Genomic DNA, 57671 nt, shown 5'->3' with positions numbered 1-57671 from the left:
TCCATACCAAGCACCGGTATTACCCAATCCCAGTAACTTTTCGCATCATAGCGGGTGGAAAACGGTACTTTTTCCTCTCTGGAAAAACCGCTGTATTGCCCTTCTTCCGGCAGCTTGCAGGTTCCTGCCAGAATCAGTTTTTCCTTTGCTCTGGTCAGTGCCACATATAACACACGCAGCTCCTCTCCCAGATTTTCCTTTTTTGCTTCCATAGCAAAAATCTGGTGAATCAGTGTGTTGGCTTTCGTCCGTTTCTCACAGTCAAACCATTTCAATCCAATACCAAATTCCGGGTGAAAGATCATATTGCTGTTGAGATCCTGCTCATTAAACTGTTTTCCCATACCGCAGACAAACACAACGGGGAATTCCAGACCTTTGCTCTTGTGGATACTCATGAGACGGACAGCATTTTCCTGCTCACTGACAATCTCTGCTTCGCCATAGTCCACATCATATTTCATCAATCGGTCAATATAGCGGATAAAGTGAAATAATCCATGATAACTGGTCTGTTCATATGCCACTGCTTTTTCCATCAGCATATCCAGATTTGCCCGGCGCTGTTCACCAGCCGGCAACGCTGCCACATAATTACGGTAGCCGGTCTCATCCAGAATTTCCTGCAATAAACGATGAATCGGTGTATACGGAATCCGCTGACGAAATTTCTGCAGCATTTCCTGAAAGGCAATAATTTTCTCTGATACAGGCAGCATCTGTTCCACACACTGATAAAACGGCATTCCCGGATATTCCGACCGAATCTGTGCCAGTTCCTCCGATGAAAACTTTCCAAAATAGGATTTCATCACCGCTGCCAGTGGAATATCCTGATACGGATTATCCAACACACGCAACAGTGAAAGCACGGTCTGTACTTCCGTTGCCGAAAAATAGCCTGTTTTGGACGCAACGATCAGCGGAATTCCTTCCTGCTCAAACACTTTCTGATAGGTCTCTGCCCAACCGGACATGGAACGCAGTAACAGTACAATATCCTTGTACGTGATTTCCGGTATTTCCTGTGTCTCCACCAGTTCCCGGATCCGACCTGCCACAGCCGCTGCTTCCTGTTCCCGTCGTTCCATGCCGCTCTCCTGGGAAGGAACAAGCAAAAGCTCCGGCTTACAGCAATCCGCATTCTCATAATCCGGATACACCGCTCCTGCATACAAAGCTGCCTCCGCATCATATGCCACATTTCCCAGATTTTTTTCCATCAGCGGATAAAAAATATCATTTACCGCTTCCACCACTTCCCGGCGGCTTCGGAAATTTCGGTGCAGGTCAATGCGCTGCTGACTGCTCTCCTCGGTGCTGAACCGATGATATTTGTCCATAAAAAGCTCCGGTCGCGCCAGCCGGAACCGATAAATACTCTGCTTGACATCACCAACCATAAACAGGTTTTCGTTTCCATTTTTCACACCGGAAACCGCTGTCAGCAATGTTTCCTGTACATAGTTGCTGTCCTGATACTCATCAATCATAACTTCCCGATACTGCTGTTGATATTCCAGCGCCGTTTCGGTCAGCTCTTTCGTTTCCGAATCCACCAGTACACGCAGCGCATTGTGCTCAACATCCGAAAAATCCAGCATATTTTTCTTCTGCTTTTCTTCCTGAAAACGATCAGAAAATGCCTGCGTCAGTGTCACCAGCATCCGCACCATTTTGGACGTCTGTGTCAGACGCTCTAACTGCACCTCCAGCATTGTCGCAAAAATTGTCTTTTTCCACTTGTCAATCTGATCCTTCATCCGCTTGCGCCCGGACATTACCGCGTCTTTTTTTGCCACACTGCCTTCGTATTTTCCAGATCTTCCGATATTTTTAAAATCAATGGCAGAAATGGCTGCCTGCCACTGAGAAAAATGTTCACATTTTCGCAAATTTTCCAACTGCCGCAGGTCATCGGCAATGGATGCCTCATACATATATGGTCCATCCGGCTCCTGTGTCAGCTCCAGCAATTTTTCCTGAGCAGTGATCAGATCCTCCACACGTACATTTAAATATGACAGAAAATCTCTGATCCAGCTTTTTTCTTCCAGTTCCGCTTCATTGGCGGCTTCATATTGCTGCACACAGGTCTCCAGCCATTCCTTCGGCCACGGATAGCTTTCCGCATAATTATATAATTTCAGGATCATTTCTTTGATTTGTAAATCGTTTTTTGCACCGGAATAACTGTCTGCAAACCGCAAAAACTCCGGATCTGCCTTTTGATAAAAATCTTCCAGAACCGCCTCACAGACATCCTCACGAAGCAGTTTCAGCTCTCCTTCATCCGCAATGCGAAATCCCGGTTCCAGATCAATTTTGTGAAAATGATCCCGCAGAATCCGGATGCAGAAACTGTCAATGGTAGTGATCTGTGCATTGTGCACCAGCGTCAGCTGCCGCTGCAAATGCTGGTTATACGGATCCTGTTCCAATGCGTTCTCAATAGCGGCACCGACACGCTCCCGCATTTCTGCTGCTGCCGCATTGGTAAAGGTCACAACCAGCAGGCGGTCAATATCCAGCGGATCTGTTTCATCCGTTACCATAGAAATAATACGCTGTACCAGCACCGCTGTTTTTCCGGAACCGGCAGCCGCAGAGACAAGCAGACTCCGGTTTCTCAGATTGATGACTTTTTCCTGTTCTTTTGTCCACTTAACGCTCATCCGGCAGACCTCCTTCCCGATAAATTTTCGCCCACACATCTTCATCCTTTAATTTCTTATTTTTTTCATAGGTGAATCCCTGAATTTTCGGATCAAAGCCACACACACTATGATACGGACAGTGATCGCAGCCGGTTTTCTGCTCCATCTGAAACGGTCGGATATCAATATCACCAGACAGGATTTTTTCTGCCGCATCACAGATCTTTCGATTCACAAAGGCTGTCATCGTCTGAAAATCCCTGCGTCCGGCTCCCGATGTTCCCTTTTTCGCAGGTGTTCCATCCGTTTTCAGTGTCAATGGAAGGACTTCCGATCTGCCCGCCAATCCTACATCCATCTGCTGATAAACTTCTGGTTCCAGACTGATCAGACCATTCAGACGCAGTTCACTTAAGATATGTTCCATGATTTTTTCTTCATCTTCACCATCTGCGTCCACCATCGGATCATCCATTCGATAGTAAAAAATACCCGCTGGAACAATCTCTTTTCCCGGATGTGTTTTTTTCAGCTGCTCCATGGCGGCATTCAGATACACCACAAGCTGCAACTGCTGTCCGTAATACAGATTCAACAACTGAAACGTTGTTTTTCCGGATTTATAATCAATGATGCGGACATATACGGCATCCTCCGTCTCCCGGGTGTCCATACGGTCAATTTTTCCTATCAGACGCATCTTATGCTCCGCATCCAGCATCATATTTTCCACATTTAACTCATTTACCTGCACAAAATCCACTTCATAGCCCGCCGGTTTGAAAGTTCCATGCCGGATCTGTTCCGTCAGCGCCCAGATACTGCGCTTCATGATCCGATAGATCCGCTCCAATACATAGGCACTTCTGGCAGATTCCAGCAAGGATTCATTTGGCATGGAAAGAACTGCTTCCTGCATAGCGGTTTGCAGCAAGTTTTCCTGTTCCGGTTCTGTGATGGTATACCAGTCATAGGATTTTTCCAGACCTTCACAATACCGCTGCAAAATCTCATGAAACATGCTTCCCATATCCAACGCCGCAAAACTGTAAGTCTCCCGTTCAGACAATTTCAAACCATATTCCAGAAAATGTGCATAGGCACAACGGGCAAACAGCTCCAGTCTGGTCACTGAATTGGTCAGCACCGTTCCATACAATTGCCGCGCGGTCTCGACTGCCAGCTGCTCTCCGGTAAACTGGGAAAATGCCGCTGCAAACAATTCATGTACCACAGATCCCCATTCTTTTGATTCACTCAGATACCGGTGCAACGCTTTCCATTCTTCTGTAATGCTTCCTGCTTTCGCCTGTGTCAGACCGGAAATATAAGTCTCCAGACTGCTTTTTGGTGAAACCGGTGTTCCGGATGCATCTGCTTCTATTTCCTCTACAATCACATTTGGAAACAGCTTCTGCACCGTGCCGATCAGGTAGGACGGGCGTGTCGCCTTCTGCTGCGTATCCATTCTGGCATACGTCAGATACAGTGCCTCTGACGGTTTTGTCATGTTCAGATACAGATAAAACCGCTGCAAAAAGGACTGTTCTCTGGCAGTCGGTGACAACTGCAGCTTCTGCTCCTCGATCAGTTCCCGGTCATACTGGGATAAAATTCCACCATTTGCCGTACTTTTCGGAATCGTGCCATCATTTACGCCAAGGAAAAAAAACACTTTAATGCCTTCCAGACGGGTTCGCTCAATATCTCCCAGAATCACACAGTCCGCTCCCGGTGGAATTGCTCCTACTTTTGCCGATGCAAAGCCTTCTTCCAGCACGTCCGCATAATCCCGGATGGACAGTTTTTCCTCTCCCAGCAGATCTACCAGTTTATCTAGCAGATCGATCACGATTTTGTAAATCTGTCGATACTGAGATGCCAGCAATTCTTCTCCAGCTTCCTCAAAGGCTTCCTGCTGCTCTTTCATCTGTTCTTCCAGATGTAACCCACAGAGCAAATCATACAATGCCTTTGTCATTTCGGATACCGTAACTTCTTTTTCTGACGCTGCCAGATAAAACGGCTCTAACATTTTCCAGAATCGCTCCCGCAGCGCATTGGCGCGCGCCAGCTCCTGCTGCAGTACCTGTTCTTCCACGCGGATTCTGCCGGTATGACGCATAGGTTTCAAAAATTTTTTCTTCCACTTAGATGCTCCGCGAATGCCCCGCGCCAGCACATAGTTTTCCAGAAAATCAATGTTTTTTTCCGTAAACCCGGACAGATCGGTTCGGAAAAATCGAAATACACTTTCATAGGAAAAATCTTTTTCTACCATTTCTAATACGGCACGGATCAGTTCGATACATGGATGATACAGAATCGACGTTTTGGTATCGACGAAATACGGAATATCATATAATTCAAAAATAGATTTTGCATACTTTTCATAACATTCCACATCCCCGCATACAATGGCGCATTCATGATAACGATAATTTTTCTCCCGCATCAAATGTGACAATTTCCATGCAGCAAAGATAAGTTCTTCCCTTGGTGTTGCCAGTGAATAAATGCGTAACGATTCCCCGCATTTTTCCTCATATCTGTGGCTGCGCACCCGGAACAGATTCTGTTCCAGATGTGCCAGCACCGGCGATTGCGCCAGACGGCTATTTTCATCAACTGGTAAAAATACCGGTTCTTCTACAATATATGTTTCTTCCTTTGCCGCCCGCAACAATGCCGCCGTCATTTTCCGGCTCATGTAAAACAGATCCTGAATTCCGTGATCTGCCAACGGATCTTCCCGCACATCCATTGTCACTGTCACATACATATCCTTTACCACATGCATACAGCGATGCAGCAATTTCATCTGCACCGGAGTAAATCCGGTAAATCCGTCAAATACAAACACTGCATCCCGCAGCAATTTGGAATCATCCGCCGCTTCTGCCAGTACATCCAGTACTCGCTCCGCTGTCACGTACTGTCCCTGCAGATATTCCTCAAAAGCCGCATACATGGTATGCACGTCCGATAATTTATAATACAGATTGGAATCCGGTTTTAACTGATGCAAAAAATCTTCCAGTTCTTCTACGGAAATATCATACTGCATCAGCTCAGAAATCATGGATTTCAGCTCATTGATATACCCCATTTTTCGGATATTTCCACGTAAAACCGTCAGCTCTTTGCCTTTTTCCTCTGCAATTTTACGCAATACCAGACTTTTTCCGGTTTCTTCCATAACCGTGTTCTGAATGCCAAGTTCATCAAAAATACGATATGCCAGACGTTCAAAACTGACCACATCAATGTTTACGATTACATGATTTTTGGATCGGCGTACCAGCTCCCTCTGTGTCTGCATTGTAAACTGCTCCGGAACAATGACATAAAAATTGCGCCTGCGGTCTGCCTGCGCCATCTGAATGACTTTTTCATAAATATAGGTTGATTTTCCACTGCCGGAATTTCCGTAAATGAGCTGTAATGCCATGATTTTTTGCTCCTGTTCTTTTTCCACTTATTTTTCAACAATCCCACAAAAAAGTAAGATACCCTATCGTTTATTATAAGGTATCTTACACGTTTACGCTATTATTCTTTTAAATTTCGTACCACTTAATCTCATTTGCATCAAGGTGTAATTCAAAGCTGCTTCCGTCTCCGCGGTAAACAACTGTGTCCTGCGGCTCGTAAGTATTATTAACAACACAATATTTGCCATTTGCCACATACGCATGTACATCCACGTTGAAGTTCTCAGAATACCATTTTCTTAAGTTTGCCTCATCGTGGCAGCTGTACATAACACTTCGATGCAGGATTCGTGCATTTTCGAAAGAATATGGCAGACCGCTGATGTATACAGAACGTCCTTTTCCAAACTCATGCACTGCCATCTGAACTTCTTTGTCGCGCTGAACCAGAATCTCGGTATCCTCACGGGCAAACATGCTCTTCTTGCCTTCTCCGAAGTCGACATCTTTTGTGCAGTCCTCTAAAATAAAGTGATCCGGATGATTTTCCCAGTTATATTTGTCATAATTTAAAGTAAATCCGGTCTCTTTTTCCACACCGATCACATTGCCAAGCTGAATGTATCTGCCCTGATGCTGATGTCCGGTCGGCTCTCCGACACCGATAAATCCACCGCCGTTGTATACAAATTTCTGGATAGCCTCTACGATCTGCGGATCTTCCCATTCGTAACCACCGGTATGTGCGGTATCGCCATCACCTACGTTGATAATAACGTCAATGTCATTTAAAATATCTGCATTTGCACGGATATCGTCAAAGCTGATGAATTTTACATCATACGGTGCGCCGCTCAGTGCTTCAATGACACCTGCATAACTGTAGTTCTGTTTCTGATACAATGCATGATGAACCATATGGCAGCCCCAGGAACGCATTTTGCCCCAGCTGTTCAATACTGCAACGGTTTTTACACAATACGGTGTGGTTCCTTTTGCATTTTCATACAGCAGACGGAACTCATCGCAGACACTCTCAATATAATCGATGAATTCCGGGAATTCGCAGGCCAGTTTCAGATATCCGCCGTATCCGATACGGTCGATCGGTTTACGCAGGATTGCTCTTCTGGCTGTTACCCAGTTTTCTTTTGCTTCTTTTACCGGATCACCGCCCTCATGGAAGGTATCCGGGAAGAAATACGGTAAAAATCTGCCTTCTCTGTATTTTACACCTTCCACATCACTGATCAGACGCAGGGTAGAACCGTTTCCGACACTTCCTACCAGTGCATCCAGACCGATGGTCTTGAACTCATCCATAAACGGCTCGGTTCCGATCCAATGATCGCCAAGGAACATCATAGCTTCTTTGCCTTCCTCATGAGTAATGTCTACCATTTCTTTGGCAAGTTTTGCAACTTCTCTGCGCTGGAATGCCTGGAAATCCTTGAATTCTTTGGATGGAATACGGTACTGATTGTTGAAATATCCCTGATCAATGATGTATTCCGGGCGGAATTTGTAACCAACTTCTTTTTCAAACTGATCTAAAATGTATGGGCTTACACTGGCAGAATATCCGTACCAGTCAACATATTTTTCCCTTGCAAGCTCGTCAAATACAAGCGTAAACTGATGGAAAAATGTGGTATAGCGGATGACATTGACATGCGGATTTGCTTTACAGAATTTCCGCAGACGCTCCATACTGAATTTATGTGTCTTTGGCTGACGCACATCAAATGTGATCTGATGCTCTACGTCTTTCCAGTCGTTGACAACGGCATTGTACATGTGCACCGGATCCCACATAATATAAGCCAGAAAACTTACGGTATAATCATGGAATGGTGTCGCCGGATCAATGGTCACATCTCCGGTCTCTTCGGAATAAGACCAGTTATCACAGCTTACTACTTCACCAGTGGTACGGTCGATGACTTCCCACCAGCGGCGAATGTCATCGTGGCTGTTTACTTTCAGCATTTCCGGATAAATACCGGTCATCAGATGAATGGATAATTTTCCAGATTCAGCAGTATAAAATTTTGTCATGATATAGCACTGCTGAATCTCATCCGGATTGGCTTTTGCCCACTCGTTATCCTTTCTCGTTGTATAATAAGTAGAATACACTTTCGCAGCTACATCTTTTAATCCTTCCGGGTAATCGGTTCCATCGCAGTCACGAATGGCATCTGCTCCCCAGCGTTTCATCAGTTCCAGTGTCTCCGGAACGACATCAATATCTGTCGGGATTGTTACACGACCTGTCAGTTTCTGATCTCCCATTTTCGTTTTTCCTCCTCATGAATTTTGTCAGTCATTTATTTCAGACTGATTAACTGTACTTATTGTACCATTAAATTGGTGGGATTTCATCTGGGATTTGTACAAAAATGAAATTGAAACTTGTAAAAAAAAGAAGTGATTCGTGGCTGTTACGGTTCGTTGTGAAAAGTGGAACTTTTTTAGTTTGTTTTGTGGCTATTTTTGTAAGTTGTACAAAATGGAACACTATTTAGTTTGTTTTGTGGCTATTTTATAGGTTGTGAAAAGGCAGAGTCAGATTTGTCTCGGTCGCTAACAATCGCTCCCAGAGGAAAATCTGACTCTGCCTTCTTGTACGTTTATGAAATAATGCAACAAAAAATTGCTATCTATACAATACTCTTACATAAATTCAAGTCGAACGCACGTGAGACTTGGTGCGTGATTCTGGTCAGCGAAAGCTGACATATTCTTCTCAGAATCACTGCACATCCCCGCGGAGCGTTTATCTCAGTCGGAGATTGTACTCCCACTGAGAAAGACTTGTTATTACTCACCACTTGCAGAAGTGGGAGTCTTCTCGACTGAGATAAATATGTTCAAAAATTTTTGCCATTTTTACAATATAAAATACTGCATGTATTAGATATGGCTACTTTGTATAAATTGAACGATACTTATCTGGTTGCAAGGAAATATCCAATAACTGCAACGCCAAGTACGATTCGGTACCAGCCAAACGCTTTGAAATCATGTTTTTTGATGTAAGACATCAGGAACTTGATCGCGATAATGGAAAGTACGAATGCTACGATCATACCGATTGCAAGTAATGCAACTTCTGAGGAATTAAATCCACCGTCGTATTTCAAAATCTTGATCGCGCTTCCGCCAAACATTGCCGGTACCGCAAGAAAGAATGTAAATTCTGCTGCCGCTGTTCTGGAAATACCAAGCATCAAAGAACCAACGATAGTAGAACCGGAACGGGATGTTCCCGGAAAGATTGCAGCAATCATCTGGAACACACCGATCATAAATGCCTGACCATAGGAAATATCATCGATAGAATCTACTCTTGCGACTTTGTTTTTGTTCGCACTCTCTACAAGAATAAATACAACACCTACTAAAATCAACATGATTGCTACGGTCTGGTAATTGTAAAAATATTTGGTAAATACGTCATCCCAAAGGATTCCAACCACACCTGCCGGAATGGATGCAACGATGATTTTTACCCACATCTTACATTTTCTACGGCTGATATGTAAGCCATGGTTGGTTGATAACGGAATCAACTTGTTCCAGTAAATAACTACTACCGCAAGAATTGCGCCCAGCTGGATCACTACCAGAAACAGATCCAGAAATTCCGGACTCACTTTTAATTTTACGAATTTGTCAAGCAAGATCATATGGCCGGTACTACTGATTGGAAGCCATTCTGTGATACCTTCCACTACACCAAACAATATTGCTTTTAATACTTCAATCATTGTTAACATATTAAAATTCCTTCCTAGTTTTTATTAACTACTTAATTTTTATGCCTAGAAGATTCTAACATGCTTCCAATAATATCTCAACTTAATTTTTTATGAGTATTTCTTTTCCAAAACCTAAACAAACGCTCTGTTACTTCCAACTGTTCACTTCCTGTTTTAAATTTTTTCAAAGTTACCACATCACAGACGTTTTTCTGAGTTTTTAACAATCTCTTTTAGTTTTCAAATATATGTTCTAACCAAATCTGTGCCAGATTAATCCAGCTCTGACATTCTTTCTGCACACCGATACCGTTGGCACGACAGGTTTCCTCATTTGCCAGAGACAGCCCATGTCCTCCTACCGGGTAAATATGCAATTCTGCTGACACGCCATGCTCCAGACAGGCCTGAAAGAAATACAGTGAATTTTCCACCGGAACGGTATCATCTGTCGCCGTATGCCATAAAAACGTTGGTGGTGTCTGCTCTGTCACCTGATTTTCCAGAGACAATTCCGCTTTCTTTTCCTCACAGGCATCACCCAGCAGATTACGGAAAGAACCTTCATGTGCCTTTTCTCCAGATGTAATAACAGGGTAGCATAACAGTAATCCGGCAATTTTAAGCTGTTCGGATGTCGTTGCCATTGCGTCTGCAAGCCATTTCTGATGCCAGGAGACACCGTAATCTGCTGCCAGATGACCACCGGCAGAACATCCCTGCACGACAATTTTCTCCGGATCGATGTGGCACTCTTCCGCATGTTTTTTCAGATACAATACACTTCCTGCCACCTGCAGCAATGCTGCCGGATAGCGCACCGGACTGACACTGTAGCGCAAAATGGCTACGTGATATCCCATGGCAAGAAAACGCATTGCCACCGGTTCTGCCTCACGATCAGAAGTCATTTCATATCCGCCTCCCGGACACATCAGAATAACCGGTCTTTTCTCATCCGGACGCATCTCAATGGAGCTGTCCAGAAAATAGGTGTATAAATATCCCGTAGCATCCATGCCCGGGGTTTTGATCTCGATTTTATTGTGTATCATGTTTTTTACCTTCTTCCTTACGCCGTATACTATGGGAAATTATCTGTTGCTTCCCCTCCAATAACCTGTCCAAGCATCTTCCTCTATTATACGGATTTTGATGTAAAAAATAAACAGAATTTCTCATAAAAAAATCGCTGGATATTCTTTTTAAAATATCCAACGATTTTTATTTCTATATTTCTGGAAGTGACAATTCTGTATTACCGTTCCTTACATAACCTTACCATTGACAACACGATAGGTTCTGCCGCCAATTCTCACATTGCCGTTACGTGAAAAGTCTACTTTTCCTCCTCGGATATACCATCTGCCATTTCTGTTGCTTCCGATTCCGGTAAAGCTAAAGTCTACTTTTCCTCCTCGGATGTACCACCAGCCGTTTTCATTTTTCTCTACGCTGTTGCAGTTGAAGTCGATGATTGCTATTATATGTCCGGTTTTTTATGAATCTTTTTCATTTATTTCCTTACACATGCCCCGATACCATCTGCTTTTCTGGTGATTATAATCCAGTGCAATGCACCGGTCAAAATCCTCTTTGGCTGCTTCATATGCTCCTGCACCAAGGTTTGATAAGCCTATCAGATAATAGCAATGTGCCTTGTTTTTCACCGTCAGGTCATCTTCAAAAATCAAGAAATCCGGAAGTGATACCGCGAAAAAGTCATCTTCCACCTGATCGTACAGATGCCGTTCCCCGTAGTCCTGTAATTTGTTCAGGCAGGTATGATACTGCTTCATCTGGTTTAACTTTTTACTTGCCAGTGCCTGATACAGAATCATATCTGCCGGCTGATCATAATAATACATTGCACCCGCCGGTTCATTGTCACCAATCTGTGCCAGTTCAAAATACTTCTGCGCCTCATCCTGTCGATTCAGATGTTCCTGTACCACACCAAGTTCATAATAAATGTCATTATCCTTGGTTCCTTCCAAACGTCCTTCACCCAGATTTTCCGGATATTGCAATGCCTGATTCAGTAACTGCTCCGCACGTTCATAATCATTCTGCTGCATTGCTTCTCTTGCCAGTGCCGTCAGTGCAATCTTATACTGACCAGAAATCCGACCTTCTGCACCTTCCCATGGACGGAAGGAATGACTCATAATCAGATCATAGGCTTTCTGTGGTTCCCCGTTCAGGTTGTAAAGTGTCACCCACTCCAGCATCGCATCATCCCGCTCTCTGATCAGTGCTTCCCGCGCTTCATACTGTTTTAAACGTTCTTCAAACGGCACACCAAGTTTCTTATATAACTGATCCAGCTCCAAAAATACACGGCTGTCTGTTTCGTCCAGCGCAAAAGCCTGCTCCAATTCCTTGCGGGCTGCCTCGGCATTCTGACGTTTGTTATAATATGCAATTGCCAGATTTCGATGTACAGTTGGATAAGATGCATCCAACATGATGGACTGCTCCCAAAGTGTGATTGCACGATCATACTGCAATTTATCATAATACAAGTTACCTAAATAATAGTAGGCTTTTGCTCCTTTTGGATTTGCAACGATTGCCTGCTCTAATACTGCAATGTCCTCCAATTTATTCGGGAAACAGTAATCTGGTGCACACTGTTCTGCTCTTTCATATAATGTATTTATTATATCTTTGCTGTTTTCTGCATTGGCTTTCTGGCACAATTCCATTGCTACTCCATCATTTTCTCTATTGATAGTCATATTTTCTTTAACAAATGCACCTAAATTCTGCTGATAATATGCCTGATAGTAATAAATCATCGGCTGCTGCACAGCGCAACATTTCAATATGCAAATTGCCTCCTCCAGACAACCGTATTCTGCATAATCTCTTGCTGTCTGCAAATATGTCTCATAAAAACCTCTGCTTCGCTCCTGAAATTCATCTGCATCTTTTTCTGCTAAAACATTTTCAAACAGTGTCACATAATCAAAAGCATCTAATTCCAGATTCTCTGCTCTCCACTTTTCTGCTGCTTCCACACGATTTAATTTACGCAGTAATACAGCTTTCAATCCTCTTGCCTTGACATTGTGACTGTTTTTTACCAGACTGAGCTCCACAAGTTCCAATGCATGCTCATATTCATCATCCCCACACGCAATACAAGCCAGATAATAATAGGACATTTCCTGCTGTGCATTTGTCCATGCCGCCTTATAAAAAGCATCATACGCTTCTTCTTTTCTGCCCTGATAAAACAGCACAAGTCCCAGATTATAGTAAGGCTCACTGTCATATGGATTCGGACTCCGCCAGGTTAAACGTTTAATTGCCGCACGAAAATGTTTTTCCGCTTCCGCAAACTGTCCCCGCCGCATCAGAAGCATACCGTAGGCCTGATTGATTCGAATGTCTCCCGGATCCCGTTTCAAGCCTTCCAGATAATATGGATCCGGTCGCCAAGTTGCATGCCGATGCTGCTCAATATGCTGTGCCGTCAAAAGCAGTTCTTCATTTGTCAAAATTTCTTCCGGCTTCTTTGCTGCCTCCGCCGGCTCACCAAGCTTCGGAATCGTTTCCTCTTCCGGCTCGTATGCCACCAGCAGTCTGCCGTGTCCATAAACTGACACTTTCAGTTCCTGTACTTTTTTTGCTGACACCGGAATAATTTCTTCGTAAGTTTCCACAGGAGACAGTTTTGTCTGTCCTCGGAATACTTCTGTCCCATTCTGCTCCAGCACGATTTCCGCATCCGCATATTCTTCTGTTGCGTATACGACGATTTTTGCGCCTTGTGAAGTCAGTTCCAGATTCAAAGCCGCATAAATCGAAGCATTTTTTACCCCTCCCACTTTTTTATACGGCATAAAATACTGGGTAAATACTTTTTCCTCAAACGGTTTCAACCAACTGAAATCCGGCTGATTTTCTGTGTATACACCAGTCATCAGTTCGATGTACGGACCATCTTCATCCGTCAGATTGCGATCCCAGGCTTTTCCGAACTCGCCACATCCCCAGGTCCACTGCTTTTTGCCCGGTGAAAAATGATGATCTGCTACATGGAGCAGTCCGGCTTCTTTTTTATAATCGTAACCGCCCACAAAATCATATTTTGACGTTTCCGCCATGTAAGAGGTCGGAACCGGAATATTTTTGTATCTGGAAATGTCAACCCCTTCGCTGTAATCGTGTTTATAATATTCTCCTTTTGCAATCGGAAATCTTGAAACTGCGCGTTTTCCATGATCGTACACGGTATGTACATCTGGTGGAAAAATCGACTGCGTATATTCATTGACGGAAACCGCTGGATTTGCCCACCACAAAAATGTCTGCGGAAGCGGTGTCCGGTTGTAAAGCTGTCCCCGGATTTCGATATAAGCTTTTCCCGGATACAAGGTAAAGGAAGTCATTACTTTTGTGCCGTACATCTGATCCACATCTCCCACCAGCAGTGTCACACTGCCATCCTCATGGGTTTCTGCCAGATGATCCACCGGCATGTATGTCGTTGGACGGTGATGCTGCGGCCAGTTAAATTCGATACCACCGGAAATCCACGGACCGGCAAGTCCCACCAGCGCCGGTTTGATCACATGGTTATAATATACAAAATCATAATCATTCGTTTTGTCGTATGCGCGCTGGATTCGTCCACCAAGTTCCGGCAAGATCATAACCTTCAGATATTCATTTTCCAGATATACTGCATGCCAGATCTTGTCTTTCTTTTCATGACTGATTTTTTCTGTGGTCGGATACGGATATACTTTTCCTGAACTTCCCTGATATACTCGTTTTTCCAGAAACATCGGATTTTTGTCCGGTGCACCGATCTCATAAGTTGGAATCACTACATCTTCTTCCCAGATTTTTGCATATTTTGCTGTTTCCATATTTTCCCATCCTTTCTGATTACTTCTCCTGTTATCGTTTCTGTGTAAGCTCACTTTTTTGCCCTTTTTGATTATCTGTCCCATAATTCTCAGCTTTTTGTTGTAAGCAAATTTTAAAAGTGCATTTCTAATATTCATCTAATCATTATCAATTTCTTGCTCTCATTATATTCCATACAGTTCCCGTTTTCATTCGATTTAATTGCTGTTCCATTGTAAAAAATTGCTTTTGACAGAAGCTGATAAAACACGTATACTTACAGTAATTACTAAAATTGTAAATTGAACACATGAGATTGTTAATATGCAATTCTTATCAGCAGATACTTATATATTGTTTTTAGAATTGCTACACCCTACAAACAAATTCAAGCAAAACAAAACCATTTGCAACAATATTTTTTGCAAAGCGTTTTACAATTTTCTAAATTTCAATACTCGGGAGGTCCCTATGATATCTTACGAAACGCACGTTCTGCCAAATTCCGATTACTACGTATACACCCCAAGCACCCTGGCAAAAAAACTGTTTTTCTATCCAATCTGTACCGGATCATTCCGTTACGAAAGTGGCTACCGACTGGCGCGGGATTCTTACGATAGCTTTCTGCTGATGTATATTTTAAAGGGAACCTGTTTTGTAACGGTGGATGATCAGACAATGCAGGCCACGGCAGGTCAGCTTATCCTTCTGGATTGCTATGCGCCACATGTCTACGGTACAGATTCCGGTTTTGAAGCTCTCTGGCTGCACTTTGACGGTCCGATAGCGCGCAATTTTTACGAAACAATTGTGCCCGAAAAAGGATCTCTGCTCTATCCAGCGCACCCGGATGCCATTTACAGATTCCTCTATAATATCTACGATACTTTCCGCAGCCGTGCACCAATTGCAGAAGATCAAATTTCCGGCACGATCACAAATATCCTGACGGATTTGTTAACTGCTGAAACGACACAGCATGCAACCCGCAAAACTCAAACCGATATATCAGATGCCATCTCGCACATTAACAAATATTTTTATAAATCCATTACCCTTCAGGAATTAGCGGATATTGCAGCATTGAGTCCATACTATTTTTCCCGGGTATTTGCCAGAGAAACAGGCATGACTCCACACAAATATCTCATTACTACCCGCATGGCAAATGCAAAATTTTTACTGAAAACAAGTCAGATGTCGGTGAAAGAAATTGCAATTCGTTCCGGTTTTTCTGATGAGAGCGGATTTTGTACTGCTTTTAAGAAACAGGAAGGCATGACACCAAATGAATATCGCAATACTGTTTGTTAACATTTCTTGCTATTATCTTTTCTAATGTTAACCTGAAATTATTTTATAGGTTGACAATTAACTTTATTCTGATTATACTAAGCAACAGAATCATATATTTCAAAGGAAAACACTGGCAATGCTGACGGATCATATGATTCCGAAAATGATTTTATTCTCACATCGCCCTGCAAATTTCATTTGAAATGACATTCTGAACACGATTCTATATGCAAGAATGGAGAATTGATTATGAATATCACTGAACTTACCAAAGAAATTATAAACGGACGCCGCCTGACCCGCGATGACGATCTGTCTTTTTTTGAAACTGCAGATCTGGAAGAACTGGCAGCCGGCGCAAATGAAATCCGACAGGCATTATGTGGAAACGCCGTAGATCTGTGTACCATCATCAACGGTCGTGCCGGAAAATGTTCGGAAAACTGCAAATTCTGTGCGCAGTCATCCTTTCACCACACTTCCTGTGAGACTTATGGCATGTTAGACACCGATGTCGTCCTCGCGGACTGCCGCGCAAGAGAAGCTGCCGGCGTACATGCATACTCCATCGTTACTGCCGGAAGAACTGTGGAAGGCGAAGATCTGGAAAAACTGATCCACACCTATGAAGAATTACGTAAAAACAGTAAACTTCGTCTGTGTGCTTCCCATGGATTGCTGTCACCGGAAGCATTTTTCTGTCTGAGAGATGCAGGTGTCACCATGTATCATACAAACATCGAAACATCCAGACGCAATTTTCCAAATATTTGTACCACACATACTTACGACGATAAAATCCATGAGATCAAACTGGCACAGGCAGCAGGACTGGCAGTCTGTTCCGGCGGCATTATCGGCATGGGTGAAACATTTGCTGACCGTTTGGATATGGCAGTATCTTTATCAGAGCTTGGCATTGTATCCATCCCGATCAATGCATTGATTCCGGTTCCGGGAACTCCGTTTGCTGAGCTTCCACCACTGACCGAAGATGACATTATCCGTGCGGTTGCAATGTTCCGCTACCTGAATCCGGATGCATATATCCGAATGGCAGCAGGACGCAGTTACTTCAAAGACGGTGGACGCCGGTTGTTTGAAGCAGGTGTCAACGCCACCATCACCGGTGACATGCTTACCACTGTCGGAAATAACACGAAGCAGGATCAGGAAATGCTTACCGATATGGGATTTCAGATATAAGAAATGGAGAATGATTTATGAACAACACAGCAGCGAAAACAAACTCAAAATTTACGATTCAACAGATTGCTATGATTGCAGTCATGACCGCAGTAACTTGTGTACTGGCACCACTTTCTATTCCAATTGGTCCGGTGCCGATTTCACTTACCAACCTTGTCATTTATTTTTCACTGTTCATTCTGGGAACGAAAAAAGGAACCATCAGCTACCTGATCTATCTTCTGATCGGTCTGGTTGGAATCCCGGTATTTTCCAGCTTTACCAGCGGTCCTGGCAAACTCTTTGGACCAACCGGTGGTTACCTGATCGGATTTATCCCGCTGGCACTGATCGCAGGCTTCTTTATCGATCATTTTCGTAACAAAAAAGCTCTCTGCTTCCTTGGCATGATCCTTGGAACTGCTGTATGCTATGCACTTGGAACCGCTTGGCTTGCTGTTCAGGCACATATGGGATTCCAGGCAGCACTTATGGCAGGTGTTATTCCGTTCCTGCCGGGTGATTTTATTAAAATGATCCTTGCACTGCTGATTGCACCACAGATCCGCAAACAGTTGGATGCAGCGGGACTGGCACGTTAATAAACTGCCAGATGCTATATTAGATTTGTGATCAAATTCCACTGCTAATATAAATTTGTTATATATCTGATGTAAGTTATCTATTTTTGACTCATACACCTTAATATTTCATACCAAAAAGAAGATCTCACGATGCTTGTATTCCTGCTCACCCAGACAGGATTCTAGCAATTACGTGAGATCTTCTTTTTTATTCAAATCTATTATTTTTTACTCAATTACCAAAAACGGAAATACTTTTTCTATTTACTTCACCAACAATAATAGTACATAATCAGCCGCATCTTCTATACAATCAGATTAACTGATTCATGCTTTTTTAATTCATCTCAGTCGGAGATTGTACTCCCACTGAGAAAGACTTGTTATTACTCACCACTTGCAGAAGTGGGAGTCTTCTCGACTGAGATAACCGCCAAAAACATCTTATTTTGCGCGCAAAAAAGACCTGCAAATCTTCTTTCGAAGACTTACAGGTCTTTAAACTCATTTTCATCATACGAACTGTCTGATTATGGTCTATGATACTTATTTTGCGTAATCTGTTACTCGGCTTTCACGAATAACATTTACCTTAATCTGACCCGGATATTCCAATTCAGCTTCAATCTGTTTTGAAACGTCTCTAGCCAGAAGTACCATATCTGCATCACTGATCTGCTCAGGTACAACCATAATACGAACTTCTCTGCCCGCCTGAACTGCAAAAGATTTGTCTACTCCCTTGAAACTGTTTGTGATATCTTCCAGTTTCTTTAATCTGTTTGAATATGTTTCCAGTGTCTCTCTACGTGCACCCGGTCTTGCTGCGGAAATCGTATCTGCAGCCTGTACCAGACATGCGATCAAGCTCTCCGGCTCAACATCGCCATGATGAGCTTCTACTGCATTGATAACGGTAGGGGACTCTTTGAACTTTCTACAAAGCTCAACGCCCAACTGGATGTGAGAACCTTCCATCTCGTGGTCAACAGATTTACCGATATCATGCAGAAGACCTGCACGTCTGGCAACTCTGACATCCACACCGATCTCTGCAGCAAGCAGTCCACTTAACTGTGCTACTTCGATGGAATGTTTTAATGCATTCTGACCATAGCTGGTACGGAATTTCATACGTCCAAGGAGACGTACCAGTTCCGGATGAATGCCATGTACACCTACTTCAAGTGTAGCGGCCTCACCTTCCTCACGGATCATACTCTCTACTTCTTTCTGTGCTTTCTCTACCATCTCTTCGATTCTGGCCGGATGGATACGTCCATCTACGATCAGCTTCTCAAGAGCGATACGTGCCACCTCACGACGGATTGGATCGAAACCGGACAGGATAACTGCTTCCGGTGTATCATCGATGATCAGATCTACACCTGTCATAGTCTCAAGAGTACGGATGTTACGTCCCTCACGACCAATGATACGTCCTTTCATCTCATCATTTGGAAGCTGCACAACAGAAATTGTAGTTTCGGCAACATGATCGGCTGCGCATTTCTGAATCGCATTTACTACGTATTCTTTTGCTTTCTTTCCAGCCTCTTCCTTTGCCTGATGCTCCATTTCCTTGATCAACTTTGCAGTATCCAGTTTCACATCTTCTTCAACTGTTTTCAGGAGATATTCTTTTGCCTGTTCAGAGGTGAGTCCTGAAATTCGCTCCAGTTCCTGTATGCGTTCTTCATTCAGCTTGGCAACTTCTGCTTTCTGTCGCTTAATCTCTTCTTCTTTTACCGCAAAGCTCTGCTCACGTCGCTCGATAGCTTCCAGTTTTTTATCCAGATTAGCCTCTTTCTGTTCTACACGACGCTCATTACGCTGAATCTCAGATCTGCGGTCTTTAATCTCTTTGTCAAGTTCGTTCTTTGTCTTGATGGACTCTTCCTTGACTTCAAGTAAAGCCTCACGTTTCTTCGTCTCAGCAGATTTCACAGCTTCATCAATAATTGCTCTCGCACGATCCTCTGCACTTCCGATTTTCTCATCAGAGACTTTCTTGAAATGTGCATTAGATGCTACGTAAGTAAGCAAGATTGCAACTACAGCAGTAATTACCACCGCAATGATAATCTGCGCCACAGGAGCACCTCCTTATTTAATTTTCATTGTACATATAACAATTTATATCTGGTATTATGTCATAAATTACAACTATTAAATTTTATACTTTTTTGTGCTTTCTGTCAAGCAAATAATACTAACCAGGGCACTAAACTGTATACAATCCATAACCGTTTCGACACAAAAATCCTTTTCATTTCAGGTAAATAATTCACCCAAAAGCACTTATATACACCGATATACGTAAATTTCCGACTTTGTCCATTATAAAGTAACAAAATCCGCAAACTTCCCTCATTCGATCAGATCCCCATTCGATGCCGGATAGTCTCAGGCCGAAAACCTCTGCGCATCAGATACTGATAAATCCGCTGTTTTTCTTTCTGATCCATCGTTTCCGCATCATAATGCTTCTTTTCCAGCAAACGGTCGATCAGCTGTTCTTCCTCGCCGGAATATTCGTCTTCCAGCGCCTGTTCGATCAGATCTGACGCGACACCGCGCTCATACAGCTTCATTTTTAACTGCAGCCGGCTCTTCTCCGTCTGATGATATCGGATGTATGTACAGGCATAACGATAATCATCTACATAATGGAAAGACTTCACATAATCAATGGCACACTGCACGATTTCCTCCGGATAACCGTTCTCCTGCAACTTCTGACGCAGTTGATACTCCGTCCGTTCCATTCTCTGCAAAATATACAGAGCTCGGCGCTTTGCACGTTTTTCCAAAATCTCCGTACAGATTTCATTCCATTCCTGGTCAGACAGCGTGCCTCCCTCTGTCATGCGATATTTTGCCGCTTCTTTTTCATAAATGGGAAAGGAAAGCCCTCCCTCCAGTCGAATGGTAAGCTTTCCTTTTTTCCCTCTGATAATCTCCTGTATCTGCATTATTCTGCGTCAGTCTGTGCAGCAGCTTCCACAGAAGCATCTGCACCGGCTCCTTCTGCCGTTTCTTCGCCTTCACCATCCAGATGATAGTACGCACGTACTTTTGCTTCGATTTCCTGGCAGATCTCCGGATTCTCTTTCAGGAATTTCTTGGCGTTCTCACGTCCCTGGCCGATTTTCTCGCCGTTGTATGCATACCATGCACCTGATTTATTGACCACGTCTGTATTTGCCGCCAGATCAAGGATATCGCCCTCTCTGGAGATTCCCTGTCCGAATACGATATCAAACTCAGCCTCTTTGAATGGCGGAGCAATCTTATTCTTAACAACTTTGATACGTGTATGGTTTCCAAGAATCTCACCAGCCTGTTTTAAAGCCTCTACGCGACGTACATCCAGACGGATGGATGAATAGAATTTCAACGCACGTCCACCGGTTGTTACCTCTGGATTTCCGAACATAACACCAACCTTCTCACGCAACTGGTTGATAAAAATAACGATACAGTTTGATTTGCTGATTACAGCCGTCAGTTTACGCAGAGCCTGTGACATCAGACGTGCCTGCAGACCTACGTGTGAATCACCCATATCACCCTCGATTTCTGCCTTTGGAACCAATGCCGCAACAGAGTCCACGATCACGATATCCACTGCACCAGAACGAACCATAGTCTCTGTGATCTCAAGAGCCTGCTCACCGTTATCCGGCTGGGAAATATAAAGATTATCAATGTCTACACCGATATTCTTCGCATAAGCCGGATCAAGGGCATGCTCTGCATCAATAAATCCTGCGATACCTCCGCGTTTCTGTACCTCAGCTACCATATGTAACGCTACGGTAGTCTTACCACTGGATTCCGGTCCGTACACCTCAATGATACGTCCTCTTGGCACACCGCCAAGTCCCAGCGCGATATCAAGGCTTAAGCATCCGGTCGGAACAGTCTCCACATTCATATGTACGCTCGGATCTCCCAGTTTCATAACAGATCCTTTACCATACTGCTTCTCAATATGCGCGATTGCTTCGTCCAGCGCTTTTAATTTTGCTTCTTTCTGAACTTCCATTTTATCATTTTTTGCCATACTTTCGTTTCTCTCCTTATCTGAACAGCCTGCGTTCCTGTTACATTTCTTCCAAAAATTTGTCATCAGCTGCAAATAATCGTTCCTGACTGATCATCCATCACACTCATACTTACATCTGCTCATGAACATTGCTCGCATTCATTTCCTGTCTATTTTTATTCAAAAGTGAACATTTGTTCGCGTCTGTTCCTATCATATTATAAATACCTTCAAAAGTCAATCCCGATTATAACATTCTGCCGGGTTCCTGTCACTTAGAAAAAATCGGCCTTTTACTATCTCTGTTTTTTATATTATGTATAACGAAAAACTGTCCGGCATAACACCGGACAGCAATTTTTTTCAATGTATTTTTCCTATGCAAGTGCTTTCTGCAGTTCATCCTCAGTCTGTAATCCAACCGCGCGGTAAGCAACCTCACCGTTTTTGATCACAAGGATGGTCGGGATGCTTGCTACCTCAAACTCACGCGCAAGTTCCATCTGCTCGTCCACGTTTACTTTGCCAAATACTGCAGTATCTGCATTTTTCTCAGCAAATGTGTGGAAGATCGGAGCCTGCATCTGGCATGGTCCACACCAGGTTGCCCAGAAATCAAGCATTACCGGTTTCTCACTGTTTAATACTTTCTCGTCAAAATTTTCAACTGTAACTTCCAGAATTTCCATTTTATTTTCCTCCGTAAACAAAGCAGTATTTCCATATACAAAAAGCATATCATTACTGCAAAACCACTTCCGGTTCACAACATTTTATCTATGCATTTCCGAAAGCAAATTAATTAGTACCAAACTCAGACAGAACCAGACCTTCGTTTCGATCCAGTGTCATGCCAACACTCCATGCATTTACAAAGAGTAATAATGGATTGCCCTTCAGATCTTTGATCTTCTTCATATCAGAAGTACCACTTAAGTGATCCAGGTCAATATCCTTATTTTCAATCCAGCGAATGTGCTCATACGGCAGATTCTCCAGACGAATCTCTACATTATATTCATTTTCCAGACGGAACTTCAATACATCAAACTGCAGGACACCGACAACGCCGACGATGATCTCCTCCATACCGGTATTGTACTCCTGGAAAATCTGAATCGCACCTTCCTGCGCGATCTGGGAAATACCTTTGACGAACTGTTTACGTTTCATGGTATCTAACTGACGCACTCTTGCGAAATGCTCCGGCGCGAAAGTCGGGATTCCCTCAAAAGCGAATTTATCTTTTGCAGTGGTCAGTGTATCTCCGATAGAGAAAATACCCGGATCGAACACTCCGATAATATCTCCGGCATACGCTTCCTCTACGATTTTACGCTCCTGCGCCATCAGCTGCTGCGGCTGGGAAAGTTTCAACTGCTTGTTGCCCTGCACATGGAATACTTCCATGCCTGCCTTAAACTGTCCGGAACAGATACGCATGAATGCGATTCTGTCACGGTGCGCTTTGTTCATATTTGCCTGAATTTTAAATACAAACGCACTGAAATCTTCGGAAAACGGATCTATCTCGCCTTTGTTTGACATTCTCGGCAATGGTGAAGTGGTCATCTGCAGGAAATGCTGCAAAAATGTCTCCACACCAAAGTTGGTCAGCGCAGATCCGAAAAATACCGGTGACAGCTGTCCTTTGGATACCAGATCCATGTCAAACTCAGCGCTGGCGCCATCTAACAGCTCGATTTCTTCCTCTAACTGTTCTTTATAGTCTTCCCCGATTTCTGCCAGCAATTCCTCAGAATCCAGATCAAACTCTTTTTCCTCGCCCTCTTTGGTTCCTTTTAATGTATCAGAGAATGTCATAACTTTCTTTGTATTTCGATCATAGACACCTTTGAAATTTTTACCGGAACCGATCGGCCAGTTGATCGGGCAGGTTGCAATTCCAAGCTCTTTCTCTATCTCATCTAACAAATCAAAGGGATCGTTGGAATCTCTATCCATCTTATTAATAAATGTAAAAATCGGGATATGGCGCATCACGCATACTTTAAACAGCTTACGTGTCTGAGCCTCTACACCTTTGGAACCATCAATAACCATAACCGCCGAATCTGCTGCCATCAGGGTACGGTAAGTATCCTCGGAGAAGTCCTGATGTCCCGGTGTATCCAGAATGTTGATGCAAAATCCGTCATACTCAAACTGCAGTACAGATGATGTAACGGAAATACCTCTCTGTTTCTCAATTTCCATCCAGTCGGAAACTGCATGGCGCGCGGTTGCTTTTCCCTTTACGGAACCTGCAAGGTTGATCGCACCTCCGTATAACAGAAATTTCTCTGTCAGTGTTGTCTTTCCGGCATCCGGATGGGAAATAATCGCGAATGTCCTTCTTTTTTCTATTTCTTTGTGTAAATCAGCCAAATTTAGCCCTCCAACTTGTGTTTATCTTATCTTTCATAGCAAGATTTTTAAATGCATTATTTCTAATCGATACTCAATCTTATCTATTGTAATAAAGGGAAAAACATCTGTCAAGAGCCAACCGAATGGCTTTTACAACATACTTTCTCCCGCAATATTCCATGACAGTCCAAAATAATCCAGCACGGTTGCTCCGATATCAGAAAAACTGCCTCGGGTTCCCATATTTTTACCATGTGGCAGATTTTTTCCATACATTATAAATGGAGTGTACTCTCTGGAATGGTCAGTGGAAGGTGTTCCCGGATCGCAGCCGTGATCCGCTGTGATCATCAGCACATCCTCCGGCTCCATGGCAGACAAAATTTTCGGAAGCTGCTGGTCAAAATAGGTCAGCGCCTTTGCATAACCAGACACATCATTTCGATGTCCATAGAGCATATCAAAATCCACCAGATTTACAAAGCATAATCCGTTAAAATCGCGTTCCATATACTCTAATGTCTTTTCAATGCCATCTGCATTATCCTGCGTCCGCACAAACTCTGTAATGCCTTTTCCGGCAAAAATATCATTAATCTTGCCAACACCGATCACATCATACTCTGCCTCTTTTAAAACATCCAGCATCGTATCCTGCGGCGGTTCCAGTGAAAAATCATGCCGTCTGGACGTTCTTGTATAGTTTCCGGAAGTACCGATAAACGGCCGTGCAATGACTCTGCCTACTCCCAGATCTCCCTGCAGCATCTGACGCGCGATCTCGCAGTCACGGTACAGTTCTTCCACCGGAACTACATCTTCATGCGCTGCAATCTGGAACACAGAATCAGCGGATGTATAAACGATCAGCGCACCTGTTTTCCTATGCTCATCGCCATAATCCTGAATGACCTGTGTGCCGGAATACGGTTTGTTGCACAGCACTTTGCGTCCAACAGCCTTTGAAAATTCATCCAGCATTTCCTGTGGAAATCCATTCGGGAAAGTCGGCATCGGCTTTTTGGAAATCAATCCGGCAATCTCCCAATGTCCGGTAGTCGTATCCTTACCTGCTGATTGCTCTGTCATCCTTGCAAATACACCTTCCGGTGCTGCATACGGTGTTTTCGCCGTCACACCATCAATATTGAATAATCCCAGTTTTTCCATATTCGGCATGGAAAATTCCGGGCTCTTTGCCACGGTTCCAAGGGTGTTGCTGCCTTCATCGCCATACTTTGCCGCATCCGGCATCTCACCAATACCAAAACTGTCCAGAACAATTAAAAATACACGTTTCATCTGCTGTTCCTCCTTGTCTGCGTTTTTTATCCTGTTACCCGAAAAAATCTGTTTTTCTTCGAATATCCATTTGTCTACAGTATAGCACATTCTCCTATTTTCTGTTCATCAATCACTCTCATTAAAGCAATTTTTTATATCACTGGCTCAATGGCGTGATCACGATATTTTCCGCTGAGATTCCGGTTTTTCTTTTTACAATGTCTTCCACCTGCGCCCGTTTCGCATCCGTGACATCTCCCATATTCAACACCACATCCGCTTCATTATCCGTAATGCTGACTACTACGTCCGAAAATCCCTTTGCTTCCAGCAAAATTTCTGCCGCATTTTCCCGTTCTGCCACATCCGTCATTTGAATCATAGAATCAATAGCATCCTGTTTCTGTGCCTCTGCAATGGAAGTATTATTGATAATCTCCAGTAATGTTTCTTTATTTTTGGAACGCACCTGCTCCCGATCCAGTTTCACATCTGCTGCAAACGCCAGTCCCTGTGCGTCTGCGGAAGTCTGTACTGTTTCCCCTGGGTTCTGCACATCTTCGGGATTCCCCTGATCCGTATCGTTTTGCGTGCTCTGATTCGCCTGATCTGATCCATCTTCTGACTGTGCATCTGCCGCACTGGCAGCCTGGGTATTATCCTCCGTATCCGTAAAAATCTCTCCAATCTGATCACCCTCAGAAATATCATATGTATTGTCCACATTGTCACCTGCGGTCTGAATCGCTTCATTTTCCGCCACGTTTGTCTTCGTATAGCTGATGTAGCCTGCCACAGCGATCATCAGAGCCAGTGCGGTAATAATAATCTGATTTTTCCGAAATATCTTTTTCAATTGGAATCTCCCTTCGTTTTCATTTTAACTATCTTTATTTTATGTGCATCCAGTCCAAATAATGCCTCCACCGCCTCAGAAATATTTTTTCTGACGCTTGCATCCGCACCTCCCTCTGCCACGATCAAAACTCCATCAATCTTCGGCAATATTTCTTTATTTACAAATGGTGTTTCATCCCCGTCTGATTGTGAAAAAACAGTCGATTCACTACTTTCCCGACTGCCGGATTTTTCCACCCCTGATGTTCCTGCGCTTCCCGTTGTTCCACCAGAAGAATTCTGCCCGGAACTCCCCGTGCCAGCATCCTGCCGCATTGTCACATCCTTTTCCACCACAGACTCTCCCTGATCCTGAAACGTGATCATCACCTGCACATTTCCGACACCTTCCATCCCCTCTAAAATCTGCGCCAGACGTGTTTCCAGTGTTTTCTCATAATCGGATTCCCCCGATCCGGTTCCATTTGTCTGCACAATTTCTGTTTGTGCATTTTGCTGCTTTACAGTTTTCGAACTGCTCTTTCCAGTGGGCATGGCAACAACCAAAAGCAGCACCCCTGCCAGAAATAAGATCAGCCACTGATCCTTTTTCATCTTTTTCCATTTTTTCTCCCGCAGGAACTCTTTCAGATCCATTATGCCTCATACACCTCCACCTGATCCGCAAATATGCCACACGCCTGCGCCGTCTCCTCCTGCATACGCTGCCTGCTCTGTTCACTAGTAACCGCCGTCCACACTTTTACCTGAAGAATCGAACCGTCATCCTCTGACAAATTTACCTCAACCTGCTGCACCGGACAGCCATTCATCTCCCCCAGTTTTTCTATCATCTGCGCCACCGCATCCTTCGTTTGTACCTCATAATAAGCCTGCTGCTGCCGTTCCATATAAGAGAAATCAAGCTGACCGCTCTGTAACACATCCTCCTGTAAAAGTTCCCGCTCTAATGTCTGCTCCCAGTTTTTCTGCCCCAAAATCGAAAAAAGCGGACTCACAATAGTAAGTACAAACACCATTCCCGCAAAAAAGCGCACATATTTCCGATACGTTCCGTTAGGAAGCACCTGCAGCAAAATTGTCAGGAAAATCCCCAGAAAGATCATTCGTTTTACCCATTCCAATAACTCTGTCATACCGTCGCCGTCACCACCACCGCTATCGTAATCATGCACAATAAAATTCCTGTTCCCAATGCGCGAAACAGCAATAATGCGCCATCTCCCACACAGTCAATACATCCACAGATCCGTTTATCCGAAAACGGTTCCGCAAGTGCGCCCGCCATCTTATAGAACACCGAAAATATCAGCATTTTTAGCAGTGGTCCAATCGCCAGACACAATAACACAATCATCGCCGCTGTTCCGATTCCGTTTCGTATTACTGCCGCGGAGCCAAAAAAAATATTTCCAACTGCCTGCGCTGTATTTCCCAGTCCCGGTATCATGCTGATGGTCTGCGTCACAGACATTTTTTTCAGATTGTCCACAGACGGAGCGATCATCCGCTCGATCACATTCATGCCGGTCACTCCCGCCAGCAACAGACGCATCACCCAAATCAATCCCCGCTTCAATAACGCCGTCATTCGTGAAATCAGCTTTCCCGCCGTCATACAGTTCAACATCTGTAACACCACATACACATGAATCGCCGGGATCACCACATACAACAGCACACGCTCGATCAAATAAATCACAATCAGAGATAACTGATAAAACCCTACCGCTGCCACTTGCTGACTGCAAAACACCATCGTCATGCAAAATGCTGGAAGCAATGCTTCCATAAAACTGATCACCTGATCCAGTACGCCCTCCAAAATGCCATGAATCAGCAGATACGACCGCAGCAGCAATCCCATTAACAGCAAAAAATACAGATAAAATCCCGTTTTTGAAATCTGACTGTTCTCAAATACATTGATAAAATTCTGCAAAAACGCACAGGCCGCCGTCAGAAGCAAAATCTGAACAAACACCTGTCTACCTTCTTCCACATCTCCAAATGCACTGCGTAAAATCTGACGAAACAGTTCCTGCTTGTCTGTATTTGCATCTGCCAGCATCAGGCTTTTCACAAGTTCCCGGAAATATATATTTTCTGTGCCGGTATTCTCCTGCAACACATCCTGAATATCCGATAAAGGTAAATCAGATAATAAATCCTGCTGCATGCTATCGCTGTCCGATGTTCCTACATCATCAGTTCCTGCTTTATAGGAAATCTTATCAATTTGTACCTTTGGTACTTTTGCAAGATAACTATCATTTTTGTGAATGATTTGGGCATTCTCTATGTCCACAGGATTTGCTTCCGCCGCCTGCACCGGTTTCGCCCCAATACTTCCCCCAACAAGCAAAACACTCAACAGTACAACGTGTATCAAAAGCAATCGCATTTTCTCCATTCGCCGTTCTCTTTGATCTATCGCATCGACATTCTTTTTTTCAATTTTATATATCCCCACAGCACACTTATTTTTCATTCCATCCATGCCCATCTATCGTTCTATATCTTCTCCCAACATTGCCTATATTATTTCAAATACTTTTCATCTCACTTAATCTCAATCCTTCCAAAATCTATCATGCCTCAATAATCTTTCATTTTCTTCCACACTTTTACGCTCCCAACAGTCCCTCAATTGTTTCCAACAGTGTCAGTAACACTGGCACGCTTACCGCCATAATTGAGAACTTCGCAAACATTTCAATCTGACTTCCAATTGCAGAAAATCCAGCATCTTTGCAAATACCAGAAGCGAACTCTGCCACATAAGTAATCCCCATCAGCTTCACCAGAATTTTCAGCATCGCTGCATCAATCCCGGTATACTGTTCTATCTTCTGAATCGTTTCCATTACCACCTGCAGCCGGTTCATACTGAAAATCAGGATCAGAATAACAGCGGCCAGACTCAGATACAGAGCATATTCACTTTTCTGCTGTTTCAACAGCAATGCAAGAACTACCGCTCCAATACCAAGCATCGAAATCTGAATGATTCCCACCGTATGCTCCCTTCCTTCTCAATCTTGTTTTATAATGAAAATAAATTTTTAATCTTATCAAACAGGTCATAAATATAGGGTACAATCCAAAACAATACAATCACCAATCCCGTCAGACTGACCAGAAATGCGTGTTCCTCTCTGCCGCTGTGTTTTAAAACCTGTCCAATCACCGTAACCAGAATCCCCACCGCCGCTATTTTAAACAACAAATTGACATCCATACATGTCCTCCTGTAACCTCATCCACCGCAAAATCCCTTTTCCCGTATGTAACCTAATTTTTCCTTGTATCTTCTCTTCTGCATTAACTTGTTATAATTCTCAATCAACCTAATTTTCCTTCACCATTCATCACATAGTAACTATTCCAACATACTATCTTGTCAGACCAGAACCAATATCACAAAGATTCCAGCTGCCATCCCAAGATAACGGTAAATACGTTTCTTCTCCTCCAACTCTTTCTGCACCTGTTCCTGCATCCGCTGCAACCGCTTTGCACATCCCTTCAAATGTTGTTCCTGCTGCGTCTGATCCAAAAATCCCAGATGTTTTCCAATCCGACAGACCTCGTCCAACTCCTCTGATTTCAAAAACAAATCTTTCTGTGCTTCACGAAACGCCTGCTCCCAGATTGTCACAAATTCTGTCCCACTTCCCTTTTTCATCTGCTCTACAATATGTAGCAGCACAATAGAAATCTCCGGTCGCACTTTCTTTTGCACCTGCAACAATGCATCCTGAATGGGAAGCCGTTCATATCGGATCTCCGCTGCCAGTAATTCAGTCATTTCAATTAACGATTCCAGCATTTTTCTATGTAAATTTCCTGTGCGAAGTATCTCCCTGACAAATCCGACGCAAGCCACCAACACACAGACACTTCCCGTCAATTTTAAAAACATACATCCTCTTTTCCTGCTGTTTTCACCTGATACCTTCTCTTTCCATCTTCCTTCGAAATAACCACATATTTTCCAAACATCCGCTCATCCCTACACTTGTCCCACCCGGGCTTTTGAAACAGTTCCTCCAGACTTCCCGCATGTACCGTTGCCAGCAAATGACATCCACACCGCAGGGCATATTGCATGGCGAAAAAATCTTCCACTCCACCAATCTCATCCACAGCCAAAATTTCTGGTGCCATACTACGCACCAACAGCATCATTCCTTCCACTTTCGGACATCCATCCAATACATCTGTCCTTATTCCAACATCATTTTGTGGAATCCCGTGTAAACATCCGGCAATCTCTGAACGCTCATCCACCAGTCCAATCCGTTTCCCGGGATGTATTTCATCTCCATTTGAAAACAGTCGAATCAGATCCCGTAAAAACGTTGTTTTTCCAGTTCCCGGTGCAGATAGCACAAGCGTATTTTCCGGTTCCCCATGCTTCCATAACTGCTCGTACACCGTTTTTCCGCATCCTTTTCGCTCTCTGGCAATACGGATGTTCAAATATAAAATTGGATAAATCCTACCGATTGTCCCTGCTTTCTGCGTCACCTGACCGCACACACCGATTCGATGTCCCCCTTCCACTGTCAAAAATCCCTGCCGAACTTCCTCCTCGTAAGCATAAAGCGAATACTGTGACATCAGCGCACTCATCTGCCGCAGATCTTCTGCAGTTACCGATAGGCACTGCCTGTCCGGAAAGCTTACCAACGTATCATTCTTCAAAAAATACGCTCCTCTTGCAGTGACCAGTTCTATCGGTTGATTCACCCGTACCCGAATTTCCTCCAGTTCTCCGGCAAACATTTCAAAAATATTCGCCTGCAAAAAACACTCCCTGATTCTTATGGAAAATAACCTCAAAATCTGCTCCATCGCATCACTCCATTCGGCAATTTTTTCAAAAATTTATTCCAGGTTTTCTTTATACCTTATGCCATCCATTTTGTTAATTGCCATAGTCTAATATATGTATTACAGTTCATCTTAGAACAAAAAAAACTTACACTTTTATTCCTATCTCTGGTTCTTATACATTCTCTTAACATTTAAATTCAATATTTTCATTAACTTCCTGTTTTTTTATATTAAGCCAATCATTTCGTGTTGATTCACACTGTAACTTAAACGAAAAAATCCTGAAAAAATATCCCTGCAAGGCGTCTTAGCCTGCAGGGATACTTTTTCAGGATTTTTTCTTCATTACCTAAATCTCAACCACAAAAGAAACTTTAAAAAAGCACGATAAAAGGACACTTCCACAGAAGTGTCCTTTCAATTAACTTTGAACTAGTTGTATTTACGTTTTCTAGCTGCTTCAGATTTCTTTTTACGTTTTACGCTTGGTTTCTCGTAATGCTCTCTTTTACGAATCTCCTGCTGGATACCAGCTTTCGCACAGTTTCTCTTAAATCTGCGTAAAGCGCTATCTAAAGTCTCGTTCTCTTTTACGATTACATTTGACATAGTCTCACACCTAACCTCCCTCCAGTTGCGTATTGTGCATATTCAACTGATTGGGTAATATTTTACTGCACTGCTTGACAATTATAATCATTTTTCGCAGATATGTCAATAGTTTTTCCAAACTTTTTTACATACTTTTGCGATATTTTGCATAATTATGATACTTTTCCCTGCATTCAGCTAATTTTTCAACCAGAACCATTCGCTGAATACAGAGGTTCAAGTCGAACGCACGTGAGACTTGGTGCGTGATTCTGGTCAGCGAAAGCTGACATATTCTTCTCAGAATCAGTGCACATCTACACTTCGTTCCGGTCGGCGCAAAACCATTGTCTCCCAGACAATGTGCGTCCCCGCGGAGCGTTTATCTCAGTCGGAGATTGTACTCCCACTGAGAAAGACTTGTTATTACTCACCACTTGCAGAAGTGGGAGTCTTCTCGACTGAGATAAATTATCTTATTATTTAATCTGACCTGCCAGTGCTTCTTTTGCTGCTGCGATCGCATCCGGGATTCCTGTCGGATTCTTTCCACCCGCCTGAGCCATATTCGGACGTCCGCCGCCGCCACCGCCAACTTTTGCAGCAATTGCTTTGATCAGATTACCTGCATGTGCACCCTGTTTCATTGCGCCGTCAGTTGCCATAGCTACCAGACTTACTTTTCCTTCGTTCGCAGATGCCAGAACAACAACACCCTCACCAAGTTTCTCTTTTAACTGATCGCCCAGATCACGAAGTCCGTTCATATCAACGTTCTCCAGTGCGCTTGCCAGAAGTTTCACACCGTTTACTTCTTCTACGCGATCCATAACATCGCCAAGTGCATCCTGAGCAGCTTTGCTCTTTAAGGACTCGTTCTCGCTGTGAAGTTCTTTCACTTCTGCCTGAAGATGAGTGATCTTTTCTGTCAGACCTGCTGCATTTGTTTTCAGTAATGCTGCTGCCTCGTTGATGATCTCCTCTAATTTATCATAGTAAGCATACAATGCATCCGAAGTCAGTGCCTCGATACGTCTTACACCTGCTGCGATACCGGACTCAGACACGATCTTGAATGCGGAAATCTCGCTAGTATTTGCAACATGAGTACCACCACAGAGTTCGGTAGAAAAGTCACCCATTTTTACCACACGGACGGAATCACCGTATTTCTCACCAAACAGTGCCATCGCACCTGTTTTCTTTGCTTCTTCCAGACTCATGATGCTTGTCTCAACCGGAAGTGCCTCTGCGATCTTCTCATTTACGATGGTCTCAACCTGTTTTAACTCTTCCTCTGTCATAGCAGAAAAATGAGAGAAGTCAAAACGCAGACGATCCGGATTTACATCAGAACCTTTCTGCTCTACATGAGAACCAAGTACGTTACGCAGGGCTTTCTGCAGTAAGTGAGTTGCACTGTGGTTCTTTGCGATCAGAGAACGTCTTTTTGCATCTACTTCCAGAGTAACTGTATCACCGACTTTGATCATACCTTTTGTCACACGGCCAATGTGTCCGACTTTACCGCCAAGCATTTTTACAGTATCTTCTACACGGAACTCACCCTCTGCAGTACGGATATAACCGGTATCAGCGGTCTGTCCACCCATGGTTGCGTAGAACGGAGTCTCGTTTACAAAAATAGTACCTGCTTCGCCATCTGTCAGTGCCTCAACCAGTTCTGTCTCACTGGTCAGAACAGTTACTTCTGAATCATGACTGAAACGATCATATCCAACAAATGTTGTGGTAACGGACGGATCGATGGCATCATAAACAGTTGCATCTGCACCCATATAGTTTGTTACTTTTCGTGCGTTACGTGCTTTGGTACGCTGTTCTTCCATGGCTGCCTCAAAGCCTTCCTGATCAATGGTAAAGCCTTTTTCTTCCAGGATTTCTTCGGTCAGATCTACCGGGAATCCGTAAGTGTCATACAGACGGAATGCATCTTCTCCGGAAAGAACTTTCTTCCCTTCTTTTTCCATCTCTGCCTGCAGGTCAGCCAGGATTGCAAGTCCCTGATCGATAGTTTTATTAAATTTTTCCTCTTCCTGTGTCAGTACACGGAAAATGAATTCTTTTTTCTCTTCCAGTTCCGGATAACCGTCTTTGCTCTCGTTGATAACAGTTTTGCTCAGTTCTGCCAGGAACAGTCCGTCGATACCAAGCATTTTTCCGTGTCTTGCCGCACGACGGATCAGACGACGAAGTACATAGCCTCTGCCCTCGTTGGTCGGCATGATACCATCAGATACCATGAATGTAGCAGAACGGATATGATCTGTGATCAGACGGATAGATACGTCATCCAGTGCATCTGTCTGGTAAGTTTTGTGAGACATTTCACATACTTTATCACGGATTGCTTTCATTGTATCAATATCAAATACGGAATCTACATCCTGCATAACAACAGCCAGACGCTCAAGTCCCATACCTGTATCAATATTTTTATTCTCTAACTCTTCGTAATTTCCTTTTCCATCACCGTTGAACTGTGTAAATACGTTGTTCCATACTTCCATAAAACGATCACAGTCACAGCCTACTTTACAGTCCGGGCTGCCACAGCCATATTTCTCTCCACGGTCATAGTAAATCTCAGAACATGGACCGCAAGGACCTGCGCCATGCTCCCAGAAGTTATCGCACTCCCCGTTTTCATCACGGTAAAAGCGTGTGATCTTCTCTGCCGGTACACCGACCTCTTTTGTCCAGATTTCAAATGCTTCCTCATCCTCTCCGTAAATAGACGGATACAGGCGCTCCGGATCTAACTCCAGAACTTTTGTTAAAAATTCCCAGGACCAGGCGATTGCTTCATGTTTGAAATAATCGCCAAAAGAAAAGTTACCAAGCATCTCGAAAAAGGTCAGATGACGTGCTGTCTTTCCTACGTTTTCGATATCACCGGTACGGATACATTTCTGACAGGTGGAAACTCTGCGCTTCGGCGGAATCTCTGCTCCTGTAAAATAAGGTTTTAACGGTGCCATTCCTGCATTGATCAGCAACAGACTGTTGTCATTATGCGGGATCAGCGAAAAACTTTTCATAACAAGATGATCTTTGCTTTTGAAAAAGTCAAGATACATTCTTCGTAATTCATTTACACCATACTTTTTCACTCTCGTGTTCCTCCATCTATGTGTTTATTTTGAATATCTAATTCATTTATGCAATCACTGAAAACAGTACAATTACACACTCTTATCATAATATCATAGCATTTCTTCCTTGTAAAGCGATGCATTATTTTATCTCATTTCCAATTCAGGCTAAAATAATTACTCTGGAAAAATGCATATTAGTTTTGAAAAAACAGGTAACTTATGCTAGTCGAAATCATATACTAAACTCCACCTAAGTTTGACTTAATTAAAGTGCTTACTCCTTACCAGGCAAAAACTTTCCACGTTTTTTCATATGTATCATATTGTATACAAAGCCTTTGTTCTCCGGATTTGTGCGAAGCGACACCGGAACCGGCACACATCCACCTACCATGGACGCCAGAATCATCCAGCCCAGATTTTTCATCGGGAAGAAAATTAGTGAAAGTGCCAACGCCCCAAGCGGCTGCTGCAATACAGTTCCCAACAGTGCGCCTGTCACCAGCACCACACTGACGATCTCATTCGTATGAAAAATTGCTGCAAATCCATATCCGATGCTCAGTCCACTGAAAAGCATTGGAAAAAAATGTCCGCCTCTCCAGCCGGAAGCAATGCAGACATTTGTCAAAAACAGCTTCACCACACCGATCACGATCAACAGATACGGTGTAAATTTCAGATATTCATACTGCATAGTCTGAATATCACTACCACCAGAAAACATAGTCATCGGAAGTGCCGTTCCGATCAACCCAAGAATCAATCCACCAAGTACCGCATTTAAAACTGCCAGATTTTTCTCCCGCATTTTTCCAAAAAACCAGTTACTGATTTTCTGAAAGATCAGGAACAGATAACCTGCGGCAATCCCCACAATGATCAGAAGAACAACCGCCACTTTATCTCTCAACAGCAGTACACCGCCCTGCAAATGTGGTACAGACAGACATCTGCCAAAAATCAAATTCAACAGTTCATATACTGCAAGTCCGGTCAGACCTGCCGTCACACCTGCTGCGACCTGCTCTTTCCGCTTCCATTCAATTTTTCCTTTGTCGTATACAATCTGATCCGGTGGCAAAAATAGTCCTGCCGCCATCACCCGAAACAGTTCTTTTTTCATAATATAAGGGTTTCCGGCAAGCAGCGTGTTCATCTTCCAGCGTGCCAGTCCGAACTGATCCATCGCCCAGCAGCAAAGTCCAAGCAGGAGACTAACCAGACCGGATTCCGGTCCTACCGCCCCGCCGAAAAATAACGACAGAAAGGACGCTGCCACGATCATCGGCAGTTTTCGATACGGATAAGTTCCAGTGTCCTTGACACGTTTCACAGAATCTGCCATCTGCTCCGGATACGGTCCGTATATCCTGTGAAACAGTCCAATCACCACTCCGCCAGCCAGACACATCAGAATCGTATAATACCAGGAATCTATGTATGCCGGAATCATTTCCCAGATGACTGTAATCCCTACATTTGCAATTTTCAGATACAGCCATACCAGACCGGCGATCACAGCACCTGTCAGTGCCGTAAAGCACAAAAACAGACCGCTGTTACTCATTTGTTTTCTCATTCTGTTATCTCATCCTCCAACAGATCACCACCGTCTGCCGCTGTTGTCGCAAGACGGTCACAACGTTCATTCTCCGGATGTCCGTCATGCCCTTTCACCCAGTGAAACGTTACCTGATGCGGTTCCATCGCCGCCAAAAGTCTGCTCCACAGATCTTTGTTTTTTACCGGAGATTTGTCTGATTTCTTCCAGCCGCGTTTCAGCCATCCATCGATCCAGTGCTGATTGAAGGCATCCGTCAGATACTTAGAATCAGAATACAGTTCCACCTGACACGGTTTTACCAGAGCTTCCAGTCCCACGATTGCTGCCATCAGCTCCATGCGGTTATTTGTTGTCTTGCGGTATCCGGCACTTAATTCGCGTTCATGCAGTTTGCCTGTGGAATCAATAAACTGTAAAACGGCTCCGTATCCGCCCGGTCCGTCCGGGTTTCCCCGGGCAGCACCATCGGTATATAATGTTACTTTCATAAATTTTATCCTTCCATAGAACGAATAATGCGGTTTGCTTCTTTATAAATATCAGCCGGTTCAAATCCGATAGAGAATTTCTGATCTTCATACAGGATTTTTCCGTTTACCATGGTCAGCTTCACGTTCTGTTTGCTTCCGCTGTATACAAGATTTTTTACGATGTTATTCTCTGGCTGCATGTTTGGCTGCTGCAGATCGATCATAATCAGATCCGCTTTCTTGCCTGCGGCCAGACGGTCACAGTTGTCCAGTCCCATAGCATGGGCGCCGCCTGTGGTTGCCATATATAAAATCTTGTCCGCGCTGATGCACTCCGCATCCATTTCACGCACCTTTGCAAGTGCGCTTGCCAGAAACATTTCCTTAAACATATCCAGACTGTTGTTACTTGCCGGTCCGTCTGTACCGATCGCCACCGGAATACCTTCCTCTACAAACCGTTTCAGTGGTGCGATTCCACTTGCCAGTTTCAGATTGGAAGCCGGACAGGTAACTGCGGTAAGCTGGCGTTTCTTAAAGATTTCAAAATCTTTATCATCAAAATATACACAGTGATATCCGCCGCCACCATACTCATACATGCCAAGTTCTTCTGTCAGCTGTGTCGGTGTCTTACCATAACGTTCCAGACACTCTTTCACCTCGTTCTGTGTCTCAGAATTGTGCAGGAATACCGGAGATTTGTATTTGTGCGCCAGATCTGCGATTTCTTTCATCAGATCCATTTTTGTGGTGTATTCCGCATGGAAACCGATCATGAAAGATGTCAGATCACTGGTCTCATTGACTTTCAGGTAATTCTCCTCAACCACTGCTGCGCTTCCGCCAAAACTGTTGACACCGGATACCTGTACTGCACGGAACCCACACTGTGCTGCCACCTGTGCATACACCGGCGGGAAATAACACATATCAAAACTTGTGGTGATACCACTGGTCAGATACTCCATGATACCAAGTACTTCCAATGGACGGATATTTTCGGTATCCAGCTTGTCCTCCTTCGGAAAGCACATCTGATATAACCACTCCTGCAGCGGCAAATCGTCCGCATAGGAACGTAAAAATGTCATATAGGTATGCGCATGGGCGTTTTTAAATCCAGGCATCAGCAGATTGCCTTTTACATCGATCTCACGCTCCCATACTGGCATCTCCAGTTTTAATTCGGCACAGATTTCCGCCGGTTTTTTGCTCTCTCCCACATAACGGATGGAATCTCCATTTACCCAGAGTTCTCCATGAATAATTTCAAACTGTTCCTGCTCATTTAACGTCAGGATTTTTGCATTATAAAAACGAATATTCATCTTCTTTCCTTTCTCATATTGTTTCTATATATTCAAGTCGAACGCACGCGAGACTTGGTGCGTGATTCTGGTCAGCGAAAGCTGACATATTCTTCTCAGAATCACTGCACATCTACACTTCGTTCCGGTCGGCGCAAAACCATTGTCTCCCAGACAATGTGCGCCCCCGCGGAGCGTTTATCTCAGTCGGAGATTGTACTCCCACTGAGAAAGACTTGTTATTACTCACCACTTGCAGAAGTGGGAGTCTTCTCGACTGAGATAAAACATATTTATACAAATCATTGATTTCTATTGTATTTTTGTCTTCTGTATTTCACATTCTTTATTTTTATTCAGTCACACAGATCCATTTTTCTAACAAGCATCATTTACCGTCTTTGCAATATTTACTACAGATTCTGTAATCAGCTGTTTAAACACTGGCGCCACCCGGTCTGCCATCTCCTGAATCTCCGCGTGCGTCAGAGGATGTTTAGAAATACCTGCTGCCAGATTCGAAATACAGGAAATACCACAAACGCGCATGCCCATATGATTCGCCGCCATTGCTTCACAGGCAGTGCTCATGCCAACCGCATCTGCGCCAAGAATCTTAAACATCTGTATTTCTTCCGGAGATTCATAATTCGGTCCGGTTGTCTGCACATACACGCCCTCTTTCAACGGAATCTGTAACTCTTTTGCAGTAGTTCGGATCACTTCCTGCAGATCCTTTTTATAAACCTCACTCATATCCGGAAAACGGGTGCCAAGCTCATCCGGATTTGGTCCGATCAGAGGAGACGGCACAAAGCTGGAAATATGTCCGGTGATCAGCATAAAATCGCCAACCTGCATCCCATCCTGAATTCCACCGGAAGCATTTGTCAGGAATAAAACCTTTGCTCCAAGCAGTCCCATCAGTCTGGTAGGAAGCACGACATCACTCATCGAATAGCCTTCATAATAATGTACTCTGCCCTGCATAATTACCACAGGGACGTCCTGAATATAACCAAACACGAAACGTCCTTTGTGTCCCAGTACCGTAGAAACCGGAAAACCTTCGATTTCATGATAATCCAGAACCGCTTCTACCTGAATGTGCTCCGCATAATCCCCCAGACCGGAACCAAGAATCAATGCAATCTGCGGTTCAAAGGATACTTTTTCTCTCACACTGTAATAACATCTCAGTAATTTGTCATATACTTCACTCATGCCAAACTTCTCCTTTTTATCTGTTTTACTTGAAATCGTTACACTTTTCACATAGATAGTAAATTATAATACCACAAAACCCAAAAATGAACAAGTCCGTGAAGATGTTCCCCTTTTTGATATATAATACGAAAGCCCGGCAGAAGTATCCCACAGGCTAAGACGCCTTGTGTGATACTTCTGTCGGACTTTCTTACGTTTTTACAATATGATACATACAAGACCACCATTATTATCGTTGACAATTTTTTTCATGGTATCCTGCAATTTTTGCTGGCTTTCTTCATCCATCATCGTGATTTTTCGCCGAATTCCATCTTCCACCAGTTCTCCGATGGATTTTCCGAAAATATTGGTTTTCCAGAGACCTTCTGACGTATTCTGATTGTCTTTGATATAAGTAACCAGATCGTTTGCCTGTTCTTCGCTTCCGATGATCGGCGCAATCTCGGTCTCAATATTTGCACGGATCATATGTATGGACGGGGAAGATGCTTTCACACGCACCCCATAGCGATTACCATGTTTGATTAGCGTTGGTTCCTCAATACTGATGTCATCCATGGACGGAGATACCACGCCATATCCCGTGTCACGGACACTTTCGATTGCAGAAGCCACCTGTTCGTACGCTTTTTTCTGTTTGGCAAGTTCCCGGATCAGGGATAGCAGTTCATATTCACCGTGAATCGGAATCCCTGTCAATTCACTGATATTTTCATAATAATACCGTTCATCCACTCCCAGACAAATTTTTACCGTTCCGCTGGCAAGGTCCGTCACATCCAGACGAATTTCTGCAATTTCCTCATGTTCCGGCAAAAAAGTATGCCCGACAATATCCTTCATCTGATCTGCCTGTTGCAAAATTTTCCCCGCTTCCTGTATCGCTGCCTGTTTCACTTTATGCGCTGTCGGGAGCATTTCTACCCATTTTGGGACATAAAATTCTAACGCCTCCAGTGGAAATTCATACAGCACACTCTGCAAAATCTGCCGAATATCTTCCGATTTCAATTGTTCACAGTTCACCGCCAGCACAGTGACACCATATTTCTCCTGCAACTCCTGACAAAGCTGTTCTGCCCCGGTACTGTGCGGCCTCGGTGTATTCAGTAAAATTACAAACGGCTTTCCAATCTTTTTTAATTCTTCCACCGTTTTTTCCTCTGCCGGGACATAATTCTCCCGTGGAATATCCGTAAAACTGCCATCCGTTGTCACTACAATTCCAATCGTTGCATGCTCCCGAATGACCTTCTCCGTCCCGATCTGTGCCGCTTTTGCAAATGGAATCTCATAGCCGTACCATGGTGTCTTTACCATCCGCTCCGCACCATCCTCCATATGCCCGCTGACACCCTCAATCAGATACCCCACACAGTCAATCAGCTTCACATCTGCCGACACATCCTCATCCAGTTGAATCGTTGCCGCTTCCCGCGGAATAAACTTCGGCTCCGTTGTCATGATCGTTTTTCCCTGTGCAGACTGCGGCAATTCATCAATCATCCGCTGTTTGCCTGCCGACTCCTCCATGCGGGGCAGCACCATCAGATCCATAAAACGCTTGATAAACGTAGATTTTCCGGTTCTGACCGGTCCCACAACCCCAAGATAAATATCACCACCGGTTCTTGCTGCGATATTCTGATAAATATTTTTATTTGTCATATCCGTCACTCTCCTCTTCTGCTTATGAATATGCGACACCCGATCAATATATGACATTAAAATACCAATAAAACCGCCCAACCAAATATTCAAAAAATATCCGGCAAGGCGTCTTAGTCTGCAGGATACTTTTTTCTCTCTTTTTTCGTCCGTCTAATCACACAATCCTTTATTCGTCTAATAAATATTCCCCAAGAATCCGAATACCATCCTCGATACAGCCATCACAGCTTCGCAGCACTTTTCCAGTATCCACACCTTTCAGTTCCCGACATACGATCGAACCATTTTTATCCTTGAATTTTGCTGCCAGCTCCCGCACCAAACGCATGGTCTGTGGCTTAGTATCGCATGTCTGCAGATCCCCGGAACTGTTTTTCAATCCAAGTGCCATAAACATTGCGGTCACCGCACCACAGGTTTCCATCATACCACCCATACCTGCACCAAATCCTTCTGAGATCTGAAACAGTGTCTCCTCATCAATACTAAGCACATCTGCATAAGAGCACAATACCACCTGTGCACAGTTATATCCGCGTGCATGTCTGTCTTTTAACTCTGCTACTCTTTCTTCTACCGTCTTCATTTTTCTACCTCCGCTTTGCTCTTTTTTTACCCATTTTTCTAAATTTTTCACTTATTTGACTAATTATATCATATTTTGAATATTTTTTACCAGAATCCATTGAAATTTTGTCACGAAACTGCTACACTATGGTTACCCTTTTGATACTAAATTACTTTTTTAAACCAAATTACTTTTAGAAAAATCAAAAGAAAAGGTCGGAGGTGAAATACTTTCCATGCAACAAACTGTTAATCCGTATCATTTTGTCACAAACTGTATCTCCGGTAAATGGAAGATGACGCTTTTGCATCACATCCATCATTATGGAAAAATCCGTTTCAACGAAACAAAAAAGACACTCGGCGTCAGCGAAAAAGTGCTCAGTCAGCAGTTAAAAGAACTGACACATGACGGACTGGTTGAAAGAATACAGTACAACACCATCCCATTGAAAGTCGAATATATTCTGACTCCTCTGGGAGAAGATTTGATCCCGGCATTAGACATTCTTTACATTTGGAGTATCAGACGCTTAAATGAATTGAATCTTCCCATTGATCCAGATGCCTTTGCAGTTCACACAGAAGTCAAATATCGTGACCAATTACAAGATATCATGGATACGTATATGAAAAAGCATCCTCCAGTGGAGCAAAAATAGTAAACAAAAAAAGCTGCTTATGCAGCTTTTTTTGTTATTAGGATAGGATATTATATATAGCTACAAACAAGGTTGTATTCAACCTGTGTAACTGCCAGAATAAATTGTTCTGCAACAAACCCTTATTTGTTTGTTACATAATCATAGATTGCATGTGCTGCATGTTTACCAGCTCCCATTGCAAGGATAACGGTAGCAGCACCTGTAACTGCATCACCACCGGCATAGACACCCTCTTTGGTTGTCTTTCCGTTCTCTTCATCAGCTACGATACATTTCCATTTATTTACTTCCAGACCCTTTGTTGTAGAAGAAATCAATGGGTTTGGAGATGTTCCCAGAGACATGATAACAGTATCAACATCCAGAACAAAGTTAGATCCCGGAATTTCCTGCGGACGTCTTCTTCCCGACTCATCCGGCTCACCAAGCTCCATGCGGACACACTCAAGACCGGATACCCATCCGTTCTCATCTTCATAGATCTTAACCGGATTAGTCAGAAGGTCAAAGATAATGCCCTCTTCTTTTGCGTGATGAACTTCTTCCACACGGGCAGGAAGCTCTGCTTCACTTCTTCTGTATACAATATGAACTTCAGCACCAAGACGAAGTGCAGTTCTTGCAGCATCCATTGCTACGTTACCACCACCAACGACAGCTACTTTCTTTCCGCCGTGAATCGGTGTGTCATACTCATCTCTGTATGCGCTCATCAGGTTATTTCTTGTCAGGTACTCGTTTGCAGAGAATACACCATTTGCGTTCTCACCATCAATACCCATGAATTTCGGAAGACCTGCTCCAGAGCCGATAAATACAGCTTCGAAACCTTCCTCATCGATCAGCTGATCAACAGTTACCGCTTTACCGATAACAACGTTTGTCTCAATTTTAACACCAAGATCTGTTACATTGTTGATCTCTCTTGCAACGATACGCTGTTTCGGAAGACGGAACTCCGGAATACCGTAACGAAGTACTCCGCCCGGCTCATGTAATGCTTCAAAAATTGTAACATCGCATCCCATTCTTGCAAGCTCGCCTGCGCAAGCCAGACCTGCAGGACCGGAACCTACGATTGCGATCTTATGTCCGTTTGACGGAGCCGGTGCCTGCTGGCTATAATTATTTTCAGCAGCTGCATCTGCTACGAAACGCTCCAGTTTACCGATGGAAACTGCCTCGCCTTTGATACCGCGGACACATCTTCCCTCACACTGGTTCTCCTGTGGGCATACACGTCCACAAGTAGCCGGAAGGGATGTATACTGAGAAAGGATTTTGTAAGCCTCTTCGATCTCGCCTGTTTTTACTTTTCCGATAAATCCAGGAATGTCGATGGAAACCGGACATCCTTCGATACATTTTGCATTTTTACATCCGATACATCTCTGTGCTTCCTGTATCGCTTCTTCTTTATTATATCCATAACAAACTTCTTCAAAATTTGTTGCTCTTACCTTTGGATCCTGCTCTCTTACAGGAACTTTTTTAAACATATCCATTAGTTGTCACCTCCGCAGTTTCCGCATCCACCATGATGTGTATCACCTTCATGCAGTTTCAGGATCGCGCGTCCCTCTTCTGTCTTATACATCTGCTGACGTTTCATTGCCTGGTCAAAATCAACCAGATGTCCGTCAAACTCCGGTCCGTCTACACATGCAAATTTGATCTCATCACCAACCTGCAGACGGCATGCACCACACATACCAGTTCCGTCTACCATGATTGGGTTCATGGAAACGATGGTCGGAATGTTCAGCTTTTTGGTAAGCAGACATACGAATTTCATCATGATCATCGGTCCGATGGCTACGCAGACATCATACGGCTGCTCAGCTTTTGCTGCCAGATCTTCAATTGCTGTGGTAACCATTCCCGGAATACCATAGCTTCCATCATCTGTACATACATACAGATTTCCTGCTACTGCTTTCATCTCATCCTCAAGGATCAGCATATCATGATTCTTTGCACCGACAACTACATCTACATCTATGCCATGCTCATGCATCCATTTTACCTGTGGGTAAACCGGTGCAGCTCCAACACCACCTGCTACAAACATGATTTTTTTCTTTTTCAGTTCTTCCAGGTCTTCTTCTACCAGTTCAGACGGGCATCCCAGCGGTCCAACAAAATCCTGGAATGCATCTCCCTCTTCCAAAGCTGACATACGCTCTGTAGAAGCTCCAACGATCTGGAATACAATGGTAACGGTTCCTGCTTCTCTGTCATAATCACAGATTGTCAGCGGAATACGCTCTCCGATCTCATCCATCTTTACTATTACAAACTGTCCCGGAAGACAGGCTTTTGCTACTCTTGGTGCATCAACAACCATATAATAGATTTTATCAGCTAACTGCTTACGTTCTAAAATCTTATACATAAGTACCTCCTCTATTGTTAATTTATTAACTAACTCACTTTTTATATTGTATACAAAATAGCGTCTTTTTTCAACTCCTTTCTGCACATTTACATGTTCTAATTCGTATACATTCAATTATAATTATTGCTTTTTTTATTATACAAAAAGCGTACCATTTTTTCAACAAAAAGGACCCCTGCAAAGCAGAAGTCCTTTTCCTGGATAGGTATAATTTAGAAAATCATAAAATCAAATAATTTGATTTTATTCCGGAACAACTTTTGTGAATGTTCTGGCCTCTTCCTCGCCACGCTGTACACGTAAAGCGCCTAAAGCAAGGGATTCCATCTCATTTTCACCGGCATATACGATTACCGGTGCGATAAACTCTACACGTTTTGCAACTTCTTTTGTAAAATATTCAGAATATGCAATACCGCCGGTCAGAATGATGTTGTCAACTTTTCCATCCACATAAACACTTAATTTTGCAATATTTCTTGCAACATTGAGAATCATTGCATCATAGATCAGTTTGGCTTTCTCATCGCCATCCATCATCATTTTTTCAACGATTCGTGTATCATTTACACCAAAGTAGCCCATAAGACCACCCTGTGTTTTTACTTTTTTCATCATGGCTTTTTTGCCCATGCCTTCACGGGTTGCCATATCAATGACCTGAAATGCAGGCAGTCCGCCGGCACGCTCCGGTGAGAACGGGCCTTCATCATCAGAGATCATATCAACAATCTGACCTTTGTGGTGCAGGGATAATGTGATTCCACCGCCCAGATGAGCAACGATCACAGAAATATCACTGTATGGTTTGTTATACTCTTTTGCATATTTCATAGCTGCTGCACGCATGTTCAGGTTATGTCCCATACCTTTACGCTGCATCTCCGGTAAACCGGTCACTTTTGCAAGTGGCTCCAGCTCATCAACAGTTACTGCATCGTAAATATAGGCCGGAATGTCAAGCTCTGTAGCGATGGCATTTGCGATAACTGCGCCAAGGTTGGATGCATGCTCATTCTGCGGTGCGTATGTAAGCTGCCATACCATATCTTCGTTTACACGATAAGCACCAGCTTTAATCGGTGGAAGCAGTCCTCCACGGGATACGATTGCTGTCAGATCCTCTTTGTGTACTCCATGTTTCTCCATGGTTGCAAGGATCAGGTCTTTACGCATCTCATACTGATCGATAATATTTTCAAAAGGTTTTAACTCATCCTGAGAATGTTCAATGCTCTCTACAAATAACGGTGTCTCATCCTGATAAACCGCAATTTTTGTGGATGTGGAGCCTGGATTCATTACTAAGATTTTTTCCATATCGGTCTCCTTATTTGTTTTTGCCTGCACTTACTGCTGCTGCTAATGCAAGAGAAAGGAATTTTTCTTTTGCAGAAGATCCTCTGGAGCAGAATACGATCGGTACCTGAGCACCAACTACGAAACCTGCCATGTTACCTTTTGCAATGATTGTGATGGATTTTCCAAGGATATTTCCAACCTGGATGTTTGGAACAAGGATAACATCTGCATCACCTGCAACCGGGCTTTCAAAACCTTTGATGTCTGCGCACTCTTTGTCCAGAGCGATATCCAGGGAGATCGGTCCCTCAACAACACAGTCTTTGATCTCGCCGCGCTCGTTCATCTCTTTTAACTCGCGTGCTTCTACTGTCTCAGGCATTTTCGGGTTTACTTTCTCTACTGCTGCTACAGCTGCGATCTTCGGATTCTCATATCCAAGAGCTTTCAGAGTCTCTACGGTATTCTCGATGATCTGAGCTTTCTGCTCAAGTGTCGGGTATGTCATCATACCACCATCTGTAGTAACAAGAAGTTTATGATAATGTGGAAGTTCGTCAAATACGAAATGAGACATTACACGGCCTGTTCCAAGACCTGTCTCTTTGTTTACAGCCGGTTTTAAGATCTGTGCTGTCTCCATTTTACCTTTCATCAGGAAATCACCTTTTCCTTCGTGGATCAGGGCAACGGCACGTTTTGCAGACTCGTCTACATCCGGAACATCGTAAATATCTTCTTCCGGTACAACCAGACCGATCTCTGCACAGATTTTGTCGATCTCTGCTTTATCGCCAACCAGAACCGGTTTTGCGATTCCTTCTTCCTGTGCATGTTTGATTGCCTGTAATGTGTGCTCATCCTGAGCAGCTGCAACGATTACACGCATTGGCTCTGGGAAACCTTTTACACGCTCTACGATCTCATCAAAGTTTTTAATAACTGCCATACTAAAATCCTCCTGCTTTTGTTTATATATTTTTTGAGTCTTTCCTGAGACTCTTTTCTCATTCATTGGTTCTCATTATAGCATGATTCTTTTTGTATCGCAACAGGAAAATTTGCAATTTATACTTTATATTTTGCATCGTGCACGATTTTTTTGTTTTTATATACATTATTGAAAGAGAAGTCCCTGATTTGTCTCAGTCGCTAACAATCGCTCCTTGAGAAAAATCAGGGACTTCCCTTAATCTACACGGTGATAAAAAATCACGGTAATATTCCTATATTTTTTAGTTTATACATTCTTCGCTGTTTATCAGAAAATGTATTCAAGTCGAACGCACGTGAGACTTGGTGCGTGATTCTGGTCAGCGAAAGCTGACATATTCTTCTCAGAATCACTGCACATCTACACTTCGTTCCGGTCGGCGCAAAACCATTGTCTCCCAGACAATGTGCGCCCCCGCGGAGCGTTTATCTCAGTCGGAGATTGTACTCCCACTGAGAAAGACTTGTTATTACTCACCACTTGCAGAAGTGGGAGTCTTCTCGACTGAGATAAAATTTCTATTAGAAAAAGATATTTGTCAGGAATTATATTTTTGCCATGTAAATTCAGGACAATAACTGAAATAGCGGGAATCTTAATTTTTCCTAGCAGCGATTGTTAGCTGCTGGGACAAATTAAGAATCCCGCTCTCATACTCTATATTAGAATCTATTTTTCACAGTCTCAAGGTTTTTAAGAATGTACCCCCGTGACCACAACTGATGTGCTTCCAATCCATCACAGATTTTTGCAAAATCTTTGTTTGCAACTGCATCATGAATCTGCTCAAAATATGTGATACCGGAATGGTACTGTCCGCCACTGCCACCTTTTTCACGCGGCATTGCAAATAATGCATGAAGAATCTCGTCCATACCTGTCATAGAAGTTACTTTTGTCATCAACATATCATTGTTGGAATTTTTATAAAATACATCCATAATATTTCGGATACATCTGCAGCTTTCAATGACGCCATTGGAAGAACGGTATTCTTCAATGTATTTTTCGATCTCCTCTGCCATCTTCTGTGCATCGCCGTTACGAAGTGCATTACGTGCGGCTACCATCTGATAAGAAAAAGAAATCTCCTGAATCTCCCGGACATCTTTCTCTGTGATATCTATAACGTGTGCACCTACGTTGTTTTCGAATTCAATCAGCCCTTCATTTAATAAACGGTTCAGCGCTTCACGCACCGGTGTGGAACTTACACCATATTCCTCCTGAAGTTTGCTTACATTTAATTTACTTCCAAAAGGAATCTTTAACTGTACAATGCGCTCCCGCAATTTGTCATATACCTGATCCACAAGGGATACTCTCTTAATTACTGCCATTCTTTTCTTTTTACTCCTGTTTTACTTATAGCCTTCCTACACATTTCACATTTTGCACAATGTCAAATACATAGAATATTATGCCACACATCCAGAAGCAATGCAAACACTTTATCGTATAAAAAGAAAAACTTTCCACATAAAATCTTTGTAATATAGTTTCTTAAATTCTCCTGTCAATGACTAGCCATTCATTTATATATAGAAAAAAAGACACGGTCAAAACCATTTCTGATTCTGATCGTGTCTTTTCTATTACTCTACTTCAAAGTAATCATTGTCATCCTTCTGACGGGCACCTTCTTTTTCATAGACACCCATCACATGGCATTCCGGACAGAAACCGAACTCATCACCAAACTCAGTCATGACATCCAGTGCGTATTCGAATTTCATTCCGCATTTTGGACAATGATAATACATGTATAAAGCTCCCCAGGTCATAAAGAAGCCTCCTATTATTTAGCTGTTAAACCAAGCATCTCACGTGCCTCAGCCGGTGTAGCAACTTCGTTACCATACTCTCTGATTACACGAGCAGCTCTCTCTACGAACTGAACGTTGCTCTCTGCAAGCTGTCCTTTAGCGTACATTACGTTGTCTTCCATACCTACACGGATTCCGCCGCCAAGTGCTACAGCACCGTACAGCATCTCCATTGCGCTGTGTCCAACACCGAAGCAGGACCATGTGTAGTTTCCTTTTCCTACTAACTCATCAGCTGTCTCTTTCATGAAGATCAGATTTTTCATTGTTCCCGGGATACCATTTGCACATCCCATGCAGAACTGGAAGTGTACAGGTGTTTTCAGAACGCCTTTTTTGATATAGTAAGCAGCGTTTCCGATCATACCCGGATCAAATGCTTCGATCTCTGGTTTTGTATTTGTCTCCTGGAATAACAGACCACAATCTGTTAAGAATTTCGGGGAGTTGATGAATAATCCACTGTTTAACCAGTTCATAGAACCACAGTCATAAGAAGCCATCTCTGGTTTTAATTTTTTAACATGAGCAACACGGATCTCGTCATCAGCGTGGATATCTCCAGATGTTGTAAGGTTCAGGATGATATCGCAATCCGGATATTTTGTGTGGATCAGGTTTACAGTCTCTTCGAATTTAGCTGTATCCATTGTTCCATTTCCTTCATCATCTCTCATATGAAGATGAGCGATTGCAGCGCCTGCTTTCCAGCATGCGTATACGTCATCAGCGATCTCCTGTGGAGTCATTGGAACGTTCGGGTTGTTCTCTTTTTTTGGCCATGCGCCAGTTACTGCTGCTGTGATAATTGTTTTCTTTGCCATTTTTCATTCCCTCATTTCTTATTTATATGGTATAAATTCATACATTTAAATTTTATGTCATGTCTGGTCGAATGTCAAGACATTGACATAGCAACTTTTGAAAAATTTGACAATATATCTCTATTTTATAAGCTCTGAATAAGCCCACTGCATTGCTGCAATGGGCTTATTTTATATCATTTGGTAATTCCAGCCAGAATTATTTGTTGCGGTTGAACAGTCTCTGGATGTAGTCAAGGCAGCTAAGACCATACTCTTCAGCATCGCCGTAACCTGTTCCACAGTATTTGTATTTTCTATCCGGAACTGTCGGATCAATGTTCTCTTCGTCAACGTAAGCAACCGGATGAGCCATAGAGCCATCGCCCATGTACCATCTGATTGGGTAGCAGTGGAAGTCGAACCATTTACCTGGAACGATCTTATCAAGATCACCACCAAGGTTCTCAACACCAACAATACCATGACCAAGCATCTCTTTATGACATGGCTCCCAAGTTCCCCATACACCAAGGTTCTCTAACTCGCCAAATTTCTCATCATATGCTTCCTGTCCATGGATACGGATGTACTCGAATTTATCGAACTCAGCGTAAGCTTCCTCACCAAAGAGCTCTTTGTACTCTTCAACGATTGTTTTACCTGTAGCGCCAAGAAGGTTCATTCTTGTCATACCGTTGTTACCCATAGCTGTGTGAAGCGGATGATCCAGAGCCTGTCCGTCCATAGCTACACATTTAACGCCCTGTTTTACAAACCATTTACCAGCGTCGATACCTGTACCAGCTGCATAATGATAGTAAGCTTTAGAATCATCGAAGTAACGATGCATTCCAGAGTTCAGACAAAGGATTTTTCCTTTCAGATCACCATCTTTAAGGCCGTACTCTTTCATACATGCATCAAGATGTTTGTCTGTGATCAGTCCCCAAGGCTCGATATCGATTTTGAAAACGATAGCCTGTCCAGCATAAGCATCAGCCGGCATCTCATGTGTGTAACGAGCACGTCTGCCATCGAACTCATACTCCATAACGTGACGTGGTGCATCACAGTGTGTACCTGTATGCATTGTACATGTAATTCTCTGTGTTAAAACGCCACCTTTAGCCATAGAATGTGCGCCTACGATTTCTGGTTTATCAAAGTAAGGCCAACGCGGAATCTCTGCACTAAAAGGATGTGCTAAATCTACTACTACTTTTCCCATTTTTATTATCCTCCTGAATAGAATATAGTGTGTCTATTTCATGTACCTTCACATTACCCGAAGATACGAATGAACCATGTTATTGTATAATTAAATTTATTTGTTGTAAAGCATCTTGATCAGATACTCATTCAGACCACCGTTGATCTCTGCGATCTCTTCGTCTGTATATTTCATGAATCCTTCATGAACACCATCTACTGCCTCTGCACGGAAACCGTTTTTGCCTTCATCCAGCATCTGTTTCAGTAATGGAGAAGCATCATGTCTGTCTTCCAAATCTTTTAATACATAGTTATGGATATTGGATGTCAGCTGTGTGCTTACCATATCAGAGTTTACTAATGGTGGTAAGTATGGAAGTCTCAGACCAAAGCTGTATTTGCAAGCATCATCTACAGTTTTTGCATCTGCGATACCACGCTCAACGATGGAAATAGCCTCACGCCATAAAGCATGCTGCATTCTGTTTGCGATAAATCCCGGAACATCCTTTTTGCAAAGAACCGGTTTTTTACCAGCTTCTGTTAAAACGTCGATAACAGTCTGGGCAACCTCATCTGTAGTAGCATCTGTCTTAACAACCTCTACTAACGGAATCAGGAATGCAGGATTCCAGAAATGTGTACCGCAAAGTCTCTCACGGTGTTTACATTTTGCAGAAATCTCTGTCGGGCTCATAACGGATGTATTTGTACAGAAGATACAGTCATCTGCTACATACTCCTCTAACTGAGCGAACAGATTCTGTTTCATCTCCATCTCCTCTAATACACACTCAACAACCATCTGTGCGTTTTTAACGCCTTCGTCGTTCATATCCTGTGTAAAGCTGATTTTGGAAACGATGTTATCTACGTCTGCCTCTGTTACGATTCCTTTTTCTACAAGAAGTTTCATGTTGTTGCGAACTTTTGCTTCTACGTTTACTGGGAATACATCATATACAGTAACCTTTGCATCATCAAGTCCTGCAAGGATCTGTGCGATTGCGCTTCCCATCATTCCGCCGCCGCATACTAAGAAATTTTTAATTTCACTCATTATTTTTGCATCTCCGTCTTATTAATCATTTACAGAGCCCGCCCGCTTGTGGCGGGCAGGAGCTCTTCTTAATTTGTGTAATAAGTCTGCAATCATGGTTTTGTACGCCACATTACATGACTGTGTTTATTGTCAAAGACAATAATTAGCAGGTTAAGTAACCACCGCTGCAGTCGCAGTTAGCGCCTGTGATGTAGTTAGAAGCGTCAGAAGAAAGGAAGATAGCATATCCTACGAAATCTTCCGGCTCAGCCAGACGTCCGATTGGCTCACGTTTCATAAAGTTCTGGTATACAGCAGACTCCGGATCGAACATCCACTCTGTTAAATCGCTACGGAATACTGTCGGGCACAGAGAGTTAACATTGATACCATATTTAGCGGAAAGATCACAAGCCATGGAAGAAACCATAAGGTCTGCACCACCTTTAGATGTACAGTATCCTGTGTATCCAGCCATACCACGTTTAGAACGCTGAGATGTAACAACTACTACTTTACCGCCTTTGCCCTGAGCAACCATCTGCTCTGCAACATATTTACAAACAACGTATACAGATTTGCAGTCAGCATCCATGATGTACTGCCAATCAGCTACGGACTGCTCTAAGATGTTCTGTGGTTTGTTGAATCCGTGGCAAACAGCAAGAATGTTGATCTCACCATATTTAGCAACTGTACCTTTTACTAAAGCGTCAACATCTTCCTCTTTTGCAGGATCAGCTTTGATGTATGCGCAGTCGATATTCTCTGCTTTGAACTCTGTCTCCAGCTCCTCTAATTTAGCTGCGTTACGACCAGTCATCATAACTTTTGCTCCAGCATAACCATATGCTTTAGCAAGAACTTTTCCTAATGCACCAGTTGCACCTGTAACCAGAGCTACTTTTCCTTCTACAGAAAACATGTTGTCGACAAAGTCTTTCTTTAAACTTACCATTTCCCAAAATCCTCCTTCATTTTTTGCCTTTTGGTTTTTCTCATTTCAGTTTCTATATAAGAAGCTGAGATGGATCAAGGCGAAACGGATAAACCTAAAATTCCGTTCGTCAAATTCATCATGTTTAGTATAGTTCATGTCGCTTTTTTATGCAATACATACAATATTGTTATTAAGTTACTGTACGGTAATTCAGTTTCCTTTTTGTGCATTACTACTAACACTTTTTTATTTTTTTACATGAAAATTGTTGATTTTTCCCTCACATGGTGGTAGACTATGTCTTGTAAAAAATGTCAGGTAGAAAGGAAGGTTTTATATTATGGCTGGCTACAAAATTACTAAAAAAGATGCTTATTATACTTATGAGGCACCAGGACACAAAGAGTGCAAATTATGCAGACTTCATGATCCGCAGGATATCGATGGTGGTAGACTGATCAACGGTCTTTCTCACTTCCTTCCAAGCGGCGGCGGCACAGAGTTCGCTGACAACGCTATGGAGTCCATCTACTACATTGTAGAAGGAACAATGTTATTCAAAGGCGATGACGGAGTTGAGACTGTTCTTGAGGCAGGCGACAGCGTACATATCGCACCGCACTCTAAAAAGAGCGTTACAAACATCGGAACAACAACAGCTCAGATGTTAGTAATTCTTTTACCAGAAGCTGCTAAATAATTCATTTAAGCGAATTATCATATCTGTAAAAAAAGAAATCCGGTTTTCTGATCTTCAGAACGCCGGATTTCTTTTTTCTGCTCCTATTCTTTATGTCATTCTTACATTCTATTATATTGCTTATGTAAAATTCACCAAATTGCTTTTTACTCTGAGTGAAAATCTTAACTTCCTCTTACATAAAAACCGGCATCTGTTTTGCTCAGACACCGGTTTTTGTTATGTTTTCTTCTATTCCTGTATAATATTACTTTTGTATTATGTCTCTCATTTTCTTCTCAATCACAAAATTCCCGATCACTCGGATCATTTATGATAACAGGATTCGGTCATTATCAAGCTGAGCGCCAACACCCTCCTTGAATTTTTCCAACAGATCTGCAACCGTCAGACCTTTTCTTTCCTCTTCTTTGACATCCAGCACGATCTCACCGGAGTTCATCATCAAAGTTCGATTGCCAAGATCCAGCGCTGACTGCATGTTATGTGTGATCATCAGGCAGGTGATCTTGTTTTCTGCCACGACCCGTTTGGTCAGATTCAATACTTTTTCTGCCGTCGCCGGGTCCAATGCTGCCGTATGCTCATCCAAAAGCAAAATTTTTGGTGTTACAACGGTTGCCATCAGAAGTGTCAGTGCCTGACGCTGTCCACCGGAAAGCAGTCCCACCGGATTTTTCATACGGTCTTCCAGTCCCATATCAAGTAAAGCAAGTTTTTCACGGAACATCTGTTTTTCTTTCTGAGAAATTCTGCTGAAAAACTTTCCTCTTGAGGCAGATGCCCTCAGATAAGCCAGTGCAAGATTTTCCTCAATGCTCATATTCGGAGCCGTACCTTTCATCGGATCCTGAAACAGATGTCCGATGTATTTGCTTCTCTTATGTTCTTTTTCATATGTAATATCTCTGCCATCCAGAATAACTGCGCCTTCATCCACAAAAAATGTTCCGCAGATTGCATTGAACATAGTTGATTTTCCGGCACCATTACTTCCGATGATGGTTGCGAAATCACCATCCTGTAATTCCAGATTCAGATGAGACAATGCTTTTTTCTCATTTACCGTTCCCGGATTAAAGGTTTTTGATATATCGATTAATTGGAGCATTACAGATTACCTCCCCGTTTTCTTTTTGCGATTGCCGCACGTTTGGTCTTTGCAAACGCCGCTTTCTGTTTCAGATACGGCAGAGAAATCGCTACTGCTACGATAATGGATGATACCAGTTTCAGGCATTCTGCCGGGACATTGAATCGAAGTGCAATTGCCACGATGAAACGGTACAGGCAGCTTCCAAGGATGACGCCAAAAATTCGTTTTGCCACATGTCCTTTTCCAACCAGTGTCTCACCGATGATCAGACTCGCCAGAGCGATGGTAACCTGACCGGTTCCGATATTAATATCACAGGATCTCTGATACTGAGCCAGCAGTCCGCCGGAAAGTCCGGTCATAGCGTTTGCCACACACAGTCCAACGGTAATGGTAAATACCGGACTGATGGAGGAAGCTCTTACCATAAAGGCATTGTCACCGGTTGCCCGGATAGAAAGTCCCAGTCTCGTTCCAAGAAACCAGATCAGGATAACTGCCACGATCAGGATTACGATCAGAATAGCAATAATTTCATACCAGTTTCCACCAATTTTGTCTTTTGCCAGTGTGAAAATTGTATCGTTGGCAAACAGATTGATGGTGGATGAAAATCCCATAACCGCAATATTGATGGTATACAAACCGGTATTTACGATAATTCCAGCCAGAATGGACTCAACGCCCAGTCTGGTCTGAAGAAATGCCGTTACAAATCCGGAGATTACACCGGCACCGGTCGCTGCCAGAAGTCCCAGAAACGGATGACCCTGCAGGGTTACCATGGCACACACAGCGCATCCTAAAGTAAAACATCCATCTGTGGAAAGATCCGCAATATTTAAAATTGAAAATGATACAAACAGCGCCAGCGCAACCAGCGCATAAATACATCCAAGTTCAATTGCACTCTGTGCAAGTGATACTGTAAAAATTGAAGATAACATAATCAGTTTCCGCTCCCGCTTTTATTCAAATTCCTGAGCAGTTGTAGTCTCTTTTACCTGCTCGCACATGGTAGCAAACATGCTGTAATCCAGACCGATTTTTTCTGCTGTGTCTGTATTGATGGTTGCGATACCATTGTTCATAGTCTGTACCGGAGTTGTTGCCGGATCAGCACCGTTTACCAGAATATCTACTACCATGTCTGCTGTTGCTTTTCCAAGTTCTTCGTAATTTACGCCATATCCGCAGAATGCACCATTTAATGCAAAGGAATCAGCACCACAATACTGTGGAACTTTTGCATCCTGGAATTTTTCAAAAATTGCAAGTTCTGCTGTCATAACGGTATTGTCAGTTGGTGTAAATACCGCCTCGCATCCTGCTGCGATCAGCGCGTCTGCTGCAAGAGATACCTCATCGTTGGTTGTTCCTGTTTTTTCAACATACTCGATTCCTTTCGCATCCAGATATGCTTTTGCATCTGCGATCGGCTGTGTGGAGGAATCCTGTCCTTTGTCATATAACAGACCTACTTTTTTGATATCCGGCTGTGCCGCCAGCATCAGATCCATGATCGCATCGGTATCCAGCATATCAGATGTACCTGTGATGTTGCTGCCCGGTTTATCCATGCTCTCTACCAGACCTGTGATAACCGGATCAGATACTGCAGAAAATACAACCGGTGTCTGTGTTTCTTCTGTTGCTGCCTGCATAACCATTGCAACCGGTGTTGCTACCGGAACAATTGCATCTACGTTATCATTGATCAGGTCACTTGCAATCTGGTTCATAACGGTTGCATCTGCCTGACCATTGTATGTGTGATTTGCATAATCAAATGTCACACCAAGCTCTTTTCCTTTTGCATCCAGCTCTTCTTTTACAGCTTTTACGATCTGGTTTAAAGAAGCATCGTCAACATACTGAACAATTCCTACCTGATAAACTTTGCCATCTGCTGCCTCTTCTGTTGCAGAAGTGGTATTTCCTGCATCTTTCTGATCGTTTGACTGACCACCGCAGCCTGCCAGAACTGTTACTGCCATTGCGCATCCAAGTGCCATTGCTAAAAATCTCTTTTTCATCTTTTTACTCTCCTCTTTTTCATGTTTCATGATTAAAAAAACCGTCCCAGGATAAACTTATCCTGAGACGGTAATAAACTGATTTATTATCGCGGTACCACTCAAATTGGCGTGACGCCCACTCTTTTTATGTACGTATTCATACATACCGACTGGATAACGGGTTCGGCTCCCGGCATACCCTACTCTCAAATCCATTTCAGGCAGCCCTCAAAAGTCCATTCAGCTTTCTCCTCATACTGCACTCACACCAACGGCAGCTCTCTGAAAATCGGTTCGACATCACTGTCTCCAGCCTACTACTCTTTTTCAACGGTTTCAACTTGTTTTCTTATATGTGCTTTAGTCTATTACATTCTTGAAGTTTTGTCAATCAGTTTTCTCATTTTTCTCACATTTTATGAGAAGTATACAAGACTGTCTTCCGGTTCTTCTGCTTTTACGACTTCTTTTGCATACAGAACCGGGCCTTTTCCACGATATTCCTTGGCAAACTCATTGTGGATCTCTGCGGTTATATAAATCCAGGATTTGTGCGGAATCTCCACTGCTTTGTCATACTTGCATTTCAGACCGATAAACTGAATATCCTCTGCACAGCAGGTCATAGCAAAACGTCCCGGTACCATCATCGGTTTTTTACCGAATTTGTCCGGTCTATATACAAGTCCCAGGAAACGAATGGTTTTGCCTTCGTATTTCTGCGGATTGTCCTGTACATCCAGATAGAAAATGCCGTAGTCAGCATCGGTGATTTCAATGACATCCTGATCCAGATCATATGGAAGCTCATCAGCATCACTCTCATCAATGGTACCATCTTCTCGCTCGTATACAATCTGTGCACGGCGATTTACAGCCTTGATGGTTCTGCGGAATTTTGCTTTCGGTGTGTCATCGGTGCAGCGGTTAAAAATAACCACATCGGTATTGAA

The 57671-nt window shown here is 43.2% G+C and carries 48 protein-coding genes (2 of these 48 cut by a window edge); 5 read left to right on the top strand and 43 right to left on the bottom strand.

Annotation, left to right across the window (positions count from 1 at the left end; genetic code table 11):
- The 7 genes from addA to DXB15_RS02655 all read right to left on the bottom strand — a co-directional run.
- Positions 1-2675, bottom strand: partial view of a helicase-exonuclease AddAB subunit AddA gene (gene addA, locus DXB15_RS02680; RefSeq protein ID WP_118701944.1) — the 5' portion only. 880 nt of this gene lie to the left of the window's left edge; 2675 of the gene's 3555 nt are visible here — the first part of the coding sequence; its start codon is at positions 2673-2675; its stop codon lies off the left edge, out of view.
- Entirely contained in the window at positions 2665-6108 is a 3444-nt protein-coding gene (addB, locus tag DXB15_RS02675; protein ID WP_118701943.1) for a helicase-exonuclease AddAB subunit AddB, read from the bottom strand. Before addB ends, addA begins: the two co-directional genes overlap by 11 nt.
- Positions 6109-6217: 109 nt before the next feature.
- Positions 6218-8386: a 1,3-beta-galactosyl-N-acetylhexosamine phosphorylase gene (gene gnpA, locus DXB15_RS02670; protein WP_118701942.1), complete on the bottom strand. Its 2169-nt coding sequence runs from the start codon at positions 8384-8386 to the stop codon at positions 6218-6220.
- A 656-nt stretch (positions 8387-9042) separates the two neighbouring features.
- The gene (locus DXB15_RS02665; RefSeq protein WP_118702037.1) at positions 9043-9864 is read right to left on the bottom strand and encodes an undecaprenyl-diphosphate phosphatase; all 822 of its coding nucleotides are present in this window, start codon (positions 9862-9864) and stop codon (positions 9043-9045) included.
- Between the two features lie 224 nt (positions 9865-10088).
- Positions 10089-10910 carry an alpha/beta hydrolase gene (locus tag DXB15_RS02660; RefSeq protein ID WP_118701941.1) on the bottom strand — a complete coding sequence of 274 codons (822 nt, stop codon included), beginning with the start codon at positions 10908-10910 and terminating at the stop codon, positions 10089-10091.
- A 213-nt stretch (positions 10911-11123) separates the two neighbouring features.
- Positions 11124-11330: a hypothetical protein gene (locus tag DXB15_RS17830; RefSeq protein ID WP_431733518.1), complete on the bottom strand. Its 207-nt coding sequence runs from the start codon at positions 11328-11330 to the stop codon at positions 11124-11126.
- A 24-nt stretch (positions 11331-11354) separates the two neighbouring features.
- The gene (locus DXB15_RS02655; protein ID WP_118702036.1) at positions 11355-14738 is read right to left on the bottom strand and encodes a DUF5107 domain-containing protein; all 3384 of its coding nucleotides are present in this window, start codon (positions 14736-14738) and stop codon (positions 11355-11357) included.
- 451 nt (positions 14739-15189) lie between these two features.
- On the opposite strand from DXB15_RS02655, the gene DXB15_RS02650 reads away from it, so the two are divergent.
- The 3 genes from DXB15_RS02650 to DXB15_RS02640 all read left to right on the top strand — a co-directional run bounded on the left by DXB15_RS02650 (position 15190) and on the right by DXB15_RS02640 (position 17807).
- Complete coding sequence (locus DXB15_RS02650; RefSeq protein WP_158582179.1) at positions 15190-16035, top strand: helix-turn-helix transcriptional regulator; 846 nt, start codon at positions 15190-15192, stop codon at positions 16033-16035.
- Between the two features lie 231 nt (positions 16036-16266).
- The gene (gene bioB / locus DXB15_RS02645) at positions 16267-17223 is read left to right on the top strand and encodes a biotin synthase BioB (protein ID WP_118701939.1); all 957 of its coding nucleotides are present in this window, start codon (positions 16267-16269) and stop codon (positions 17221-17223) included.
- A gap of 17 nt (positions 17224-17240) precedes the next feature.
- Positions 17241-17807, top strand: a complete 567-nt coding sequence (locus DXB15_RS02640) for a biotin transporter BioY (protein WP_118701938.1) — start codon at positions 17241-17243, stop codon at positions 17805-17807.
- Positions 17808-18335: 528 nt separating this feature from the next.
- On the opposite strand, the gene rny is transcribed toward DXB15_RS02640, so the two are convergent.
- The 22 genes from rny to DXB15_RS02530 form a co-directional block, all read right to left on the bottom strand.
- Positions 18336-19883 (bottom strand): ribonuclease Y, encoded by a 1548-nt coding sequence (gene rny, locus DXB15_RS02635; protein ID WP_109215546.1) that lies wholly within the window; start codon positions 19881-19883, stop codon positions 18336-18338.
- 284 nt (positions 19884-20167) lie between these two features.
- Positions 20168-20764, bottom strand: coding sequence for a regulatory protein RecX (locus DXB15_RS02630; RefSeq protein ID WP_109215547.1), 597 nt, complete (start codon positions 20762-20764; stop codon positions 20168-20170).
- A complete protein-coding gene (gene recA, locus DXB15_RS02625; RefSeq protein WP_330427447.1) occupies positions 20764-21858 on the bottom strand; it encodes a recombinase RecA in 1095 nt (364 codons plus the stop codon). Before recA ends, DXB15_RS02630 begins: the two co-directional genes overlap by 1 nt.
- Positions 21859-22217: 359 nt before the next feature.
- Positions 22218-22529 (bottom strand): thioredoxin, encoded by a 312-nt coding sequence (trxA, locus tag DXB15_RS02620; RefSeq protein ID WP_109215558.1) that lies wholly within the window; start codon positions 22527-22529, stop codon positions 22218-22220.
- 109 nt (positions 22530-22638) lie between these two features.
- Positions 22639-24228, bottom strand: coding sequence for a peptide chain release factor 3 (locus DXB15_RS02615; protein ID WP_109215548.1), 1590 nt, complete (start codon positions 24226-24228; stop codon positions 22639-22641).
- A 132-nt stretch (positions 24229-24360) separates the two neighbouring features.
- The gene (locus DXB15_RS02610; RefSeq protein ID WP_109215559.1) at positions 24361-25512 is read right to left on the bottom strand and encodes a phosphopentomutase; all 1152 of its coding nucleotides are present in this window, start codon (positions 25510-25512) and stop codon (positions 24361-24363) included.
- 139 nt (positions 25513-25651) lie between these two features.
- Positions 25652-26350: a SpoIIIAH-like family protein gene (locus DXB15_RS02605; protein ID WP_109215549.1), complete on the bottom strand. Its 699-nt coding sequence runs from the start codon at positions 26348-26350 to the stop codon at positions 25652-25654.
- Entirely contained in the window at positions 26347-26988 is a 642-nt protein-coding gene (locus DXB15_RS02600) for a stage III sporulation protein AG (RefSeq protein WP_118701937.1), read from the bottom strand. Before DXB15_RS02600 ends, DXB15_RS02605 begins: the two co-directional genes overlap by 4 nt.
- Entirely contained in the window at positions 26988-27527 is a 540-nt protein-coding gene (locus DXB15_RS02595) for a stage III sporulation protein AF (RefSeq protein ID WP_147404751.1), read from the bottom strand. The genes DXB15_RS02600 and DXB15_RS02595 overlap by 1 nt, the downstream gene beginning before the upstream one ends.
- On the bottom strand, positions 27485-28765 hold the full coding sequence (locus DXB15_RS02590; RefSeq protein WP_158582178.1) for a stage III sporulation protein AE: 1281 nt from the start codon (positions 28763-28765) through the stop codon (positions 27485-27487). Before DXB15_RS02590 ends, DXB15_RS02595 begins: the two co-directional genes overlap by 43 nt.
- A gap of 214 nt (positions 28766-28979) precedes the next feature.
- Positions 28980-29369 (bottom strand): SpoIIIAC/SpoIIIAD family protein, encoded by a 390-nt coding sequence (locus DXB15_RS02585; RefSeq protein WP_109215553.1) that lies wholly within the window; start codon positions 29367-29369, stop codon positions 28980-28982.
- Positions 29370-29398: 29 nt separating this feature from the next.
- A complete protein-coding gene (spoIIIAC, locus tag DXB15_RS02580; protein WP_109215554.1) occupies positions 29399-29593 on the bottom strand; it encodes a stage III sporulation protein AC in 195 nt (64 codons plus the stop codon).
- A gap of 162 nt (positions 29594-29755) precedes the next feature.
- The gene (locus tag DXB15_RS02575) at positions 29756-30277 is read right to left on the bottom strand and encodes a stage III sporulation protein AB (protein WP_109215555.1); all 522 of its coding nucleotides are present in this window, start codon (positions 30275-30277) and stop codon (positions 29756-29758) included.
- The gene (gene spoIIIAA / locus DXB15_RS02570) at positions 30268-31212 is read right to left on the bottom strand and encodes a stage III sporulation protein AA (RefSeq protein WP_118701935.1); all 945 of its coding nucleotides are present in this window, start codon (positions 31210-31212) and stop codon (positions 30268-30270) included. Before spoIIIAA ends, DXB15_RS02575 begins: the two co-directional genes overlap by 10 nt.
- Before the next feature lie 414 nt (positions 31213-31626).
- On the bottom strand, positions 31627-31803 hold the full coding sequence (gene rpsU, locus DXB15_RS02565) for a 30S ribosomal protein S21 (RefSeq protein ID WP_021737899.1): 177 nt from the start codon (positions 31801-31803) through the stop codon (positions 31627-31629).
- A 461-nt stretch (positions 31804-32264) separates the two neighbouring features.
- Positions 32265-34919, bottom strand: coding sequence for an alanine--tRNA ligase (gene alaS, locus DXB15_RS02560; RefSeq protein WP_118701934.1), 2655 nt, complete (start codon positions 34917-34919; stop codon positions 32265-32267).
- Between the two features lie 259 nt (positions 34920-35178).
- Positions 35179-36486 (bottom strand): chloride channel protein, encoded by a 1308-nt coding sequence (locus tag DXB15_RS02555; protein ID WP_118701933.1) that lies wholly within the window; start codon positions 36484-36486, stop codon positions 35179-35181.
- A complete protein-coding gene (gene rnhA / locus DXB15_RS02550; RefSeq protein ID WP_109215562.1) occupies positions 36483-36959 on the bottom strand; it encodes a ribonuclease HI in 477 nt (158 codons plus the stop codon). The genes DXB15_RS02555 and rnhA overlap by 4 nt, the downstream gene beginning before the upstream one ends.
- A 5-nt stretch (positions 36960-36964) precedes the next feature.
- The gene (locus DXB15_RS02545; protein ID WP_118701932.1) at positions 36965-38272 is read right to left on the bottom strand and encodes an amidohydrolase; all 1308 of its coding nucleotides are present in this window, start codon (positions 38270-38272) and stop codon (positions 36965-36967) included.
- Positions 38273-38629: 357 nt separating this feature from the next.
- On the bottom strand, positions 38630-39475 hold the full coding sequence (locus tag DXB15_RS02540; RefSeq protein WP_118701931.1) for a purine-nucleoside phosphorylase: 846 nt from the start codon (positions 39473-39475) through the stop codon (positions 38630-38632).
- A 201-nt stretch (positions 39476-39676) separates the two neighbouring features.
- Positions 39677-41149, bottom strand: coding sequence for a stage IV sporulation protein A (gene spoIVA / locus DXB15_RS02535; RefSeq protein ID WP_109215515.1), 1473 nt, complete (start codon positions 41147-41149; stop codon positions 39677-39679).
- 169 nt (positions 41150-41318) lie between these two features.
- Complete coding sequence (locus tag DXB15_RS02530; RefSeq protein ID WP_118701930.1) at positions 41319-41738, bottom strand: C-GCAxxG-C-C family protein; 420 nt, start codon at positions 41736-41738, stop codon at positions 41319-41321.
- 217 nt (positions 41739-41955) lie between these two features.
- Here DXB15_RS02530 and DXB15_RS02525 point away from each other — a divergent pair, with 217 nt between their 5' ends.
- Positions 41956-42381, top strand: a complete 426-nt coding sequence (locus DXB15_RS02525) for a winged helix-turn-helix transcriptional regulator (protein ID WP_109215513.1) — start codon at positions 41956-41958, stop codon at positions 42379-42381.
- 122 nt (positions 42382-42503) lie between these two features.
- On the opposite strand, the gene gltA is transcribed toward DXB15_RS02525, so the two are convergent.
- From gltA to DXB15_RS02475, 10 genes are all read right to left on the bottom strand, one after another.
- Positions 42504-43889, bottom strand: coding sequence for an NADPH-dependent glutamate synthase (gltA, locus tag DXB15_RS02520; RefSeq protein ID WP_118701929.1), 1386 nt, complete (start codon positions 43887-43889; stop codon positions 42504-42506).
- Positions 43889-44779 (bottom strand): sulfide/dihydroorotate dehydrogenase-like FAD/NAD-binding protein, encoded by an 891-nt coding sequence (locus tag DXB15_RS02515; protein WP_109215511.1) that lies wholly within the window; start codon positions 44777-44779, stop codon positions 43889-43891. The genes gltA and DXB15_RS02515 overlap by 1 nt, the downstream gene beginning before the upstream one ends.
- Positions 44780-45025: 246 nt before the next feature.
- A complete protein-coding gene (buk, locus tag DXB15_RS02510) occupies positions 45026-46102 on the bottom strand; it encodes a butyrate kinase (RefSeq protein ID WP_118701928.1) in 1077 nt (358 codons plus the stop codon).
- 10 nt (positions 46103-46112) lie between these two features.
- Positions 46113-47099: a bifunctional enoyl-CoA hydratase/phosphate acetyltransferase gene (locus tag DXB15_RS02505; RefSeq protein WP_118701927.1), complete on the bottom strand. Its 987-nt coding sequence runs from the start codon at positions 47097-47099 to the stop codon at positions 46113-46115.
- Positions 47100-47740: 641 nt separating this feature from the next.
- Positions 47741-48418: a GntR family transcriptional regulator gene (locus DXB15_RS02500; RefSeq protein ID WP_118701926.1), complete on the bottom strand. Its 678-nt coding sequence runs from the start codon at positions 48416-48418 to the stop codon at positions 47741-47743.
- Between the two features lie 255 nt (positions 48419-48673).
- Positions 48674-48862, bottom strand: a complete 189-nt coding sequence (locus DXB15_RS02495; RefSeq protein WP_109215508.1) for an excinuclease ATPase subunit — start codon at positions 48860-48862, stop codon at positions 48674-48676.
- Between the two features lie 14 nt (positions 48863-48876).
- Entirely contained in the window at positions 48877-49728 is an 852-nt protein-coding gene (locus DXB15_RS02490; RefSeq protein ID WP_109215507.1) for a 3-keto-5-aminohexanoate cleavage protein, read from the bottom strand.
- A gap of 199 nt (positions 49729-49927) precedes the next feature.
- Complete coding sequence (locus DXB15_RS02485) at positions 49928-50938, bottom strand: cyclase family protein (protein WP_109215506.1); 1011 nt, start codon at positions 50936-50938, stop codon at positions 49928-49930.
- A gap of 96 nt (positions 50939-51034) precedes the next feature.
- Entirely contained in the window at positions 51035-51982 is a 948-nt protein-coding gene (locus DXB15_RS02480; protein WP_109215505.1) for a 3-hydroxyacyl-CoA dehydrogenase family protein, read from the bottom strand.
- Positions 51983-52127: 145 nt separating this feature from the next.
- Complete coding sequence (locus DXB15_RS02475) at positions 52128-52922, bottom strand: SDR family NAD(P)-dependent oxidoreductase (RefSeq protein ID WP_109215504.1); 795 nt, start codon at positions 52920-52922, stop codon at positions 52128-52130.
- A gap of 322 nt (positions 52923-53244) precedes the next feature.
- Here DXB15_RS02475 and DXB15_RS02465 point away from each other — a divergent pair, with 322 nt between their 5' ends.
- Positions 53245-53604, top strand: a complete 360-nt coding sequence (locus tag DXB15_RS02465; RefSeq protein ID WP_109215502.1) for a cupin domain-containing protein — start codon at positions 53245-53247, stop codon at positions 53602-53604.
- 310 nt (positions 53605-53914) lie between these two features.
- Here DXB15_RS02465 and DXB15_RS02460 read toward each other — a convergent pair whose 3' ends face one another.
- The 4 genes from DXB15_RS02460 to DXB15_RS02445 all read right to left on the bottom strand — a co-directional run.
- A complete protein-coding gene (locus tag DXB15_RS02460; protein ID WP_118701925.1) occupies positions 53915-54715 on the bottom strand; it encodes an ABC transporter ATP-binding protein in 801 nt (266 codons plus the stop codon).
- The gene (locus tag DXB15_RS02455; RefSeq protein ID WP_109215500.1) at positions 54715-55647 is read right to left on the bottom strand and encodes an ABC transporter permease; all 933 of its coding nucleotides are present in this window, start codon (positions 55645-55647) and stop codon (positions 54715-54717) included. Before DXB15_RS02455 ends, DXB15_RS02460 begins: the two co-directional genes overlap by 1 nt.
- A 21-nt stretch (positions 55648-55668) precedes the next feature.
- Positions 55669-56736, bottom strand: a complete 1068-nt coding sequence (locus tag DXB15_RS02450) for an ABC transporter substrate-binding protein (protein WP_109215499.1) — start codon at positions 56734-56736, stop codon at positions 55669-55671.
- Positions 56737-57134: 398 nt separating this feature from the next.
- Positions 57135-57671 carry the 3' portion of a TIGR03943 family putative permease subunit gene (locus DXB15_RS02445; RefSeq protein ID WP_118702034.1) on the bottom strand. 414 nt of this gene lie beyond the right edge of the window, so 537 of the gene's 951 nt are visible here — the last part of the coding sequence; its start codon lies off the right edge, out of view — the gene reads right to left on this strand; its stop codon occupies positions 57135-57137.

This window comes from Roseburia sp. OM02-15, assembly GCF_003481835.1.
Lineage (GTDB): Bacteria > Bacillota > Clostridia > Lachnospirales > Lachnospiraceae > Eubacterium_I > Eubacterium_I ramulus_A.
The sequence above is the reverse complement of the archived record's forward strand: the minus strand, read 5'-3'. Positions and strand labels throughout refer to the sequence as shown.

What these genes read in the sequence shown, in the direction of transcription:
- DXB15_RS02545 (WP_118701932.1), bottom strand. Translation starts at nt 38,272, where the DNA reads ATGAATATTCGTTTTTATAATGCAAAAATCCTGACGTTAAATGAGCAG.
- DXB15_RS02480 (WP_109215505.1), bottom strand. Translation starts at nt 51,982, where the DNA reads ATGAGTGAAATTAAAAATTTCTTAGTATGCGGCGGCGGAATGATGGGA.
- rpsU (WP_021737899.1), bottom strand. Translation starts at nt 31,803, where the DNA reads ATGTCAAATGTAATCGTAAAAGAGAACGAGACTTTAGATAGCGCTTTA.
- DXB15_RS02660 (WP_118701941.1), bottom strand. Translation starts at nt 10,910, where the DNA reads ATGATACACAATAAAATCGAGATCAAAACCCCGGGCATGGATGCTACG.
- DXB15_RS02485 (WP_109215506.1), bottom strand. Translation starts at nt 50,938, where the DNA reads ATGGGAAAAGTAGTAGTAGATTTAGCACATCCTTTTAGTGCAGAGATT.
- DXB15_RS02475 (WP_109215504.1), bottom strand. Translation starts at nt 52,922, where the DNA reads ATGGTAAGTTTAAAGAAAGACTTTGTCGACAACATGTTTTCTGTAGAA.
- DXB15_RS02465 (WP_109215502.1), top strand. Translation starts at nt 53,245, where the DNA reads ATGGCTGGCTACAAAATTACTAAAAAAGATGCTTATTATACTTATGAG.
- DXB15_RS02500 (WP_118701926.1), bottom strand. Translation starts at nt 48,418, where the DNA reads ATGGCAGTAATTAAGAGAGTATCCCTTGTGGATCAGGTATATGACAAA.
- spoIIIAC (WP_109215554.1), bottom strand. Translation starts at nt 29,593, where the DNA reads ATGGATGTCAATTTGTTGTTTAAAATAGCGGCGGTGGGGATTCTGGTT.
- addB (WP_118701943.1), bottom strand. Translation starts at nt 6,108, where the DNA reads ATGGCATTACAGCTCATTTACGGAAATTCCGGCAGTGGAAAATCAACC.
- DXB15_RS02590 (WP_158582178.1), bottom strand. Translation starts at nt 28,765, where the DNA reads ATGGAGAAAATGCGATTGCTTTTGATACACGTTGTACTGTTGAGTGTT.
- gnpA (WP_118701942.1), bottom strand. Translation starts at nt 8,386, where the DNA reads ATGGGAGATCAGAAACTGACAGGTCGTGTAACAATCCCGACAGATATT.
- DXB15_RS02460 (WP_118701925.1), bottom strand. Translation starts at nt 54,715, where the DNA reads ATGCTCCAATTAATCGATATATCAAAAACCTTTAATCCGGGAACGGTA.
- DXB15_RS02450 (WP_109215499.1), bottom strand. Translation starts at nt 56,736, where the DNA reads ATGAAAAAGAGATTTTTAGCAATGGCACTTGGATGCGCAATGGCAGTA.
- bioB (WP_118701939.1), top strand. Translation starts at nt 16,267, where the DNA reads ATGAATATCACTGAACTTACCAAAGAAATTATAAACGGACGCCGCCTG.
- DXB15_RS02655 (WP_118702036.1), bottom strand. Translation starts at nt 14,738, where the DNA reads ATGGAAACAGCAAAATATGCAAAAATCTGGGAAGAAGATGTAGTGATT.
- DXB15_RS02630 (WP_109215547.1), bottom strand. Translation starts at nt 20,764, where the DNA reads ATGCAGATACAGGAGATTATCAGAGGGAAAAAAGGAAAGCTTACCATT.
- buk (WP_118701928.1), bottom strand. Translation starts at nt 46,102, where the DNA reads ATGGAAAAAATCTTAGTAATGAATCCAGGCTCCACATCCACAAAAATT.
- spoIIIAA (WP_118701935.1), bottom strand. Translation starts at nt 31,212, where the DNA reads ATGGAGCAGATTTTGAGGTTATTTTCCATAAGAATCAGGGAGTGTTTT.
- DXB15_RS02610 (WP_109215559.1), bottom strand. Translation starts at nt 25,512, where the DNA reads ATGAAACGTGTATTTTTAATTGTTCTGGACAGTTTTGGTATTGGTGAG.
- DXB15_RS02555 (WP_118701933.1), bottom strand. Translation starts at nt 36,486, where the DNA reads ATGAGAAAACAAATGAGTAACAGCGGTCTGTTTTTGTGCTTTACGGCA.
- DXB15_RS02530 (WP_118701930.1), bottom strand. Translation starts at nt 41,738, where the DNA reads ATGAAGACGGTAGAAGAAAGAGTAGCAGAGTTAAAAGACAGACATGCA.
- DXB15_RS02575 (WP_109215555.1), bottom strand. Translation starts at nt 30,277, where the DNA reads ATGTTTTTAAAATTGACGGGAAGTGTCTGTGTGTTGGTGGCTTGCGTC.
- DXB15_RS02515 (WP_109215511.1), bottom strand. Translation starts at nt 44,779, where the DNA reads ATGTATAAGATTTTAGAACGTAAGCAGTTAGCTGATAAAATCTATTAT.
- DXB15_RS02600 (WP_118701937.1), bottom strand. Translation starts at nt 26,988, where the DNA reads ATGGATCTGAAAGAGTTCCTGCGGGAGAAAAAATGGAAAAAGATGAAA.
- DXB15_RS02650 (WP_158582179.1), top strand. Translation starts at nt 15,190, where the DNA reads ATGATATCTTACGAAACGCACGTTCTGCCAAATTCCGATTACTACGTA.
- DXB15_RS02525 (WP_109215513.1), top strand. Translation starts at nt 41,956, where the DNA reads ATGCAACAAACTGTTAATCCGTATCATTTTGTCACAAACTGTATCTCC.
- DXB15_RS02665 (WP_118702037.1), bottom strand. Translation starts at nt 9,864, where the DNA reads ATGATTGAAGTATTAAAAGCAATATTGTTTGGTGTAGTGGAAGGTATC.
- DXB15_RS02540 (WP_118701931.1), bottom strand. Translation starts at nt 39,475, where the DNA reads ATGAGTGAAGTATATGACAAATTACTGAGATGTTATTACAGTGTGAGA.
- trxA (WP_109215558.1), bottom strand. Translation starts at nt 22,529, where the DNA reads ATGGAAATTCTGGAAGTTACAGTTGAAAATTTTGACGAGAAAGTATTA.
- recA (WP_330427447.1), bottom strand. Translation starts at nt 21,858, where the DNA reads ATGGCAAAAAATGATAAAATGGAAGTTCAGAAAGAAGCAAAATTAAAA.
- DXB15_RS02640 (WP_118701938.1), top strand. Translation starts at nt 17,241, where the DNA reads ATGAACAACACAGCAGCGAAAACAAACTCAAAATTTACGATTCAACAG.
- spoIVA (WP_109215515.1), bottom strand. Translation starts at nt 41,149, where the DNA reads ATGACAAATAAAAATATTTATCAGAATATCGCAGCAAGAACCGGTGGT.
- gltA (WP_118701929.1), bottom strand. Translation starts at nt 43,889, where the DNA reads ATGGATATGTTTAAAAAAGTTCCTGTAAGAGAGCAGGATCCAAAGGTA.
- DXB15_RS02455 (WP_109215500.1), bottom strand. Translation starts at nt 55,647, where the DNA reads ATGTTATCTTCAATTTTTACAGTATCACTTGCACAGAGTGCAATTGAA.
- DXB15_RS02495 (WP_109215508.1), bottom strand. Translation starts at nt 48,862, where the DNA reads ATGACCTGGGGAGCTTTATACATGTATTATCATTGTCCAAAATGCGGA.
- DXB15_RS02505 (WP_118701927.1), bottom strand. Translation starts at nt 47,099, where the DNA reads ATGAATGAGAAAAGAGTCTCAGGAAAGACTCAAAAAATATATAAACAA.
- rnhA (WP_109215562.1), bottom strand. Translation starts at nt 36,959, where the DNA reads ATGAAAGTAACATTATATACCGATGGTGCTGCCCGGGGAAACCCGGAC.
- DXB15_RS02490 (WP_109215507.1), bottom strand. Translation starts at nt 49,728, where the DNA reads ATGGCAAAGAAAACAATTATCACAGCAGCAGTAACTGGCGCATGGCCA.